General features: G+C 72.9%; 48 protein-coding genes. 31 read left to right on the top strand and 17 right to left on the bottom strand.

Annotated features, from left to right (window positions below; all coding sequences use genetic code 11):
- The first annotated feature begins 48 nt into the window (after positions 1-48).
- From ACIP5K_RS22265 to ACIP5K_RS22250, 4 genes are read left to right on the top strand one after another with little or no spacing between them, the layout of a single operon-like run.
- Positions 49-795, top strand: coding sequence for an LPXTG cell wall anchor domain-containing protein (locus ACIP5K_RS22265; RefSeq protein WP_401411940.1), 747 nt, complete (start codon positions 49-51; stop codon positions 793-795).
- On the top strand, positions 796-1,749 hold the full coding sequence (locus tag ACIP5K_RS22260; protein WP_401411938.1) for a hypothetical protein: 954 nt from the start codon (positions 796-798) through the stop codon (positions 1,747-1,749).
- Entirely contained in the window at positions 1,746-2,867 is a 1,122-nt protein-coding gene (locus ACIP5K_RS22255) for a hypothetical protein (protein ID WP_401411936.1), read from the top strand. Before ACIP5K_RS22260 ends, ACIP5K_RS22255 begins: the two co-directional genes overlap by 4 nt.
- A gap of 38 nt (positions 2,868-2,905) precedes the next feature.
- Positions 2,906-4,249 carry a hypothetical protein gene (locus ACIP5K_RS22250; protein WP_401412279.1) on the top strand — a complete coding sequence of 448 codons (1,344 nt, stop codon included), beginning with the start codon at positions 2,906-2,908 and terminating at the stop codon, positions 4,247-4,249.
- 66 nt (positions 4,250-4,315) lie between these two features.
- Here ACIP5K_RS22250 and ACIP5K_RS22245 read toward each other — a convergent pair whose 3' ends face one another.
- The gene (locus ACIP5K_RS22245; protein WP_401411934.1) at positions 4,316-5,809 is read right to left on the bottom strand and encodes a peptide MFS transporter; all 1,494 of its coding nucleotides are present in this window, start codon (positions 5,807-5,809) and stop codon (positions 4,316-4,318) included.
- Positions 5,810-6,322: 513 nt separating this feature from the next.
- On the opposite strand from ACIP5K_RS22245, the gene ACIP5K_RS22240 reads away from it, so the two are divergent.
- Entirely contained in the window at positions 6,323-7,000 is a 678-nt protein-coding gene (locus ACIP5K_RS22240; protein WP_018529729.1) for a response regulator transcription factor, read from the top strand.
- Positions 7,001-7,046: 46 nt separating this feature from the next.
- Positions 7,047-8,315, top strand: coding sequence for an ATP-binding protein (locus tag ACIP5K_RS22235; protein WP_401411933.1), 1,269 nt, complete (start codon positions 7,047-7,049; stop codon positions 8,313-8,315).
- A 12-nt stretch (positions 8,316-8,327) separates the two neighbouring features.
- Here ACIP5K_RS22235 and ACIP5K_RS22230 read toward each other — a convergent pair whose 3' ends face one another.
- Positions 8,328-8,867 carry a GtrA family protein gene (locus ACIP5K_RS22230; protein ID WP_401411932.1) on the bottom strand — a complete coding sequence of 180 codons (540 nt, stop codon included), beginning with the start codon at positions 8,865-8,867 and terminating at the stop codon, positions 8,328-8,330.
- 205 nt (positions 8,868-9,072) lie between these two features.
- Between ACIP5K_RS22230 and ACIP5K_RS22225 the strand changes: the two genes are divergently transcribed.
- From ACIP5K_RS22225 to ACIP5K_RS22210, 4 genes are all read left to right on the top strand, one after another.
- On the top strand, positions 9,073-10,191 hold the full coding sequence (locus tag ACIP5K_RS22225; RefSeq protein WP_401412277.1) for a 5-(carboxyamino)imidazole ribonucleotide synthase: 1,119 nt from the start codon (positions 9,073-9,075) through the stop codon (positions 10,189-10,191).
- On the top strand, positions 10,188-10,712 hold the full coding sequence (gene purE / locus ACIP5K_RS22220) for a 5-(carboxyamino)imidazole ribonucleotide mutase (protein WP_401411931.1): 525 nt from the start codon (positions 10,188-10,190) through the stop codon (positions 10,710-10,712). Before ACIP5K_RS22225 ends, purE begins: the two co-directional genes overlap by 4 nt.
- A 5-nt stretch (positions 10,713-10,717) precedes the next feature.
- A complete protein-coding gene (locus tag ACIP5K_RS22215) occupies positions 10,718-11,938 on the top strand; it encodes a dipeptidase (RefSeq protein WP_401411929.1) in 1,221 nt (406 codons plus the stop codon).
- Positions 11,939-12,043: 105 nt separating this feature from the next.
- The gene (locus ACIP5K_RS22210) at positions 12,044-13,111 is read left to right on the top strand and encodes a dipeptidase (RefSeq protein WP_401411927.1); all 1,068 of its coding nucleotides are present in this window, start codon (positions 12,044-12,046) and stop codon (positions 13,109-13,111) included.
- Positions 13,112-13,133: 22 nt separating this feature from the next.
- Here ACIP5K_RS22210 and ACIP5K_RS22205 read toward each other — a convergent pair whose 3' ends face one another.
- The gene (locus ACIP5K_RS22205; RefSeq protein ID WP_401411925.1) at positions 13,134-13,511 is read right to left on the bottom strand and encodes a VOC family protein; all 378 of its coding nucleotides are present in this window, start codon (positions 13,509-13,511) and stop codon (positions 13,134-13,136) included.
- Between the two features lie 123 nt (positions 13,512-13,634).
- Here ACIP5K_RS22205 and ACIP5K_RS22200 point away from each other — a divergent pair, with 123 nt between their 5' ends.
- On the top strand, positions 13,635-14,150 hold the full coding sequence (locus ACIP5K_RS22200) for a CGNR zinc finger domain-containing protein (RefSeq protein WP_401411923.1): 516 nt from the start codon (positions 13,635-13,637) through the stop codon (positions 14,148-14,150).
- Here ACIP5K_RS22200 and ACIP5K_RS22195 read toward each other — a convergent pair.
- Complete coding sequence (locus ACIP5K_RS22195; protein ID WP_401412276.1) at positions 14,120-15,367, bottom strand: MFS transporter; 1,248 nt, start codon at positions 15,365-15,367, stop codon at positions 14,120-14,122. The genes ACIP5K_RS22200 and ACIP5K_RS22195 overlap by 31 nt on opposite strands.
- Before the next feature lie 63 nt (positions 15,368-15,430).
- Here ACIP5K_RS22195 and ACIP5K_RS22190 point away from each other — a divergent pair, with 63 nt between their 5' ends.
- On the top strand, positions 15,431-16,198 hold the full coding sequence (locus tag ACIP5K_RS22190) for a helix-turn-helix domain-containing protein (RefSeq protein ID WP_401411922.1): 768 nt from the start codon (positions 15,431-15,433) through the stop codon (positions 16,196-16,198).
- A 76-nt stretch (positions 16,199-16,274) separates the two neighbouring features.
- Here the strand turns inward: ACIP5K_RS22190 and ACIP5K_RS22185 are convergent, their stop codons facing one another.
- Positions 16,275-17,600 (bottom strand): UDP-glucose dehydrogenase family protein, encoded by a 1,326-nt coding sequence (locus ACIP5K_RS22185; RefSeq protein ID WP_401411920.1) that lies wholly within the window; start codon positions 17,598-17,600, stop codon positions 16,275-16,277.
- Between the two features lie 175 nt (positions 17,601-17,775).
- On the opposite strand from ACIP5K_RS22185, the gene ACIP5K_RS22180 reads away from it, so the two are divergent.
- The gene (locus ACIP5K_RS22180; RefSeq protein WP_401411918.1) at positions 17,776-18,933 is read left to right on the top strand and encodes an acyl-CoA dehydrogenase family protein; all 1,158 of its coding nucleotides are present in this window, start codon (positions 17,776-17,778) and stop codon (positions 18,931-18,933) included.
- 74 nt (positions 18,934-19,007) lie between these two features.
- Here ACIP5K_RS22180 and ACIP5K_RS22175 read toward each other — a convergent pair whose 3' ends face one another.
- Entirely contained in the window at positions 19,008-20,300 is a 1,293-nt protein-coding gene (locus ACIP5K_RS22175; RefSeq protein ID WP_401411916.1) for an LCP family protein, read from the bottom strand.
- A gap of 120 nt (positions 20,301-20,420) precedes the next feature.
- On the opposite strand from ACIP5K_RS22175, the gene ACIP5K_RS22170 reads away from it, so the two are divergent.
- Entirely contained in the window at positions 20,421-20,987 is a 567-nt protein-coding gene (locus ACIP5K_RS22170) for an acyl-CoA thioesterase (protein ID WP_401411915.1), read from the top strand.
- Positions 20,988-21,029: 42 nt separating this feature from the next.
- Here the strand turns inward: ACIP5K_RS22170 and ACIP5K_RS22165 are convergent, their stop codons facing one another.
- Complete coding sequence (locus ACIP5K_RS22165; RefSeq protein WP_401411914.1) at positions 21,030-22,397, bottom strand: LCP family protein; 1,368 nt, start codon at positions 22,395-22,397, stop codon at positions 21,030-21,032.
- A 231-nt stretch (positions 22,398-22,628) separates the two neighbouring features.
- Between ACIP5K_RS22165 and ACIP5K_RS22160 the strand changes: the two genes are divergently transcribed.
- Positions 22,629-23,678 carry a glycosyltransferase family 2 protein gene (locus tag ACIP5K_RS22160; protein WP_401411912.1) on the top strand — a complete coding sequence of 350 codons (1,050 nt, stop codon included), beginning with the start codon at positions 22,629-22,631 and terminating at the stop codon, positions 23,676-23,678.
- Positions 23,679-23,751: 73 nt separating this feature from the next.
- Here the strand turns inward: ACIP5K_RS22160 and ACIP5K_RS22155 are convergent, their stop codons facing one another.
- The 4 genes from ACIP5K_RS22155 to ACIP5K_RS22140 form a co-directional block, all read right to left on the bottom strand.
- Complete coding sequence (locus ACIP5K_RS22155; protein WP_401411911.1) at positions 23,752-25,419, bottom strand: LCP family protein; 1,668 nt, start codon at positions 25,417-25,419, stop codon at positions 23,752-23,754.
- 87 nt (positions 25,420-25,506) lie between these two features.
- Complete coding sequence (locus ACIP5K_RS22150) at positions 25,507-27,180, bottom strand: LCP family protein (RefSeq protein ID WP_401411909.1); 1,674 nt, start codon at positions 27,178-27,180, stop codon at positions 25,507-25,509.
- 246 nt (positions 27,181-27,426) lie between these two features.
- Complete coding sequence (locus tag ACIP5K_RS22145) at positions 27,427-28,725, bottom strand: LCP family protein (RefSeq protein WP_401411908.1); 1,299 nt, start codon at positions 28,723-28,725, stop codon at positions 27,427-27,429.
- Positions 28,726-28,822: 97 nt separating this feature from the next.
- Positions 28,823-29,563 carry a TIGR03089 family protein gene (locus tag ACIP5K_RS22140; RefSeq protein WP_401411906.1) on the bottom strand — a complete coding sequence of 247 codons (741 nt, stop codon included), beginning with the start codon at positions 29,561-29,563 and terminating at the stop codon, positions 28,823-28,825.
- A gap of 484 nt (positions 29,564-30,047) precedes the next feature.
- Between ACIP5K_RS22140 and ACIP5K_RS22135 the strand changes: the two genes are divergently transcribed.
- From ACIP5K_RS22135 to ACIP5K_RS22125, 3 genes are all read left to right on the top strand, one after another.
- Positions 30,048-31,403, top strand: coding sequence for a peptidoglycan recognition protein (locus ACIP5K_RS22135; protein WP_401411903.1), 1,356 nt, complete (start codon positions 30,048-30,050; stop codon positions 31,401-31,403).
- A gap of 89 nt (positions 31,404-31,492) precedes the next feature.
- A complete protein-coding gene (locus ACIP5K_RS22130; protein ID WP_401411901.1) occupies positions 31,493-32,575 on the top strand; it encodes a sugar phosphate nucleotidyltransferase in 1,083 nt (360 codons plus the stop codon).
- Positions 32,576-32,635: 60 nt separating this feature from the next.
- Positions 32,636-33,661, top strand: coding sequence for a DNA-3-methyladenine glycosylase 2 family protein (locus tag ACIP5K_RS22125; protein WP_401411899.1), 1,026 nt, complete (start codon positions 32,636-32,638; stop codon positions 33,659-33,661).
- Positions 33,662-33,703: 42 nt separating this feature from the next.
- Here ACIP5K_RS22125 and ACIP5K_RS22120 read toward each other — a convergent pair whose 3' ends face one another.
- The 3 genes from ACIP5K_RS22120 to ACIP5K_RS22110 form a co-directional block, all read right to left on the bottom strand.
- Positions 33,704-34,999: a coenzyme F420-0:L-glutamate ligase gene (locus ACIP5K_RS22120; protein ID WP_401411897.1), complete on the bottom strand. Its 1,296-nt coding sequence runs from the start codon at positions 34,997-34,999 to the stop codon at positions 33,704-33,706.
- Entirely contained in the window at positions 34,996-35,964 is a 969-nt protein-coding gene (cofD, locus tag ACIP5K_RS22115; RefSeq protein WP_401411896.1) for a 2-phospho-L-lactate transferase, read from the bottom strand. Before cofD ends, ACIP5K_RS22120 begins: the two co-directional genes overlap by 4 nt.
- A gap of 98 nt (positions 35,965-36,062) precedes the next feature.
- Positions 36,063-36,557, bottom strand: coding sequence for a cysteine dioxygenase (locus tag ACIP5K_RS22110; RefSeq protein ID WP_401411894.1), 495 nt, complete (start codon positions 36,555-36,557; stop codon positions 36,063-36,065).
- A 728-nt stretch (positions 36,558-37,285) separates the two neighbouring features.
- Here ACIP5K_RS22110 and ACIP5K_RS22105 point away from each other — a divergent pair.
- From ACIP5K_RS22105 to ACIP5K_RS22095, 3 genes are all read left to right on the top strand, one after another.
- Entirely contained in the window at positions 37,286-37,549 is a 264-nt protein-coding gene (locus ACIP5K_RS22105) for a WhiB family transcriptional regulator (RefSeq protein WP_111665851.1), read from the top strand.
- A gap of 247 nt (positions 37,550-37,796) precedes the next feature.
- Positions 37,797-41,537: a glycosyltransferase gene (locus tag ACIP5K_RS22100; protein WP_401411892.1), complete on the top strand. Its 3,741-nt coding sequence runs from the start codon at positions 37,797-37,799 to the stop codon at positions 41,535-41,537.
- Positions 41,534-43,024, top strand: coding sequence for a DUF5719 family protein (locus ACIP5K_RS22095; RefSeq protein ID WP_401411890.1), 1,491 nt, complete (start codon positions 41,534-41,536; stop codon positions 43,022-43,024). The genes ACIP5K_RS22100 and ACIP5K_RS22095 overlap by 4 nt, the downstream gene beginning before the upstream one ends.
- Positions 43,025-43,040: 16 nt before the next feature.
- On the opposite strand, the gene ACIP5K_RS22090 is transcribed toward ACIP5K_RS22095, so the two are convergent.
- Entirely contained in the window at positions 43,041-43,508 is a 468-nt protein-coding gene (locus ACIP5K_RS22090) for a metallopeptidase family protein (protein ID WP_401412274.1), read from the bottom strand.
- A 332-nt stretch (positions 43,509-43,840) separates the two neighbouring features.
- On the opposite strand from ACIP5K_RS22090, the gene ACIP5K_RS22085 reads away from it, so the two are divergent.
- The 9 genes from ACIP5K_RS22085 (at position 43,841) to ACIP5K_RS22045 (ending at position 53,867) form a co-directional block, all read left to right on the top strand.
- Positions 43,841-44,218, top strand: coding sequence for a DUF3499 domain-containing protein (locus ACIP5K_RS22085; RefSeq protein ID WP_401411888.1), 378 nt, complete (start codon positions 43,841-43,843; stop codon positions 44,216-44,218).
- A gap of 147 nt (positions 44,219-44,365) precedes the next feature.
- A complete protein-coding gene (locus ACIP5K_RS22080) occupies positions 44,366-45,982 on the top strand; it encodes an L-lactate permease (RefSeq protein ID WP_401411886.1) in 1,617 nt (538 codons plus the stop codon).
- Between the two features lie 119 nt (positions 45,983-46,101).
- Complete coding sequence (locus tag ACIP5K_RS22075) at positions 46,102-47,466, top strand: phosphomannomutase/phosphoglucomutase (protein WP_401411884.1); 1,365 nt, start codon at positions 46,102-46,104, stop codon at positions 47,464-47,466.
- A 156-nt stretch (positions 47,467-47,622) separates the two neighbouring features.
- Positions 47,623-47,793 (top strand): Trm112 family protein, encoded by a 171-nt coding sequence (locus tag ACIP5K_RS22070; protein WP_111665844.1) that lies wholly within the window; start codon positions 47,623-47,625, stop codon positions 47,791-47,793.
- A gap of 35 nt (positions 47,794-47,828) precedes the next feature.
- Positions 47,829-48,959: an SIS domain-containing protein gene (locus tag ACIP5K_RS22065; RefSeq protein ID WP_401411883.1), complete on the top strand. Its 1,131-nt coding sequence runs from the start codon at positions 47,829-47,831 to the stop codon at positions 48,957-48,959.
- 79 nt (positions 48,960-49,038) lie between these two features.
- Positions 49,039-50,190 (top strand): mannose-6-phosphate isomerase, class I, encoded by a 1,152-nt coding sequence (manA, locus tag ACIP5K_RS22060; RefSeq protein WP_401411881.1) that lies wholly within the window; start codon positions 49,039-49,041, stop codon positions 50,188-50,190.
- A gap of 92 nt (positions 50,191-50,282) precedes the next feature.
- Positions 50,283-51,269, top strand: a complete 987-nt coding sequence (locus ACIP5K_RS22055; RefSeq protein ID WP_401411879.1) for a cation diffusion facilitator family transporter — start codon at positions 50,283-50,285, stop codon at positions 51,267-51,269.
- Positions 51,270-51,558: 289 nt separating this feature from the next.
- The gene (ahcY, locus tag ACIP5K_RS22050; protein ID WP_401411878.1) at positions 51,559-53,022 is read left to right on the top strand and encodes an adenosylhomocysteinase; all 1,464 of its coding nucleotides are present in this window, start codon (positions 51,559-51,561) and stop codon (positions 53,020-53,022) included.
- 230 nt (positions 53,023-53,252) lie between these two features.
- The gene (locus ACIP5K_RS22045) at positions 53,253-53,867 is read left to right on the top strand and encodes a hypothetical protein (protein ID WP_401411877.1); all 615 of its coding nucleotides are present in this window, start codon (positions 53,253-53,255) and stop codon (positions 53,865-53,867) included.
- A 26-nt stretch (positions 53,868-53,893) separates the two neighbouring features.
- Here the strand turns inward: ACIP5K_RS22045 and ACIP5K_RS22040 are convergent, their stop codons facing one another.
- Positions 53,894-54,919, bottom strand: coding sequence for an RDD family protein (locus ACIP5K_RS22040; protein ID WP_401412272.1), 1,026 nt, complete (start codon positions 54,917-54,919; stop codon positions 53,894-53,896).
- A gap of 105 nt (positions 54,920-55,024) precedes the next feature.
- On the opposite strand from ACIP5K_RS22040, the gene ACIP5K_RS22035 reads away from it, so the two are divergent.
- Positions 55,025-56,032 carry a stage II sporulation protein M gene (locus tag ACIP5K_RS22035; RefSeq protein ID WP_401411875.1) on the top strand — a complete coding sequence of 336 codons (1,008 nt, stop codon included), beginning with the start codon at positions 55,025-55,027 and terminating at the stop codon, positions 56,030-56,032.
- Positions 56,033-56,205: 173 nt separating this feature from the next.
- Here the strand turns inward: ACIP5K_RS22035 and ACIP5K_RS22030 are convergent.
- The coding region (locus ACIP5K_RS22030) for a hypothetical protein (RefSeq protein WP_401411873.1) at positions 56,206-56,469 on the bottom strand (264 nt) is incomplete at its 5' end.

Genomic DNA, 56,469 nt, shown 5'->3' with positions numbered 1-56,469 from the left:
CCGCATCTGATGAACCGTCAGTAACCGTCGGTGTGAAGGGATTTCAAGGTGTCGTACCGCTCGTACCAGAAACGAACCGCCGCGTACGCGCTCAGCGCGGCCCTGGCCGGCTCGGCGGTGCTGATGGCCGCCCCCACCGCTTCGGCCACGGTGCAGGACGTCAACTATCAGTGCAAAACGCCCATCGGCAACAAGGGGGCCGTCTCCCCGATCGACATGAAGTCGGTCAAGAGCGGCAGTGGCTACAAGATCACGATGTCCTTCCAGAAGGGCGTCTCCTCCAGCCCGGTCGAGCTCGGCAAGGGCGCGATGAAGCCCAGCGCCGTCATCAGGATCGGCGGCGCGGACAGCGGTCAGCTGGCGGTCTCCGGGGCGCCGAACACGGCGGCGATCCCCGCCAACACGCCCATCAAGATCAGCGATCTGAGCGGCACCTACACGCCGAAGAAGAGCGGCAAGGTGACGTTCACGGCGGGCGTGCTGACCATCAAGGCGCTGGGCACCACGACGACCTGCACCCCGTCGAACAACCCCAAGCCGTCCCTGGAACTGGACGTCAAGGCGGCGGGCGGCGGCTCGGGCTCCACCGGCTCGACCGGTTCGACCGGTTCCACGGGCTCGACCGGGTCGACGGGCTCCTCCGGCTCCGGGTCGTCCTCCTCGGGCGGCTCCTCGCTTCCCCAGACGGGGCCGGAGGACTCGGCGATCGCGCTCGGCACCCTGGGCGGCACGGTGCTCCTCGCCGGAGCGGCCGGAGCGCTGTGGCTGACCCGCAGGAACCAGTCGGCGCGGTAGATGGCGCGCCGTCAGGAGCGCGGGGAACTGCGCGAGCAACCACGCACGGCGCGCACCCGCACCGCACTCCCGCGCTCCCGCGGCGCGTGGGCGCTGGGCGCGGCCCTGGCCGCGCTCCTGCTCACGACGCCTGCCACCGCGGCCCCGCCGCGGTGGACCATCGCCCCCTCGGCGGGCGGCGGCACCCGCCCCGCCGCCGACGACGGCCGCCCGTACATCTACGCGGAGGGCGACCCCGGCAGCGTCCTGGAGGACAGGGTGGCCGTCACCAACCCCACCGGGAAGGCGCTGCGCGTCACCCTGCGCGGCGCCGACGCGGACAACGCCGCCGACGGCACCCTCGGCCTGCGGGCGGGCGTGCGGGACACCGGCGCCTGGATCCGCTTCGCCGACCCGAGCGTGCGGATCCCGGCCCGCACCCGCGCCGAGGTCCCCTTCACGGTGACGGTCCCCGCGGGCGCCACCCCGGGCGACCACCCGGGCGCGATCGTCGCCGCGGGCGGCGGCCGCAGCGCCGGGGTCAGCGTCCGGCTGCGGGTCGGCGGGCCCACCCTCGCCGCGCTCACCGTCGAGCGGGTCCGGGTGCGGCACGGGGACGTGATCGCGTACGACGTCGTGAACCGCGGGAACACGATCCTCACCCCCCGCCTGGCCGTGCGCGCCCGCGGCGTCCTCGGCACCGTCCTCGACCGGCGCGCCCGCACCCTGCCCGTCGACGTGCTCCCGGGCCGCCGGGTCACGCTCACCGAGCCCTGGCCCGGCGCGCCCGCGCTCGACTCGGTGGACGTGCGGGTGACGGTCACCGCGGCGGGCGGCGCGTCGGACTCGGCGACGACGACCGCCCGGTTCGTGCCGTGGGGCGTGCTCGGCGGCGCCCTGGCGGTGCTCGCCGGGGCGGCCTGCGCCGCCTGCTGGTACGTACGCAACCACCGGGAACGAAGGGGATCGACATGAACCGCCGCAGCGCCCGCGCACCGCGGCTGCTGACCGTCCTGGCCCTCGTCGCCGCCCTCGTGGCGGGCGCCGCGCCATGGGCGCCGGCCGCCGACGGCAGGCCCACCGTCACGCTCTCCGCGTCCCAGGCGGGGACGGGCGGTTCGATCACCGTGAAGGGCGCGGGCTGGGGCCCGAAGGCGCTGCTGATGCTGCTGGTCTGCGGGCAGGCGACCCCGGCCCGCGGCGTCGTCGGCGGCACCAACTCCTGCGCCAACGCCGACGGGCTCGCCGTCACCACCGACTCCGCGGGCACGTTCCGGAAGAGGCTGCCGGTCGCCGAGCCGCCCGCCGCCTGCCCCTGCGTCGTGCACGTCGCGACCGCGACCGGGCCCAAGGCGCAGGCGGACGCCGCCTTCCAGGTCGCCGGGCATCCGGTGAAGCCGCTGCCGAAGGAGTCCGGCACCGGACGGCTGTCGATGGTCGCCGACACCCGGCTCGACGGATCGAGCGGCGTCCTCACCTGGTTCGGGGCGCCGCCCTCGCGCTCGTTCGTCTTCACCGTCGGCAACGTCGGGACGACCCCGGTCAAGGACCCCGTCTTCCAGGTCGGCACCTCGCACGGCGTGTTCGCCCCGCAGTGGGAGGAGCAGCAGTGGCGCGGCACCGTCGAACCGGGCCGCAAGGCGCGCATCGAGCTGCCCGTCGAGCTGACCGCCGGTGCCCACGGCAGCTATCTGGTGTCGCTGAAGTACGGCGGGAAGGTCCTCGCGGAGCAGCCCTGGGGCGTGGGCCGCCCGTGGGGCGTGACGCTCTTCTGGCTGCTGCTGTGCGTCGTCGTGCCGGCCGCCGTCTTCCGGATCGGCATGGCGGTCGTGGACCGGATCCGGCCGCGCGACCGGTACGGGGCGCAGGGCCGGCACCGCGGGCGCCGGCTGGCCCGGCTCGGCGCGCGCGTACCGGGACTGAGGCCCCCTCGGCAGGACCCGCCACCGGCCGGGCGGCCCCTTGGGCCGGCGCCGGACACCTCCCCGAACACCCTGCCCTGGTTCGCCCCGGACACCGGTCCCAGCGCCCCGGAGGCCGGGCAGCTCTCCGCACCGTCCGACAACAGCACGACGACGAAAGGAAATCCGTGAACACCGAACGGAGAGTGAGCGCGGCCGGAGTCGCCCTGATGCTCGGCGGGGCGGGACTGCTGTTCCTCGCGTCCCCCGCGCAGGCCGCCGACGTCTCGTACGAGACCGAGTGCGTGCCGCCCGCGATCTCCGGCCTCGACCCCGTCCAGGGCACCACGCAGGTGGAGATCACCGCGCCCGCGACGGCGAAGGTCGGCGACGAGGTGCAGGTGACCTGGAAGTTCGTGCAGGCCGCCTCCAAGAACCCGGACGTCCTCGACCTCGACGCCAACACCGTGCAGCCCACCGGCACGCTGAAGACGGCCGGGGCGCAGACCGGGAACGTGGCGATGAGCGGGCCGCGCGAGAACCCGGCGATCCCCAAGAACAGTCCGATGAAGCTGTCCTCGATGACGGGCAAGGTCAAGCTGACCGCCGCCGGTGACGTGACGCTGACCCCGGACGCGTACAACATCAACGTCAACAAGCCCCTGTCGACCGACACCAAGTGCACGCCGAAGGAGACGGTGAAGCCCGGGGCGACCATCAAGGTCTCGGACGGCGGCGGGAGTTCGGACGGCGGCACCACCGATTCGGGCGGCACCACGGATTCGGGCGGTACCACCGATTCGGGCGGTACCACCGACTCCGGGGGCACCACCGATTCGGGCGGCACCACCGACTCCGGGGGGACCACCACCGCGGGCGGCTCCGGCGCGGCGGGCACGTCCGGCGGCTCCGGCGGGCAGACCGACCTCACCGGCAAGGAGGTCTCCGTCCCGTACGCCTGCAAGACCCCCATCGGCGACAAGAACGCCACGTCCCCGGTGCAGATCAACGCGAAGAAGGACGGCGGGAACTACGCCCTGACCGTCCAGTTCAAGAAGTCCGTGATGGACAGCCCCGCCGACATCCCGGCCGACTCGGTCAAGCCGTCGATGGAGGTGAAGCTGGGCGGCGCCGACAAGGGCACCGTCCACGTCGAGGGCCCCACCAACAAGGAGGCCATCAAGTCCGGTGCGCCGATCGCGGTCCCGGACCTGACCGGCACCTACAAGCCGGGCGCCGACGGCAGGTCGACGCTGTCGCCGGGCGTCCTCACCGTGGAGGCGCTGGGCACGACCACCACCTGCACGCCGACCACGAACGCGGTCTCCCTGGAGATCGACACCACGGCCGTGGAGGGCGGCGCCTCGGGCTCCGGCTCGGGCGCGGCCGGCGGTGCGGCCGCGGGTTCGGCGGGCGGTTCGGCGGGCGGTTCCGCCGCGAGCGGCGGCCTCGCCGAGACCGGCGCCTCGAACGACGGCGCCCTGCGCGCCCTCGGCCTGGTGGCCGGCACGGTGATCCTGCTGGGCGGCGCGGTCTTCACGTTCCTGCCGCGGCGCCGGGCGGCCAGGAGGTGACACACGCACGAGGGCCCGGTCCGCACCGTGGGGTGCGGGCCGGGCCCGTGCGCGTGCGGGGCCGCGTCAGCTGACGGAGCCCATCAGCCTCTTGACCTTGTTGCGGTACATCCAGAAGCCGAGACCGGCGGCGACGGCGATGAGCACCTCGGCGGCGACGGCCCCCTTGGTGTTCAGGTTCACGCCCGACGTCGAGAGCAGGGCGGTGACCGAGTCGCCCGCGGTGACCGCGAGGAACCAGACGCCCATCATCTGGCCGGTGTACTTGGCCGGGGCCATCTTCGTCGTGACCGACAGGCCGACGGGGGAGAGGCACAGCTCGCCGATGGTCTGGACGAAGTAGATCGCCACCAGCCACATCGGGGAGACCTTGCCGCCGTTGGCGGCGGTGTCGATCAGCGGGATCAGGAAGACGGCGAAGGAGATGCCGATGAGCACCAGCGACGACGCGAACTTCACCGCCGTGCTCGGCTCCTTGCCGCGCTTGTTCAGCCACAGCCAGGCCGACGCGAGCACCGGGGCGAACGCCATGATCATGATCGGGTTCAGCGACTGGTACCACGAGGTCGGGAAGTCGAACCCGAGCAGCGAGTTGGTGGTCGACTCCTCGCCGAAGATCGACAGGGTCGAGCCGTTCTGGTCGTAGATCATCCAGAAGATGGCGGCGACGACGAAGAACCAGATGTAGCCGGAGACCTTGGACTGCTCGTCGTCCGTCAGGTCCTTGTCGCGCTTCATGCGGGCCAGGACCAGGACCGGGATGACCAGGCCGATGATCGACAGCGGGACCAGGATCCAGTTCAGCGTGTAGTGCCCGGTCGACACGACGATCAGGTAGAAGACGGCCGCGCCGATCGCCCAGTAGAGCGACTGCTTCAGCGCCTTGGCGCGCTCCTGCTTGGTGGCCGGCTTGACCACGACGTCGCTCTCGGCGCTCAGGTGGCGGCTGCCGAGCAGGAACTGGACCAGGCCGAGGGCCATGCCGACCGCGGCGAGCGCGAAGCCGAAGTGCCAGTTGACGTTCTCGCCGACGGTGCCGATGGTCAGCGGGGCGAGGAAGCCACCGACGTTGATGCCGATGTAGAAGACGGTGAAGCCGGCGTCGCGGCGCGGGTCCTGCGGGCCCTTGTACAGGTGGCCGACCATCGTGGAGATGTTGGCCTTCAGCAGGCCCGAGCCGAGGGCGACCAGGCCGAGACCCGCGAAGAAGGAGCCCGCGGTGGGCAGCGCGAGCGTGATGTGGCCGAGGATCACGATGCCCGAGCCGATGATCACGGTCTTGCGGGGACCCCAGAAGCGGTCGGCGAACCAACCGCCGGGCATGGCGAGCAGGTAGACCAGCGACAGGTAGACCGAGTAGATCGCCGTCGCCGTGGCCCCGTCCATGTGGAGGCCGCCGGGCGCGATCAGGTAGAGGGGGAGCAGGGCCCTCATGCCGTAGAAGCTGAAGCGCTCCCACATCTCGGTCATGAAGAGGGTGGCCAGTCCGCGGGGGTGGCCGAAGAAGGTCTTCTCAGGGCCAGGGGTGCTGGCCGAGTCCTTCGTCAGGCTGGACGCCATGGTCGATCCTTGTGGGGTTTCGGGACGCGCGCCGCACAGCGGCCGAGCGCCCGGTGGGGGGCGGCCGGCACCGGTCTCCCGCCAGCCTCCCCACGCCCGAGGGGGGAGGTGTCACAGCGGGATCCGGGATCCACACCCCGTCCACGCTTCCTTACGTGTTCCAGGGCCCGGCCACAGGTCATTGCTTTCAAGACTGGACGAGACCAGCCCGCACATGAAAAGGACCTTCGGGGCGCAGTGCGCTCCAAAGGTCCCCCATTAGTGCATCAGGCGTTTGGTCACCATACGACACGACAGTGCGGCATATGGAAGGACTTGAGAGATGGATCACAGGTACCCACGGAACCGTTCCGGAGATTCCAAGGTTTTCCCCAGGATCGCACTTCGAAGTCCGAGAAGGTAATCACGCGGGACGCGGCTCCGCCCGTCCCCGGCGCCCGTGCGGGACCCGCCCCGGGCGCATACCGGCGGATCGCCCCACGGCCCTCGTCCGGCGCGGACTACCATCACCCCATGACCCGTGTACTGCTCGCCGAGGACGACGCGTCCATCTCGGAGCCGCTGGCCCGCGCCCTGCGCCGGGAGGGGTACGAGGTGGAAGTGCGCGAGGACGGCCCCACCGCCCTCGACGCCGGACTACAGGGAAGCATCGACCTCGTCGTCCTCGACCTCGGCCTGCCCGGGATGGACGGCCTGGAGGTGGCCCGGCGGCTGCGCGCCGAGGGGCACACGGTGCCGATCCTCATCCTCACCGCGCGCGCCGACGAGGTGGACACGGTCGTCGGCCTGGACGCCGGCGCCGACGACTACGTCACCAAGCCGTTCCGCCTCGCCGAGCTGCTCGCCCGGGTCCGGGCGCTGCTGCGGCGCGGCGCCGCCGAGCCCAAGGAGGCCCCGGCCACCCACGGCGTCCGGATCGACGTCGAGTCGCACCGGGCCTGGATGGGCGACGAGGAGCTCCAGCTCACCGCCAAGGAGTTCGACCTGCTGCGGGTGCTCGTGCGCGACGCGGGCCGGGTCGTGACCCGCGACCAGCTGATGCGCGAGGTCTGGGACACCACCTGGTGGTCGTCGACCAAGACGCTCGACATGCACATCTCCTGGCTCCGCAAGAAGCTCGGCGACGACGCGGCGAACCCGCGCTACATCGCCACCGTGCGCGGCGTCGGCTTCCGCTTCGAGAAGAGCTGAGCGGCGCCGCCGCCGCGGCGCCGCGCCGTCCGGGAGACTGGGACGCATGCGCCGCCGACTGATCAACTCCACGCTCGCCGTCGTCCTGGTCGTGATCGCCGTGTTCGGGATCTCCCTCGTCATCGTGGAGACCCGGACCATCACCAACAGCGCCCAGGAGCGGGTGCAGTCGGAGGCCGTCCGGCTCGCCTCGATCGTGGACAGCCGCATGCTCAGCGACGAGCTGATCAGCGGCGACGTCCTGAAGAACCAGGTCGCGGGGGAGCGCTGGGCGCTCATCGAGATGCCCGGCCGCGGCCCCATCGAGATCGGCTCCCGGCCGGGCGGCGAGGTCATCGCGTACACCGCCGACGGGGAACAGGGCGAGAAGGTCACCGTCGAGGAGCCGCGCTCCGAGGTGACCGCCGAGGTCGGCCGCACCCTGCTGCTCATCGCCGGGGTGGCGCTGCTCGCCATCGTGGCCGCCGTCCTGCTCGCCGTGCGCCAGGCGAACCGCCTCGCCTCCCCGCTCACCGACCTGGCCTCCACGGCGGAGCGCCTGGGCTCCGGCGACCCGCGCCCGCGGCACAAGCGCTACGGCGTGCCCGAGCTGGACCGGGTCGCCGATGTGCTGGACGGCTCCGCCGAGCGCATCGCCCGCATGCTGACCGCCGAGCGGCGGCTCGCCGCCGACGCCTCGCACCAGCTGCGCACCCCCCTCACGGCGCTCTCCATGCGCCTGGAGGAGATCACCATGACCGAGGACCTGGCGGAGGTGAAGGAGGAGGCGACGATCGCGCTCACCCAGGTCGAGCGGCTCACCGACGTCGTGGAGCGGCTGCTGACCAACGCCCGCGACCCGCGCACCGGCTCCGCCGTCACCTTCGACCTCGACGAGGTGATCAAGCAGCAGCTGGAGGAGTGGCGCCCGGCCTACCGCAGCGCGGGCCGCGCCATCGTCTCCTCCGGGAAGCACCACCTGACGGCGGTCGGCACCCCGGGCGCCGTCGCCCAGGTGCTCGCCGCACTGATCGAGAACTCGCTGATGCACGGCGGCGGCACCGTCGCCCTGCGCACCCGCGTCACCGGCAACCAGGCGGTCATCGAGGTCACGGACGAGGGCCCGGGCGTCCCCTCCGAGCTGGGCTCGCGGATCTTCGAGCGCACCATCAGCGGCCGGAACTCGACGGGCATCGGCCTCGCGGTCGCCCGCGACCTCGCCGAGGCCGACGGCGGCCGCCTGGAGATGCTCCAGGCGAGCCCGCCGGTCTTCGGCCTGTTCCTGTCCCGTACGCCGCTGAAGAAGCAGGCCGGGGACTCCGAGACGATCCGCTAGAGCGGGCCGCGCCTACTTGATGCGCTCGACCGGGGCGACCGGGGGAGTGGGCGTGCTGTCCAGGAACGATTCCGCGCTGGCCACGGCCTCCTTGGCGGGCAGCGCCCGGAACACCCAGGTGCGGTAGGACCAGAACCGGAACAGGGTCGCCAGACCCATCCCGAGGAACTTGAAGACGTTGCTCTGGAGCGGGCTGTCCCAGCCGAAGCCGTACGTGGCCAGGTACAGGACGCCGTTCTCGATCACCAGGCCGACCACGCTGAACAGCAGGAACAGGGTGAGTTCCTTGCCGCGGCCGCTCTTGTCGCGGTCGCGGTAGGTGAAGTACCGGAAGCCCACGTAGTTGAAGACGATGGCGACGACCGTGGCGATCACACTGGCCCGGACCACCTGGAGGTCGGTGCCGTGCCGCATCAGGTTGAAGACGCCGAAGTTCACGAGCACGCCCAGGGCACCGACGACGCCGAACTTGGCGATCTCCCGGGCCAGGCCGGCGAACCGCACCCGCAGTGCGCCGAGTCCCTTGGCCGGCCGGCCGGTCGTCACACTCATAAGCGTCGCCTCTACCCCCGTCGTCCCCGTGCGTTCGGTCACGCGGCCCCGCAGGAGCCGACCCAGCCATGCTAACCACGGGCCCCCGCGGGCGCCTGCGGACGGCGGTGACGGGATCGCCTCGTCCTTTCCTACCAAACGAGTGGCGTACAGGAACCGGTCATATGGCCGATAGTCTGGGACGGTGACGTTTCCGGTAGTCGGCATGGTCGGCGGCGGCCAGCTCGCTCGTATGACACACGAGGCGGGCATCCCGCTCGGCATCAGGTTCAAGCTCCTCAGTGACACCCCGCAGGATTCCGCGGCCCAGGTCGTCGGCGACGTCGTCGTCGGCGACTACCGCGACCTGGACACGCTGCGCGAGTTCGCGCGCGGCTGTGACGTGATCACCTTCGACCACGAACACGTACCCACCGCGCATCTGCGGGCCCTGGAGGCGGACGGCATCCCCGTGCGCCCCGGCCCCGACGCGCTGCTGTACGCCCAGGACAAGGGCGAGATGCGCGCGAAGCTCAGCGCCCTCGGGGTGCCCTGCCCGCGCCACCGCATCGTGCGCGACCCGGCGGACGTGGTCGCCTTCGCCGAGGAGGGCACGGGCTTCCCCGTCGTCCTCAAGACGGTGCGCGGCGGCTACGACGGCAAGGGCGTGTGGGTGGTGCGCTCCGCGGCGGACGCCGAGGACCCGTTCAAGGCGGGCGTGCCCGTCCTCGCCGAGGAGAAGGTCGACTTCGCGCGGGAGCTGGCGGCCAACGTCGTCCGCTCGCCGCACGGCCAGGCCGTCGCCTACCCCGTCGTCGAGTCCCAGCAGGTCGACGGCGTCTGCGACACCGTGATCGCCCCGGCCCCCGGCCTCGGCGAGGCGCTGGCGGGCGAGGCGCAGGAGCTCGCGCTGCGCGTCGCCAAGGAACTCGGCGTCGTCGGCCACCTCGCGGTGGAGCTGTTCGAGACCCGCGACGGCCGCATCCTGGTCAACGAACTGGCGATGCGCCCGCACAACTCCGGACACTGGACCCAGGACGGCGCGATCACCTCGCAGTTCGCGAACCACGTGCGCGCGGTCCTCGACCTGCCGCTCGGCGACCCGCGCCCGCGCGCGAAGTGGACCGTCATGGGCAACGTCCTCGGCGGCGACTTCCCGGACATGTACAGCGCCTACCTGCACTGCATGGCCCGCGACCCGCAGCTCAAGATCCACATGTACGGCAAGGACGTGAAGCCCGGCCGCAAGGTCGGCCACGTGAACACCTACGGCGACGACCTGGACGACGTACTGGACCGCGCTCGTCACGCAGCCGGATACCTGAGGGGAACGATCACCGAATGAGCCCTGTTGTAGGCATTGTGATGGGATCCGACTCGGACTGGCCCGTCATGGAGGCCGCCGCCAAGGCCCTCGACGAGTTCGAGATCCCCTACGAGGTCGACGTCGTCTCCGCGCACCGGATGCCGCACGAGATGATCTCCTACGGCGAGCACGCCGCCGGGCGCGGCCTGAAGGCGGTCATCGCCGGCGCGGGCGGCGCCGCCCACCTGCCCGGGATGCTCGCCTCCGTGACGCCGCTGCCGGTCATCGGCGTGCCGGTGCCGCTGAAGTACCTCGACGGCATGGACTCGCTGCTGTCGATCGTGCAGATGCCGGCCGGCGTGCCGGTCGCGACCGTCTCGGTCGGCGGCGCGCGCAACGCGGGACTGCTCGCCGCGCGCATCCTCGCCACGCACGACGAGGACCTGCTGGCCCGCATGAAGGAGTTCCAGCAGGAGCTGAACGACCAGGCCACCGAGAAGGGCAAGCGGCTGCGCGCCAAGGTCGAGGGCGCGGGCGGCGGCTTCGGCTTCGGGAAGTGAGCGGCGTGAGCACACCGGACGCGCCGGGCACGCCGCTGGAGCGGGCCCGGGAGCTGCTCGCCGAGTTCCCCGTCGTCGACGGGCACAACGACCTGCCGTGGGCGCTGCGCGAGCAGGTCACGTACGACATCGACGCGCGGGACATCGCGGCCGACCAGAGCGCCCACCTGCACACCGACCTCGCGCGGCTGCGCGCGGGCGGGGTGGGCGCGCAGTTCTGGTCCGTGTACGTCAGGACCGACCTGACGGGCGACGCGGCGGTCAGCGCCACGCTCGAACAGATCGACTGCGTCGACCAGTTGCTGGCGCGCTACCCGGGCGAGCTGCGGGCCGCGCTGACGGCCGCCGACATGGAGGCGGCGCGCCGCGACCGGCTCATCGCCTCGCTCAAGGGCGCCGAGGGCGGCCACTCCATCAACAACTCGCTGGCCACGCTGCGCGCGCTGTACGCGCTCGGCGTGCGCTACATGACGCTCACCCACAACGACAACATCGCGTGGGCGGACTCGGCGACGGACGAGCCGGGCGTCGGCGGGCTCTCGGAGTTCGGCCGCGCCGTCGTGCGCGAGATGAACCGCGAGGGCATGCTCGTCGACCTCTCGCACGTCGCGGCGACCACGATGCGGGCCGCGCTCGACGAGTCGGCGGCGCCGGTGATCTTCTCGCACTCCTCGGCGCGGGCCGTCTGCGACCACCCGCGCAACATCCCCGACGACGTCCTGGAGCGGCTGCCCGGCAACGGCGGCGTCGCGATGGTGACCTTCGTGCCGAAGTTCGTCCTCCAGGCCGCGGTCGACTGGACGGCCGCCGCCGACGACAACCTGCGCGCGCACGGCTTCCACCACCTGGACGCGTCGCCGGCCGCGATGAAGCTGCACCGCGCCTTCGAGGAGAGCAACCCGCGGCCGGTCGCCACCGTCTCGACCGTCGCGGACCATCTCGACCACATGCGCGAGGCCGCCGGCGTCGAGCACATCGGGATCGGCGGGGACTACGACGGCACCGCGTTCACCCCCGACGGGCTGGACGACGTCTCGGGCTATCCGAACCTGATCGCCGAACTCCTGGACCGCGGCTGGTCCAGGGCCGACCTGGCGAAGCTGACATGGCGCAACGCCGTGCGGGTGCTGGGCGCCGCCGAGGACGTCTCCCGGGACCTCCGCGCCCGCCGGGCCCCCTCCAACGCGACCCTGGCCCAGCTGGACGGTGAGCAGCGGCGCCGCTGACGGGCCGTCGGGCGCGGGACCCCGTTCGGAGCAGTGCGGCGCGCTCGGGCGGACGGTGCGTGGGACGGTGGGACGAACGCTGTCCCACTGTTTTCGGAGCCTGCCATGGCAGACCTACAGGGCGAAGTCATCGCCCCCGCAGAGGCGGGCGAGCTCGACCAGCCCGCTCCCCCTCTCACCGTCCCCGTCCCCGCTCCCGCCCCCGACCCGCACACCCTCCTGGCCCGCCACCCCGTCGCCGACGGCTACTGCGGCCTGCCGGAGACCCTGCGGACCCTGCCCTGGCACGACCTCGAACTCGGCGAGACCTCCGTCGAGAGCGACCTGCCCCGGCTGCGCGCCGGAGGCACCGGCGCCCTGCTGTGGGCCCTCGACGCCGCCGAGGACCGCCCCCTCACGGCGGCCCTGGAGCAGATCGACCTGATCAACCAGGTCGTCGCCCGCTACCCGGAGGGCCTGCGGCTGGCCCGCTCCGCGTCGGAGACCGCCGACGCCCGCGCCCACGGCCGCATCGCCGTCGTCATCGGCCCGGCCCCGGCCGCCGCCGCCGGCGACTCCCTGGGCACCCTGCGCGCCCTGCACACCCTCGGGCTGCGCGCGCTGACCCTCTCCGGCGCCTCCTGGGCGGAGTGCGAACAGGGCCTGACCCGGTTCGGCGAAGAGGTCGTCCGGGAGATGAACCGGCTCGGCATGCTCGTCGACCTCACCGGCTCCTCCCGGGCCACCACGGCCGGCGCCCTCGCCGTGTCCAAGGCGCCCGCGCTCTTCACCCGCTCCGGCGCCCGCGCCCTCAACCAGCACCCGGACAACGTCCCCGACGACCTGCTCGCCGCGCTCGGCGAGCACAAGGGCCTGTGCCTGGTGCCCTGTTCGGCCGCGCGGACCGGCCCCGAGCTGCGCGACGTCGCCGACCACCTCGACCACGTGCGCGACGTGGCGGGCCCGGAGTCGGTCGGCCTGTCCGGGATGTACGACACCGGGGACGCGCACCCCGAGGGCCTCGGGGACGCCACGGGCTACCCCGCGCTGATCGCCGAGCTCCAGAGCCGCGGCTGGCCCGAGGACGATCTCGCCCTGCTCACCTGGGGCAACGTCCAACGGGTGCTGCGCGTCGCCGAGTTCACCGCGCGGGCCGCCCGGCGCCGCAGGGGGCCGTCCACCGCGACGCCCTGACCCACGGGCCCGGCGCGCGGGGTCAGTCGGCGCAGAGGCAGAACGGGTGCCCGGCCGGATCCGCGTAGACCCGCCAGGTGCGGGTCCGGTCGGTGTTGTCCAGCGCCCGCGCGCCCAGCGCCAGGACCTCCTTCTCCGCGGCGTCCAGGTCGGCCACCCGGACGTCGAGGTGGAACTGCTGCGCGCCGGCCGGCGAGGGCCAGGGCGGCGCCACATGACCCGGCGCCCCCTGGAAGGCGAGCGCCGGGCCGTCCGGGATCCGCAGGTCGACCCAGACGTCCTCGCCGGGCTCGTCGGGGCTGACGTCGGGCGTGCCGCCCAGCACCGCCGCGTAGAACTCCGCGAGGGCGAGCGGGTCGGGACAGTCGAGGACCGTGGCGCCGAAACGGGCGAGGGGCATGACTCCTCCGAAGGGTCACCGGGGTTACCGGGGTTACCGGGGTTACGGGGTTACCGCTGCGACGGCTGAAGGGGTAACGCAGTCGTTACCGCATGCTCCCCCATCGGGGGTAACGTCGCAACCATGAACGACCGCGAGCCCGCACCCGGGGGCCTGGCCCTCGTGGCCGCGCTGGTGAACACGCTGGACATCGGGACGGGCGCGGACGCCCTGGACACCGCGCGGGGCCGCGCGCCCTTCGGCGTCACGGCGGCCGGCGCGGCGGAGGCCCGCGTGCTGCGCGAGTCCCTGCGCGCGGTGTGCCTGCTCCATGCCGGGCAGCGCCCGCACCGCGCGGTGCCGCCGCTGGACGAGCTGCTGGCGTGCGCGCCGCTGCGGGTGGCGATCGACGCGCGGGACGGCACGGCGCGGCTGGTCCCGGTCGACGCGGACGCCCTCGCCTCCCGGGTGGCGGCGGCCGTCGCCGAGGCCCACACGGCCGGCACCTGGCCCCGCCTCAAGGCGTGCGAGGCCGACGACTGCCACTGGGCGTACTACGACCGGAGCCCCGCGGGCCGCGGCCGCTGGTGCGACATGGCGGTCTGCGGGGCCCGGGCGAAGATGCGCCGCTACCGGGCGCGGGGCCGGGACACGCCGTAGGGCGGCTCCCCCCTGGCCCCGCTCGGCCCCGGCCCCGGCCCGCCCGGGTCCCGGTCCGGTTCGCGCAGGGCCGTCGACAGCAGCACCGCGACCACCGGCACCGTCGCGAGGACCATCAGCGCGCCCCGGGGGCCGTGCTCGGCGGCGACGAGGCCGAGCAGCGGCATGAACAGCCCGCCCGCGCTCATGGCGAGGCCGAGCGTGACCCCGGCGGCGGTCCCGGGGCGGCTCGGCAGATAGTCCTGGCCGAGCTTGATGAGCACGGCGAACGGGATGTTGGCGACCAGCCCCGCGAGCAGCGCGAGCGGCAGCGCCGCGTACCGGTCGTCGCACAGCAGCATGGCCCACAGCGCGGGCAGCAGCGCCGCGTTCCCGATCTGCACCGTGCGGACCATGCCGACGCGGTCCGCGAGCCGCCCGCCGAGCAGGGTGCCGAGCACGCCGCCGCCCAGCTCCAGCGTCAGCGCGAGCCCGCCGAGCCCGCTGCTCGCGTCCAGGTGCCGGATCCAGTACAGGGAGATGAACGTGTTGAGGCCGATGGACAGGGTCGAGCGCACGATCTCCACGGCGGTCAGCGCGGCGAACAGGCCCGGCCGGTCCCGCCCCGCGCGCCGCACCGGCCCGGCCGCCGGTCCCGCGCCGCGGTGGTGGTGGCGCAGCAGGACGAAGCCCATGAGCACGGCGGGCGGCACGAACAGCGCGGTCGCGCCCATCCCGAGGCGGTCCAGGGCCGGGGTGACCAGCGCCGGGGCGACGAAGAAGCCGACGCTGCCACCGGCCGCGAAGTAGCTCATCGCGGTGGCGCTGCCACCGGCCGCCCGGCGTGCGTCGCGCCCCGCCGGCGGGTGGAACATGGCGATGCCCACGCCCGCCGTCAGCAGCAGCGCGAACACCACGGCGTACGAGGACGGGAGCCCCGACAGCCCCGCCCCGAGCCCCGCCAGGCTGATCCCCAGCGGCGCCATCCAGCGCAGCCGGTAGCGGTCGGCGAGCAGCCCGATCGGCACCTGCGGCAGCGCGCTGCCCAGCGTCGCGGCCAGCGCGAGCCCGGAGGCCTGGACGTAGCTGAAGTCGCGTTGCAGCACGAAGTACGGGACGGCGGCGGGCACCAGGCCCTGGTAGAAGTCGTCGACGGCGTGGGCGCCGGCCCAGATCCGCATGCGGCGCCAGGGGCCGGGCGGGGCGGGCGCCCCGCGGCGGGCGCTTGTCTCCTGCATCGAAGTCACGCGTCCACGATGACGAGCGGGGCCCGGGGCGCGCTTCCCGTATTCTGCCGATCCATGTCGCAGATCCGCCACACGGCCGTGGCCCCCACCAGCACCCAGTCGCGCGGCGGCGGCGACACCATCGACCGGCACCGCCACGACGACCACCAGCTGATCTACGTGAGCGCGGGCGTGCTGGCGGCCACGACGGAGCACGGGTCCTGGATCGCGGGCGCCGACCGGGCCCTGTGGATCCCCGCGGACACCTGGCACGAGCACCGCTTCTACGGCCCGAGCCGCTTCCACACCGTCGGTTTCCCGGCCGGGGACCGGCCCCCGCTGCCGGACGCCGGACGGCCGACGGTCATCGCGGTCGACGCGCTGGTCAGGGAGCTGCTGATCGCGCGTACCGGCACCGCCCTTGCGCCCGCCGAGGTGCGGCACATCGACGCGGTGCTGCGCGACCGGCTCCGCCGGGTCACGGCCGAGCCGGTGGCCCTGCCCGCCGCCCGCGACCGGCGGCTCGCGCAGGCGTGCGCGCTCGTCGAGGGCGATCTGCGCACGCCCCGCACGCTCACCGCGCTCGCCGCCCGGGTGCACGCCGGCGAACGCACCCTGTCGCGGCTGTTCCGCGAGGAGTTCGGCATGACGTATCCGCAGTGGCGCACCCGCGCGCGGCTGTTCGCGGCGAGGGTCATGCTGGCGGAGGGCGCGAGCGTCACCGCCACCGCGCACGCCTGCGGTTGGGCGACGACCAGCGCCTTCGTCCACACCTTCGCGCGGGCGGCGGGCAGCACGCCGGGCGCCTACCGGGCGGGGGTCCGCGCGGCGGCGGACCGGTAGGCCGGCCTGCCGCCGGGCCCGGGGTCAGGCGGTGGGGCCAACCGGCGGGATCAGGCGGCGGGGTCAGCCGGCCGGGTCAGGCGGCGGGGCGGCCCATCGCCCGGAACGTCCAGCCGGCCGCCCGCCACAGCGCGGCGTCCAGCGCGTTGCGCCCGTCGAGGATCAGCCGGTCCGAGGCGACGGCGCCCAGCTCGGCCGGGTCCAGCTCGCGGAACTCCCGCCACTCGGTGAGGTGCAGGACGACATCGGCGCCCCGCACGGCGTCCAGCGCCGACGCGGCGTAGCCCAGCGTGGGGAAGAGCCGTCGCGCGTTGTCCATGCCCTTGGGGTCGTAGACGGTCACCTGGCCGCCCTGGAGGTGGATCTGCCCCGCGACGTTCAGCGCGGGGGAGTCCCGCACGTCGTCCGAGTCGGGCTTGAAGGTCGCGCCGAGCACGGCGACCCGCCGGCCGAGGAACGAGCCGCCGCCGAGGGCCTCGCGGGCCATCTCGACCATCGCCCCGCGCCGCCGCATGTTGATGGAGTCGATCTCGCGCAGGAAGGTGAGCGCCTGGTCGGCGCCGAGCTCCCCGGCGCGCGCCATGAACGCCCGGATGTCCTTGGGCAGGCAGCCGCCGCCGAAGCCGATGCCGGCCCGCAGGAACTTGCGGCCGATCCGCTCGTCGTAGCCGATCGCCTCGGCCAGCTTCACGACGTCGCCGCCCGCGGCCTCGCACACCTCGGCCATGGCGTTGATGAAGGAGATCTTGGTGGCGAGGAAGGAGTTCGCGGCCGTCTTCACCAGCTCGGCGGTGGGGAAGTCGGTGACGACGAACGGCGTGCCCTCGGCGAGCGGTCCCGCGTACACGTCGCGCAGCAGCTTCTCGGCCCGCTCGCTGGTCACCCCGACCACGATCCGGTCGGGGTGCAGGGTGTCGTCGACGGCGAAGCCCTCGCGCAGGAACTCCGGGTTCCACGCCAGCTCGACGCCCTCGGGCAGCAGTTCGGCGAGGCGCGCGGCCGAGCCGACCGGCACCGTCGACTTGCCGACGACCAGGGCGCCCGCGCCCAGGTGCGGGGCGAGGGAGGCGAAGGCGGCGTCAACGTAGCTCATGTCGCACGCGTACTCGCCGTGCTTCTGCGGGGTGTTCACGCACACGAAGTGGACGTCGCCGAAGGCACCGGCCTCGGCGAAGTCCAGGGTGAAGCGCAGCCGCCCGGTGGATCCCTCGATCCCGGCGACGTGCTTGCGCAGGATCTCCTCCAGACCGGGCTCGTACATGGGGACCTCGCCCCGCGTGAGCATCTCGATCTTCTCGGGCACCACGTCAAGGCCGAGCACCTCGAAGCCGAGCTCGGCCATGGCCGCGGCGTGCGTGGCGCCGAGGTAGCCGGTGCCGATCACGGTGATCTTGGGGGCCATGCGGTGCTCCAGAGGTCTGGGGGCTGATCTGCGCTGCCTGAGCATAGTCGGGCGTGCCGGAGCCGCTCACGGGGCACATTCCCGCTGTCGTATAGCTCACGTATCCCCGACGTGGGCAGACCCCTAAAATTCAGGTTACTTAACAGTAATTAGCGTCGCTTGGAGCGTGAGACCCTTGGCCGGATCGGCTGATTTCGACCTCTACCGCCCGTCCGAGGAGCACGACATGCTCCGCGACACCGTCCGCGCGCTGGCCGAGGCGAAGATCGCCCCGCACGCGGCCGCGGTCGACGAGGAGGCCCGCTTCCCGCAGGAGGCCCTGGACGCGCTCGCCGCCGCCGACCTCGCGGCCGTGCACGTGCCGGAGGAGTACGGCGGCGCGGGCGCCGACGCGCTCGCCACGGTCATCGTCATCGAGGAGGTCGCCCGCGTCTGCGTCTCGTCCTCCCTGATCCCCGCGGTGAACAAGCTGGGCTCGCTCCCGGTGATCCTCTCCGGCTCCGAGGAGCTGAAGACGAAGTACCTGGGCCCGCTGGCCAAGGGCGACGCGATGTTCTCCTACTGCCTGAGCGAGCCGGACGCCGGTTCGGACGCGGCGGGCATGAAGACCCGCGCGGTCCGCGACGGCGACGACTGGGTGCTCAACGGCGTGAAGCGCTGGATCACCAACGCCGGCGTCTCCGAGTACTACACGGTCATGGCGGTCACCGACCCCGAGAAGCGCTCGAAGGGCATCTCGGCGTTCGTCGTGGAGAAGTCGGACGAGGGCGTCTCCTTCGGGGCCCCGGAGAAGAAGCTCGGCATCAAGGGCTCGCCGACCCGCGAGGTCTACCTCGACAACGTGCGCATCCCCGCCGACCGCATGATCGGCGCCGAGGGCACCGGCTTCGCCACCGCGATGAAGACGCTCGACCACACCCGCATCACGATCGCCGCCCAGGCGCTCGGCGTCGCGCAGGGCGCCCTCGACTACGCCAAGGGCTACGTCCAGGAGCGCAAGCAGTTCGGCAAGGCCATCGCCGACTTCCAGGGCATCCAGTTCATGCTCGCCGACATGGCCATGAAGATCTCCGCCGCGCGCGCCCTGACCTACCAGGCCGCGGCGGCCTCCGAGCGCGGCGACGCCGACCTGACGTACCTGGGCGCGGCCGCCAAGTGCTTCGCCTCGGACACGGCGATGGAGGTCACCACGGACGCCGTCCAGCTCCTCGGCGGCTACGGCTACACCCGTGACTACCCGGTCGAGCGCATGATGCGCGACGCCAAGATCACCCAGATCTACGAGGGCACGAACCAGGTCCAGCGCATCGTGATGGCCCGCAACCTGCCGTAGCGCCCCCCGGCGCACGGACGAAGGGGCCCCGCCGACGACCGGCGGGGCCCCTTCGCGCGGTGTGCGCGGGTGTCTCAGCTGCCCGAGACGGTGACCTTCTCGTCCTGGTTGAACTGCTCGACGAGCTGCTTGACCTTGGCCTTGTCCCACAGGAGGTTGCCGCCGACGCTGCCCGCCGTCGGCATGTTCATGGACGTGCCGTCACCGCCGGAGACGGACTTCATGGCCATGAACATCGACGCCAGGTTCCACAGGCTCATGTCCTTGTCGACGACGAGCGAGTCCAGGCCCGAGCCCAGCGTCGGGTAGAGCCGGAACGGGTTCATCAGGGTGGTCGGCGAGGCCACCTTGTGGGCGAGCGCGGCCAGGAACGCCTGCTGGTTCTTGGTGCGCTGGAGGTCGGAGGCGGCGAACGCGTGCCGGGTGCGGACGTAGGCGAGGGCCTGCTGGCCGTCGAGGGTCTGCTTGCCGGCCTCGAAGTCGGCGCCGGACCACTTGTCCTTGAAGCCCTGCTTCAGGTTCATCTCGACCCCGCCGACCGCGTCCACGATGCCCGCGAAACCGCCGAAGCCGATCTCCGCGTAGTGGTCGATGTGCAGGCCGGTGTTGAACTCGACGGTGCGCACCAGCAGCTCGGGGCCGTCCTCCGCGTAGGCGGCGTTCAGCTTCGTCTGGCGGCCCGTGTTCGGGTAGAGCTTGCCGGACTCGGCGCCCTTGAAGCTGGGGATCGTGACGTTCGAGTCGCGGGGGAGCGAGACGAGCGTGTCCCCGTTGTCCCCGACGTGCAGGATCATCATGGTGTCCGTGCGCTTGCCCTCGGCGGAGCCGGTGTGCAGCTTCTTCTTCTCCTCGGCGGACATGCCCTCGCGGCTGTCGGTGCCGACGATCAGGTAGTTCGTGCCGTCGCCGCCCGCCGGCCGGTCGATCACCTTGGCCAGGTCGACGTCGCGGTTCAGCTTGGAGTCGGCCCAGAAGTAAGTGACGACGCTGGTCACCACGAGCACCGTGACCAGCGTGATCGCCGTCCACTTGATGCGCTTGCGCCAGTTCGGGGTGCGGGCCGGGCGGCCGCTCGGCGGGCCGTAGCCGCCCTGGCCGCCGCCCGCGTCGCCGCCCGCGCGGCTGGGCTGGCCGTAGACCTGCCCGGTGTTGTAGCCGCTGTCGTACCCGCTCTGGCCGGGCCCGCCGTCGCCGTACCCGTCCCCGTACCCGTCGTCGTACGCGGGCGGCTGCTGCTGGGGCACCGGACGCCGCACCTGCCGCATGACGCGGGCTCCCTCGGGGCGTGCGCTACCGCTGCCACGGCCGTAGCCGCCGCGACCGCCGCCGCTCTGCCTGTCGCTCCGCCCGTCGGGCCAATCGCTCATTGGAACAGTGTGCAGTGAGCGGCTGTGTGCCCGACAAGAGCACGTGAGAAATCGGACCCGGGCTGTTGCAGAGCTGACACAAAGGCGGCCCGGCCGGTCGGTGGGCCATACAGTTGAACCATGACTGATCACGCCATATCGGCCGCGGCGACCCCGGAGGACACCCTCTCCGGCAAGCCGGTCTCGGCCTCCCGCACGACCCTGAGCCACATCATGACGGCCGCCGAGACCAATCTCCTCGGCACCGTGCACGGCGGCGTGATCATGAAACTCGTCGACGACGTCGCGGGCGCCGTCGCGGGCCGGCACTCGGGCGGCCCCGCCGTCACCGCCTCCATGGACGAGATGGTCTTCATGGAGCCGGTCCGCGTCGGCGACCTCGTGCACGTGCGCGCACAGGTCAACTGGACCGGCCGGACGTCCATGGAGATCGGCGTCCGCGTGCTGGCCGAGCGGTGGAACGAGTCGACGCCGCCCACCCGCGTCGGCTCCGCCTACCTGGTCTTCGCCGCGGTCGACGCCGACGGCAAGCCGCGCCCGGTGCCCCCGGTGCTCATGGAGACCGAGAAGGACCGCCGCCGCAACCAGGAGGCCCAGATCCGCCGCCAGCACCGCCTGGCCCGCCGCCGCGCGATCAAGGAGCTGCGCGAGCAGCGCATCGCCGAGGGCCTGAACGACGACCTCTGATCAACCGCCGGGGACCGGGGGGCCGGGCCGCCCGGCTCCCCGTCACGACGACGAACAGGCGACCTCGTCCCCCGTGACGGCCCCGAACTCCCCTTCGGAGGCGTCCTCGGCCCGCACCGCCCGCACCCCGTGCCAGTCGCCCCCGACCACCACCTTGAGCACCGCCCCCTGCCCGTTCACGGCCTGCATCCGGGCCCCGGGCAGCGCGGCGGCCAGCGACTTCGCCGAGCGGTCCCAGCGCGGGTCGTAGAGCACCGTGGTGTGCGCGGCGGCGCGGCCGGCGGCGTCGGCGGGCGCGCCCGTCGTGCGGAACCCGGTGCCCCGCAGCGCCGCGTCGGCCTTCCCGCCGAGCCCGGACGCCGTCGTCGCGTTCTCCACCTGTACGCGGATCTGCTGCGGCGCGACATCGACGACGGTCGCTCTGCGCTTCGCCCGGTGCGGGGCCAGCGGCCTGTCGTCGCGCAGCGCCCGGAACAGCTTCTCGGACTTGCGGGCGTCCCACTTCACGGTCGAGCCGATGCCCTTCACCGGGAAGCTGATGTCGCCGATCGGCACCGTCGTGAACTCCGACGACGACGGCGAGAAGCCGCGCATCGCCCGCGCCAGCTCGACCATCTCGTCGCTGCCGAAGCCCTTGTCCGCGCGGACCGAGCCCAGCAGCGTACGGGCCACGTCACGGAAGCGGACCGGGTTGAGCAGCACCCCGGAGGAGGTCGTCTTCGCGATGAGGGAGGCGAGGAAGCGCTGCTGGCGCTGCATCCGGCCGAGGTCCCCCGCGCCGTCCAGGTGCCGGGCCCGCACGTACTGGAGGGCCTGCCCGCCGTCCAGGTCGTGGGTGCCGACGCCCAGGTCGAGCCCGGTGTACGAGTCCCGCAGCGGACGCGTGGTGCACACCCGGACGCCGCCCAGCTCGTCGACCGTCTTCATGAAGCTGGTGAAGTCGACCTCCAGGTAGTGGTCGATCTTCACGTGCGTCATGTGCTCGACGGTGCGCACGGTGAGCTGCGGCCCGCCCTCCGCGTACGCCGCGTTGATCTTCACCGGGTGCGCGTGGTGCTCGTCGCCGCTGTTCATGTCGGTGTGCGGCGGCATCTCCGCGTAGGAGTCGCGGGGCAGCGAGACGACGGAGGCGCGCGTGTGGTCGTCCGAGATGTGCACGATCATGATCGTGTCCGTGCAGTGGCAGGGGGAGCCGCCCAGCCGGTACTTCTGCCGCTCCTCCTCGGTGATCCGGTCGCGGCCGTCGGTGCCGACGAGCAGCACGTTCATGCCGTGCCCGGCCGCCGGCCGGTTCTTCATGTCCTTGAACGGGTCGATCCGCTGGATGCCGGTGTCCAGGCCGGTGACGAGCGCGTGCCCGATCCCGGCGGCGGCCAGCACGGTCACCGAGAAGGTGGTCGCCACCCGCATCGCCCACCGCGGCTTCCTCCGGCGCGGCGGCCGGACCGGACGGCGGCTCTGACCCGGCCGCGGTGGACGCTGCGGGCGGGCGGGGGAGCGGGGCGGCGTGGGCACCGGGGAACACCTCCGAGAAGGTGGGCGTGGGATCCTGAGCACCGTAGGCCGATACGATCTGCGGCCCGCGGTAGTGAGGCGGGCGGCGCGCGCCGGTGTCCCCCATTAGCGGTAACGTGACGTCCGATGAACGCAACCGCCAACACCGCCGGACAGCGGCTTCCGGCCGTCTCCGTGATCATGCCCATCCTCAACGAGGAGCGGCACCTGCGAGAGGCCGTCGAGGCCATCCTGGCGCAGGAGTACGACGGCCCCATGGAGGTCGTGCTCGCCCTCGGCCCGTCCGTCGACCGCACGGACGAGATCGCCGCGCGACTGGTCGCCGAAACCGCCTCCGCCGACAAGCGCGTGCACACCGTGCCGAACCCGACGGGCCGCACCCCCGCCGCGCTGAACGCCGCGATCAAGGCCTCCCGCCACCCGGTCGTGGTCCGCGTCGACGGCCACGCCGCGCTGTCCGCCGGCTACATCGCCACCGCGGTCCGCCTCCTGGAGGAGACCGGCGCGATGAACGTCGGCGGCATCATGCACGCCGAGGGCACCAACGCGTGGGAGCAGGCCGTCGCCGCCGCGATGACCTCGAAGATCGGCGTCGGCAACGCCGTGTTCCACACCGGCGGCCAGGCCCAGCAGGCCGACACGGTCTACCTCGGCGTCTTCCGGCGCGAGGCGCTGGAGCGGCAGGGCGGGTACAACGAGGAGTTCATCCGCGCCCAGGACTGGGAGCTGAACTTCCGGATCCGCGAGGCCGGCGGGCTCATCTGGTTCTCGCCCGAGCTGAAGGTCTCGTACCGCCCGCGGCCCTCGGTGAAGGCGCTCGCCAAGCAGTACAAGGACTACGGCCGCTGGCGGCACGTCGTCGCCCGCTACCACTCGGGCTCCATCAACCTGCGCTACCTCGCCCCGCCGGCCGCCGTCTGCGCGATCGCCGCGGGCGTCGTGGTGGGCGCCGCGCTCACCCCGTGGGGCTTCGTGGTCCCCGCCGGCTACCTCGCGGCGATCGCCGCCGGGTCCGTCCCCGCGGGCAAGGGGCTGCCGCTCAAGGCGCGCGCCCAGATCCCGGTCGCCCTGGCCACCATGCACATGACGTGGGGCTGGGGCTTCCTCACCAGCCCCAGGGCGCTGGCGAAGAAGGTCATCGCCTCGCGCCGCCCGGCGGTGCTCGCCACCGGCTGACGTCTCGTCGTACGAGGTCGGGGGCGCCGGAGCGGGACTCCGGCGCCCCCGGTCGCGTGGCGGGAGGGGCGGGTCAGGACCAGGTGTAGCCCGGCTCGACCTTCATGCACGTCGAGGCGTCCGCGCCGTTCTGCGTCTGCTCCTTGTCGAGCGCCTTGCCCGCGTCCTCGTCGCCGCCGGACTTCGGATAGGCGTTCCCGGTCTTCCAGTCGGCGCCCACGATCAGCGTCACCCCGGACACGTCCGTCGCCTTCTTCACCGAACTCAGCGGGATGCCGAGGGACGTGGCGACGGCCTGCGCGTCGCCCTCCAGGTCGTCCGACGGATAGCGCAGCACCGTCCGCTCCTCGGTGAGCGACTGGGACTGGTCCGGCACCGACTCCGTGAAGCCCTTGCCGACGAGCGCCTGCGCCACCTGCGAGGCCCGTCCGGGCACCGCCGTCGTCGTCGCCGTGCGGGTGCCGTTGCGCACCTGCACCGCGATCCTGCCGTCGGGGGCCGCCGGATCGTCGGAGACCTCGTCCTTCGCCTTCTTCTTCTTGTCCTTGCCGTCGAGCGCGACGTCGTCGCGGATCAGCCGCCACAGCGCGTCCGCGTCGTCCGCCTTCGGCGCCACCCGCGCGCCCACGTACACGAACGGCATCGTCGTCATCGTGATCCGGTCCGGCTCGGGCTTCTTCAGCTCGTTGCTCAGGTCGTACAGCTTCTTGACCGTGTCCAGGCCGTCGTCGACGTGCAGCGCCTTCGTCGCCTTCTCGGCGAGGGTGCGCAGCTTGTTGGGGTGGCTGAACGTCGCGTTCTTGCGCAGCTCGCGCACCATCGAGCTCATGTACATGTGCTGCGCCTTGGCGCGCGCGATGTCGCTGCCGTCCTCGAAGCCGTGCCGGGTCCGCAGCCACGCCAGGGCCTGCTCGCCCTTGACGGACGTCGTGCCCTTCCGCAGCTTCAGGCCCGAGCCCTCGCCCCGGCTGTTACGCGAGTAGACATTGGCGCTGACACAGACCGGTACGCCGCCGACCGCGTCCGCCATCGACACCACACCGGAGAAGTCGACCATCATGAAGTGGTCGATGTGGATGCCGGTGATCTCCTCCCAGGTGGCGACCGTGCAGCCCGGTCCGCCGCGGCCCAGCGAGGTGTTCACCATCTGCCGGGTGACCGTCGCGTCGTAGACCTTGCCGCTCTCCGGGTCGGTGCACTTGGGCAGTCGGGCGAGGGTGTCGCGCGGCATGCTCACCACCGACATGTTGGTGCGGTCGGCCGACAGGTGCAGCAGCATCTGGACGTCGGCGAGCGGCGCCGCGCCGACGCTCTCCTTGGACCCGCCGAGCTTCAGGTTCTCCTTGCTGTTGCGGCTGTCGGAGCCGATCAGCAGGATGTTCAGCGGGAACTGCCCCGCCGCGTTCGGCGTCGGCTTGGCCGCCCGGTGCTCCCCGATGTTGAGCTTGTCCGTCTTGATGTTGCTGTTCAGATGCCGGTACCAGAGGTAGCCCGCGCCCCCGGTCGCGAGCACCAGGACCGCGAGCGTGCCCGCGGTCCAGCGCATTATTCGAAAGCCCCCGCGCCGGGTGCGGGTGCCTTTGTGCCGGTGGCCGGGTGAGCCGCGGCCGTCCGGTCCGGGAGGCGCGCCCCCGGGACCCCGCTGGTGCGCCCCGCTCCCGCCCCGGTCCCCGGCGTGCGCCGTCGGTCCGCCCTGGCCACTCGGTCGTGAACGCTCCCCGCGCACACCACTTCGCCCCATGTCCTCCCCGCCCTCCCCGCCCCCTGCGCCCGCGTCCCGGCCGCCCCGCTGTCACTTGTTAGACAGTCGAGAGGCGGCCGGGGTTGGTCACTTGGCGCACACAGTCTTGTCCGCTGTCTGTTGGCCGTCGACCTTCGGCGCCTTCGCCGAGGCGCCGTCGATGGGTGTGCCCGCACCCTGGAAGTCCTGGCCGAGGACGAGGATCATCGCCGGCAGGCCCTGGTCGTTCTGCTCGCTCTTGCCGGGCTTCAGCGCGGAGGCGGGCAGCCCCATGAGATCGGCGAGCCGGCGGGCCTGGTCGGCCTGGTCGGGCGAGTACTCCAGCGTCGTCTTCTTCTGCGTCGGCTTGTTGCCCAGCTGGCTGGACTTGGTGACGCCCGCGCTGTTCTGGAGCCAGGTCAGGGTCTCCTGCGCGGCGCCGGTCTTCAGGCTGCCGTTGTAGAGGTCGACGCGGACCTCGGCCGCCTCCGACTTCGGCCCCTTCAGCTTGGCCGACTCGGCGGCCTTCTTCTTTTTCTTCGTCTCGGTCAGCGACACGTCGTTCTTGATGGCGTTGAAGACCTCGGGCGCCTTCGCCTGGTTCACGACGACCGTCGCCTTGACCTTCTCCGCCGGGTTGTCGAGGACCGGCGTGGTCACGAACGAGATGTTCTTCGGCGGCACCTTCTTCAGCTCCAGGGCGACGTCCTTGAGCTTGTTCAGACTTCCTATGCCCTGGTCGACCGTGAGCGCCTTGGTCGCGGCCTCGGCGAGGCTGGTCAGCTTGCGCGGGTTGGTGAGCGTGTCGCCGGAGCTCATCTTGCGGGCGAGCGAGCCGAGGAACTGCTGCTGCACCTTGATCCGGTCCAGGTCGCCCTGGTTGCCGAAGCTGTGCCGGGTGCGCAGGAAGGCGAGGGCCTGCTCGCCCTCGACGGTGGACGTGCCCTTGGGGAGCTTGAGGTGCGACTCCTTGTCGTCCACGTCCTTGGCGACACAGACGTCGACGCCGCCGACCGCGCTGGTCAGCGTCTTCACCGCGTTGAAGTCGGCCATCATGAAGTGGTCCGGGGTGATGCCCGTGACCGCCTTCACCGTCTTCATGGTGCAGCCCGCGTCGCGGTCGTCCTGTCCGAGGCTGGTGTTGAAGCGGACCTGGCTGGTGCCCGCGATCACGTTGCCGTCGGCGTCCGTGCAGTCCGGGACGTCCACGATGAGGTCGCGCGGGATGCTCAGCGCCGTCGCGTTCGTCCGGTCCTTGGCCACGTGCAGCAGGATGTTGGTGTCGGCGTGCCCGACGCTGCCCTTGTCGCCGTAGCCCTCGTTGCCCTTACCGGTGCGCTTGTCCGTCCCGATGATGAGGACGTTGAACGCTTCGTCCTTGCTGAAGCTGTTCTTCGCCTCGGGGGTGTCGGTGACGGTGAGGTTGCCGTTGAGGTGCTCGTAGTAGAAGTAGGCGCCGGCCGCGGTGGCGAGCACCACGAAGGCCAGGCTGCCGCTCGACCAGAGCAGGATCTTCTTGGCCTTGGCCTTCTTCTTCGGCTTCGAGCGGCGACGGCCCGCCTTCGCGGCCGGCGCCGCCTGCTGCGGCTCGCGCCGCCTGCGTTGGGCGGGGACCTCCTGCTGCTGCCCGCGCCGGGGCGCGCTGCGGCGGGGGCCCGGCACCGCCGACTGCCCTCCGGAAGGGGTCAGTCGCAGTTCGTAATCGCCGGTCTGGGGATTGAGCACCCACTGGTCTGCGGGATCGACATTGTTGTCGGCCCGCCCACGGCCTTGCGCGTCCACGGTTTTCTGCATCCTCCGTCGGGGCCACGCGGCGCCCCACCCCCCTCAAAGGGGGCGCCCGGTCAAGATCGGTAAGCAGTGCGCGACCCCGCCGACGAAGTATCGAGGCATGGCCGGGTGCACCGGATCGCTCACACTATCCGCCCCGTTCAGCGTCGAGCGACGGCGGTGACAAATTCCACTCCCCTACAACTGGGCAATCCGGACCATTTCTTGAAACCAGTGTGTCCACTGATGACTTGACCTTTACCCGCAGGCGTCCTGAGCCGCCGTGTTGCCCCGGAACGTGGGCGTGGGTGTGGGCGTGGGGGACGGGGACGAGGACGGTCCGCGGGCGCCGGGCTTGCCGTCGTCGCCGTAGTCCCCGCCGTCCTCGTACTCCTCGCCCTCGTACGCCTCTTCCTCGTCCGACATGCCGGACTCGTCTGAACTGTCGTACTCCTGCTGGCTCTCGGCCCGCACCGCGGCGGGCGTCTCCTTCGAGACGACGACGGGCGCGTCGGTGCGGATCCGGGCGAAGAGGCGGTCGGCGGCGGGCTGGATCAGCTGGTCGCGGTTGGCGTTGTAGACGTACGACTCGCGGGGCACGGTCAGGAACTGGATCCGGTCGGCCGGGATGTCGCGCATGCCGCGCACGAGGTCGTAGAGGCCGTGCAGGCTGGCGAGCCCCGGGTCGGTGGTCAGCGCGGAGGTGGCGGCGTCGAGCACCGGGTACAGCTTCGCCGGGTTCAGCAGCACCCCGCTGCTCTGCATCTTGGTGGCGAGCGCGCCGAGGAAGCGCTGCTGGCGGTCCATCCGGTCGGTGTCGCTGCCGTTGCCGAGACTCTTGCGGGCGCGGACGTAGCCCAGGGCCTGCTCCCCGTCGAGGCGCTGCCGCCCGGCGGCCAGCTTCAGGTGCGCGGAGGCGTCGTCGATCGGCCTGTCCACGCAGACCTCGACCCCGTCCACGGCGTCGACCATGTTCTTGAACCCCTGGAAGTCCACGACCATGTGGTGGTCGACCCGGACTCCCGTCATCTTCTCCACGGTTCGGATGGTGCACGCCGAACCGCCCACCTCGAACGCGTAGTTGAACATCGCGAACATCGGTTCGATCTCGGAGCCGTCCGGCTTGTGGCAGGCCGGTACGTCGATCATCAGGTCGCGCGGGAAGGAGACGGCCGTGGCGCTCTTCCGGTCGGCGGCGATGTGCAGCAGGATCGTGGTGTCCGAGCGCTGGGTGCCGTCGTTGTGCCCGTACTTCCGGTTCCCGCCGGCCCGCGAGTCGGACCCGATGAGCAGCAGGTTCTGCGCCCCGTCGACCAGGACGGTGGGCCGCTCCCTGTCGTAGCGGGCCAGCTCGGTGGCGGCGGCCTCGTCCGGCGTGATGTTCCCGTCGAGCTTGTGGTACGCGATCCAGCCGGCGCCGCCCGCCGCGAGCACCAGCAGCGCCACGCCGAGCGCCGCGTTGCGCAGCCATCTCCGGCGCCGCCGCGTCCGCCAGGCCCCGGTGGGCGACGCACCGGACGGCGAGCCGGACGGCGGCGTGGCGGCGGAGTCGGTCACGTGCGGATCCCCCTCGGCGACGTAGAAGACATGGAACGCGTCTCTACGACCATGGACCCGTCGGCGGTGCGGGGCCGGGGGAGCTGAGCCGAACGGGCTACCGGACCGTCGCGGTGACCCGCTCACTCTCCACGCGCTGGGCCAGCCCGTCCTCGCCGAGCCGGTCCAGGTGGCGGCAGAGCACCACCGAACCGCCGGTCGCCAGCGGCGCGTACAGCCCGGCGGACAGCCCCCGCCAGGTGTCGTACCCGAGCCCGGACAGCAGGCGCGCGCCGGGGTGGGCGGCCTCCGCGCGGGCCTGCGCCACGACCTCGGCGCCGGTGCGCCCGGTCCCGTCGACGACGAGCGCGACCTCGTCCGGGTCGACCGGCGCGAAGGGGGCGAAGCGGTCGCCCTGGCCCGGCACCTCCACCGCGTAGTCGAGGAACCCCTCGGGCGGCTGCGGGAACCGTCCGCCCAGCGGCCGCAGCGCGAGGGCGACCCGCTCGCCGGAGCAGGCGCGCGCCGCGTCCAGGGTGTCGGGGCCGGTGACGACGAGGTCGGCGCGGGCCGGGTCCCCGCCGACGTCGGCGACGACCCCGACGGCCGAGCACGCGAGCAGCCAGACGGCGGTCTGCCAGTGCGCGGGCAGCAGCACGGCGACCCGGTCCCCGGGCTCGGCGCCCAGGTCGCCCTGGAGCAGGTTGGCGGTCTTGGCCACCCAGTTGGCCAGCGTGGCCACGGACAGCTCGACCCGCTCGCCGGTGGCGTCGTCGTAGTAGGTCACGAGGGGCCGGCCGGGGTCACCCCGCAACGCCTCGTCGAGCACCCGCGCGGCAGTCAGCACAACATCAGTCACACCCCCACCCTAGGGCCTGCCCTTCCGCCGCCTACTTCCCTACCGCCCAGTGCCCCACCACCTACCGCCCCACCGGCTACCGGCCCGCCGACCACCGACCCCCCGACTACCGACCCGCCGCCTACCGGGCCGCCGACCACCGGCTACCGGCCCGCCGACGACCGGCCCCCCGACCACCGACCCACCGCCTACCGACCCACCGCCTACCGGCCCGCCGTCTACGGCCCGCCGCCTACCGGCCACTGCCCACCGACCCACTGCCCGCCGCCCACCGATCCGCCGCCCACCGATCCACCGCCCACCGGCCCGCCGCCCCACCGGCCTGCCGCCCGCCGCCCCACCGCCCGCCACCCCGGTCCGCGCGGCCCCGACACCCCGACACCCCGACACTCCGTCACCCCCCGGCCCCCGCCCTCCACTTCCCGGCACCCGTATGACCCGTCCCGATGGCCGGACCCGCCCCCTTGTGTCCACGATCGTGGGCATGCGTGGTTTTCTTGCTTCCTCGATCGGCGTCACCTGTGCGGCCGCCCTCACCCTCCCCCTCACCCTGCCCACAGCCGCGCACGCGGCGAAGCCCGCGGCGCAGGAGTCCGTCCCGGGCACCACCCAGTCCCTCCCCCTCACCCCTCTGACGACGCCCGGCGACGGCACCCGCTCCGCGGCCCCGCGCCAGCAGCGCCGGGAACAGGGCCTGCCCCGCCGCGACGTGCGCCCCTTCTCCCTGGTCGGCGTGGTCTGGGACGACCCGGACGCCCAACTCCACGGCCAGGTCCAGGTCCGCACCCGCACCACCGGCACCTCCACCTGGTCCACCTGGCAGGACGTCGAGACCCACAGCGACGACGCCCCCGACCCCGACACGGCCGAGCACGCCTCGCGCACCCTCCGCGGCGCGACCGCCCCGCTCTGGGTCGGCGACTCCGACGGCGTCGAGGTGCGCGTCAAGGCCGAGGAGCCCCCGGCGGGCGCCCGCGCCGCCGCCCCCGGCACCGAGCCGCTCCCCAAGGGCCTGCGCCTGGAACTCGTGGACCCGGGAGCCGAACCCCCGGCCGCCGGCGCCGAGGCCGCGGGCCCCCGCGGCGCGGTCCTCACCCCCGAGACCGCCGCCGCCTCCGCCGTCAACGCCGACCTCGCCCCGCTCGGCGCGAGCGTCATCCCGGCGCTGACGAAGAAGGAGAGCGAGGACGACCTGATCGCGGCCCGCGGCGCCGACGACGCCAAGGCCCGCCCCTACGTCGGCCCCCGCCCGCGGATCATCACCCGCAAGGGCTGGGGCGCCGACGAGAAGCTGCGCGAACGCCAGTTCGGCTACACCAAGACGGTGAAGGCGGCCTTCGTCCACCACAGCGCATCCGGCAACAACTACCGCTGCTCACAGGCCTCTTCGGTCATTCGCAGTATCTACCGCTACCACGTCAAGAGCAGCGGCTGGCGGGACATCGGCTACAACTTCCTCGTCGACAAGTGCGGAAACATCTACGAGGGCCGGGCCGGCGGCGTCACCAAGCCCGTCATGGGCGCCCACACCCTCGGCTTCAACACCAACAGCACGGGCATCGCCGTACTCGGCACCTTCGGCAGCTCCACCCCGCCCGCGGCCGCGGTGAACGCCATCGCCCGCCTCACGGCCTGGAAGCTCGGCCTGTACGGAGCCAACCCTCGTGGCACGACGTATCTGAAGTCGGGCGGTGGCAATCTGTACAAGAAGGGAAAGAATGTACGGCTGAAGGTGATCTCCGGCCACCGGGACGGGTTCGCAACCGAATGCCCGGGACGGCGTCTCTACAAGAAGCTCGGCACGGCCCGTAGCAGCTCGGCCCGCCTCCAGGGCCGCTGACGCCGGCTCCCGGCCCGCGCGAACGGTCTGCATACACTGGCCGGCCGAAAGACAGTTCGGCCGGCCCCAGCAGGAAGCAGAGACGACAGGTGACAGAAGCGATCCTCCTGGTCGGCGGCAAGGGCACCAGACTGCGCCCCCTCACCGTGAACACGCCGAAACCGATGGTTCCGGCGGCGGGCGTCCCGTTCCTCACGCACCAGCTGGCGCGCGCGAAAGCGGCGGGCGTCGACCACATCGTGCTGGCCACCTCCTATCTGGCCGAGGTCTTCGAGCCGTACTTCGGCGACGGCTCCCGCCTCGGCCTCCACCTGGAGTACGTCACCGAGGTCGAGCCCCTCGGCACCGGCGGCGCGATCCGCAACGTGGCCCCGCGGCTGCGCTCGGGCCCGGACGACCCGGTCCTGATCTTCAACGGCGACATCCTCACGGGCCTGGACATCCCCGCCCTGGTCCACGAGCACGAGTCGACCGGCGCGGACGTCTCCCTGCACCTGTCGCGGGTCGAGGACCCGCGCGCGTACGGTCTCGTCCCCACGGACGGGACGGGCCGGGTCACGGCCTTCCTGGAGAAGCCGCAGACCCCCGAAGAGATCGTCACGGACCAGATCAACGCGGGCGCGTACGTCTTCCGCCGCTCGGTCATCGACACCATCCCGGCCGGCCGGCCGGTGTCGGTGGAGCGCGAGACGTTCCCCGACCTGCTCTCCCGCGGCGCCCACCTCCAGGGCATGGTCGACTCCACGTACTGGCTGGACCTGGGCACCCCGCAGGCGTTCGTGCGCGGCTCGGCGGACCTGGTGCTGGGCCGCGCCCCGTCCCCGGCCGTCCCCGGCCGCTGCGGCGAGCGGCTGGTGATGGACACGGCCGTGGTCGCCCCCGACGCGAAGCTGACCGAGGGCACGGTCGTCGGCGCCCACGCGCGCGTGGGCGGGGGCGCCCGCGTCTCCGGCTCCGCGATCCTCGACGGCGCGACCGTCGAACCCGGAGCGGTGATCACGGACTCCCTGATCGGCCGGGGCGCCACGATCGGCGCCCGCACGGTCCTCACCGGCGCGGTCATCGGCGACGGCGCCCACGTCGGCGCGGACAACGAACTGCACACGGGCGTCCGCGTCTGGTGCGACGCCGCCCTCCCGCCGGCCTCGGTCCGCTTCTCGTCCGACCAGTAACCGGGGGACGCGGGGCGACCCTCTACCCTCGAAGGGCACACCGACCCACCGAGGACCCCAGTGGCAGGCCGCCGATACACCCCGCGCACCCCGGCACCGTCCCGCACCCCCGCGAGCGACGGCGCCCCGCGCGTGCCCGCCCCGTCCCCGGGCCCGCTCACCGCCCCGGAGTCCACCCGCACCTACACCCCGGCCGCCCCGCTCCACCTGGGCCTCACCCTGGGACCCCTGCGGCGCGGCCCGGGGGACCCCACCTTCCGCGCCGTCCCCGACGGCACCGTGTGGCGGACCAGCCGCACCCCCGAGGGCCCGGCCACCCTCCGGCTGACCGCCGCCCCGGACGGCACGGTGCGCGCCGCGTCCTGGGGACCGGGCGCGGCCTGGTCCCTCGACCGGTTGCCGGTCCTGCTGGGCGAGCTGGACGACCCCGCGCCCTTCGAGCCCCGCCACCGCCTGCTCGCCGAGTCGGTGCGCCGCCGCCCCGGCCTCCGGCTGGTCCGCACCGGCCTGGTCCTGGAGTCCCTGATCCCGTCGATCCTGGAACAGAAGGTGACGACGGACGAGGCCTACCGCGCCTGGCGCCTGCTGCTGCACACCTTCGGCGAACCGGCGCCGGGCCCGGCGGGCGGCCAGGACCTGCGCATGCGGATCCCCCCGGACCCGCGCACCTGGACCCTCATCCCGTCCTGGGAGTGGCACAGGGCGGGCGTCGACGACAAGCGGGCCGCGACGATCATCCGCGCGGCCCGGGTGGCGCGCCGCCTGGAGGAGGCGGCGGCGATGGAACCCGCCGCGGCACGGGCCCGCCTGGAACTGGTCCCGGGCATCGGCCCCTGGACCTCCGCCGAGACGGTCCAGCGCACGAACGGCACCCCCGACGAGGTCACCACGGGCGACCTGCACCTGCCCGGCATCGTCGGCTACGCCCTGGCGGGCAACCGCGACGCCACCGACGCCGACATGCTGGAACTCCTCGCCCCGTACGCGGGCCAGCGCCACCGGGCCGCCCGCCTACTGCTCCTCACCGGCGTCTCCCCGCCCCGCAGACACCCCAAGATGCGCAAGGTGGACATCGCCCGGTGGTGAGCGCGCGCCCAGCGGCGCGGCGGACGGCGTGCGCCGATCCCGCTAGCGGACCTCCACGAACTCCGACACGACCCGGGCCGGCCGCTCGGCCGGCACCCCGTCCGGATGCCCCACGGCCACGGCCCCCATCGGGTCCCACCCCGCCGGCAGGTCGAGCACCTCCCGCACGACCTCCCGGCAGAACATGGTCGACGAGACCCAGGCGGAGCCGAGCCGCTCCCCGGCCAGCGCCACCAGGAAGTTCTGCACCCCGGCTCCGGCGGCCACGACGAACATCTCCCGCTCCGCGGCGTCCCGCCGGGCGTCCCCGTACGTGTGCGAGCCGTCCATGACGAGGCACGGCACCACGAGGTACGGCGCGTCGCGCAGCACGTCCCCGCGCCGCACCCGCCGGGCGATGGACTCCTCGCTCCTGCCGTCCCGCCGCAGGTCCTCGATCCACGCGTCCCGCATCGCGTCGAGCAGCCGCACCCGCGCCCCCTCGGACTCCAGCAGCACGAACCGCCACGGCGTCGTGTGGTGCGGCGCCGGAGCGGTCACGGCGGCGGCGACCGCGCGCCGCACGGCGCCCGGGTCCACCGGCTCGTCGGTGAACGCCCGCACGGTGCGCCGCTGCGTCACGGCCTCCCGCACGGCCTCCGACGTCCCGAGCCGGAACATGTCGTCCCGGGCGCCGCGCACCAGCTCCCGCGCGGACCCGCCCGGCCCGGCCACGACGGCGTCGCCGAGCCCGCGCACCACGGCGACCGGCAGCCCGCCGGCCTTGCCCTTCACCAGGTCCCCGGCGCCGGCCAGCTCGTCGGCGGTGGCCACCACGGTCGCGCTCAGCGGATTGCCGTACGCGTCGGTGCCGCCCCGCAGGTCCTCCAGGACCCGCACGCCCGCGGCGCCGATGGCGATGTCCGTCAGTCCGGTGCGCCAGGGGCGGCCGAAGGTGTCGGTGACGATGACGCCGACCTCGACGCCGAGGGCGTCCCGCAGTCCGGCCCGCACGGCCTCGGCCGACGCGTCGGGGTCCTCGGGCAGCAGCAGCACGGTCCCGGCCGGCGTGTTGGACGCGTCGACCCCGGCCGCGGCCATCACCAGGCCCTGCCGGTTCTCCACGATCCGCAGCGTGCCGCGCCGCGCGACCACCCGGACCGTCTCGGCGTCGATGGCGGCCTCCCGGTCGGCGGCGCGGACCAGCCGCCCCTCCGCCTTGGAGACGATCTTCGAGGTGACGAGCACGATGTCACCGTCCACGAGCCCGGGTCCGGCGGCGGCGATCAGCTTCGCCAGGTCGTCGCCCTCGCGCACCTCGGGGATCCCGGGCACGGCCCACACACGCAGTCCGCTCATGCGCCCCGCACCTCCTCGGCGAGGGCGAGCGCGACGCGCGCCATCTCGGCGGCGGCGGTGCCCTCCTCCGGGTCCGTCATCAGCAGCGGCACGGCCCGGCAGCGGATCCCGGCCGCCTCGACACGGTCCACGACGCCCGCGTCCACGGTGTCGACGAGCCAGCCGTCGAGCAGCCCCGAGCCGTAGTGCTCGGCGACGGCGGCGGCACTGGACTCGACGCCGACCGCGCTGAGCACCTTGTCGGCCATCCCGCGCACCGGGGCGTCGCCCACGATCGGGGACAGCCCGACGACCGGCACCCCGGCCTCGGCGATGGCCTCCCGGATGCCGGGCACGGCCAGGATGGTGCCGACGCTGACCACGGGGTTCGACGGCGGGAAGAGGATGACGTCGGCGTCGGCGATGGCCTCCAGCACCCCCGGCGCGGGCGCGGCCCGCTCGGCGCCGACCGGCATGACGGCCTGCGCGTCCACGGAGGCCCGCAGCCGCACCCAGTACTCCTGGAAGTGCACGGCCTTGCGCTCCCCGTCGACGTCCACGGCCACATGGGTCTCCACGCGGTCGTCGGACATGGGGATGAGCCTGACGCCCGGCTGCCACCGCTCGCACAGCGCCTCGGTGACGGCGCTCAGCGGGAAGCCGGCCGCCAGCATCTGCGTCCGGACGATGTGGGTGGCGAAGTCCCGGTCGCCGAGCCCGAACCACTCCGGCCCGACCCCGTACGCGGCCAGCTCCTCCTTGACCTTGAAGGTCTCGTCGGTGCGGCCCCAGCCCTGCTCCTCGTTGATCCCCCCGCCCAGCGTGTACATCACCGTGTCGAGATCCGGACAGACCTTCAGGCCGAAGAGATGGATGTCGTCGCCGGTGTTGCCGATGACCGTGATGTCCGCGTCCGGAGCCGCCAGCTTGAGACCGCGAAGGAACCGGGCACCACCGATGCCGCCTGCCAGAACCACAATGCGCATGCGCCCAGCATCGCAGGCAGCACCGACAACCCGTCAGCCGGTCTCGGAACCGCGGGCCGCCCCGCGCGGGCCCGGCGCGCGGCCCCGGCCGCCCGGGCTCAGGCGGTGGCCCCGGCGGCGACCGCGCACGCGGCGGTGTGCATCGGCATGTCGGTCAGCCCGGGGTAGTAGACGTGCAGGCTGACGGCGGGCTCCAGGGAGTCGTTCACGACCTCGTGCACGTAACCCGGCGCGAACACCCGCTGCGCGCCCGCCGCGAGCGTCCGCGCGCCCCGCTGCGAACGCTCCGTCAGTTCCCCCTGGAGCAGCGTCATGACACCGGACGAGCCGCCGTGGTCGTGCACCCCGCTGCCCTGTCCGGGCACCCAGGACAGCAGCCACACCTCGTAGCCGGGGCCGGTGCGCAGCCGGTGGTACCAGCGGCTCGTCGCGTCGAACTCGATCAGGTGCGCCCACTGGGCGCGGTCGGCGGCGAGCGAGCGCGCGAGCCCGGCGAACTCGGCCACGGTCCGGGGGTGTTCCCGCGCGGGCTGGAGCAGGTGCTGGACTTCGAGGATGTCGCCGGCGATCTGGAGGTCGCTGTCGCTGTTCATCGAGTGTGGGGTTCCTCAGTCGTACAGGTCGATCAGACGGGTCGTTGCTGACGGGCCGTGCGGCACGCGGAGGCGGATCCCGCGGTGGAGGCGGGCGCGGAGGGCGTGCGGGGGAGGTGGGGAGTGAAGCGCGGTCGGAGCCTGCGGCTCAACGACTCAACAGCTGGAACAGCAACAGCTGTGGTGCACGCGGTCAGCACGGACGGACGCGGCGGTGCCGGTCGTCGTCATGAGTGCCAAGTGAGCGAGCATGCCCACCAGAACATCGGGTCATGCCTCCCCTGTCAACCCGATGTCCGAAATGCGAGATATGTTTAGCCCTTTCCGGTTGTTCTGTTTGGTGAAAGGTTTGTGCAGGGCATGCAGCGGACAACTGGCGCATGAACCGGCGCGCAAACGGCGTGGCGATCCTGTGATCCGAATGTGATCAGGCTCGCTCCGCGGGCGCCGCCGGAACGAGATCAAACTCCGCGGCGTCCTTCCTTGTGTAGGTGTCCAGGGGCTGGGGCGGCCGGGATGAGCTGAATGGGCCGCTGGCAAGTGTCACGGTTTTTGCCGATTTGCGCACTTTCCGCTTAGCCTTGGTTCCGCAGAGTGAATAAGGGGCCCAATAGCAGATCCCGGCTTGACTGCCCCGGATCGGCACACTTGTAATTTCACTCGTGTCGTTCAGCCGAAATCGGTAACGGCAACATCACGGGGACGCACGGACGGACGAGGGGCGCACTATGACCGAGTCGTTTTCGGATCTGCTGGTCGAGGACACGGAAGAGGAACTCGGCTGGCAGGAGCGCGCGCTGTGCGCGCAGACCGACCCCGAGTCCTTCTTCCCCGAGAAGGGCGGCTCCACGAGAGAGGCCAAGAAGGTCTGCCTGGCGTGCGAGGTCCGCTCCGAGTGCCTGGAGTACGCCCTCGCCAACGACGAGCGGTTCGGCATCTGGGGCGGCCTCTCCGAGCGCGAGCGCAGGCGGCTCAAGAAGGCCGCCGTCTAGCACGTCCGCGGGTCCGCCGCGGGTCCGTCACGGGACCCTGGCAGCTCGTTCGCGGGTCTCCCGCACGTTCCTTGTGGCCATTTCGGTGTTATCTGCGGTACGTACGGCCCGGCGCAGGTGGGTTGTCCACAGGCGGCGGGCCGCTGTTGTCGGCAGCCGTTAGTGTGAGGTCCCGTCCGAGACACCCCGGCGCCCTCGTGCGCCACGGGTGTCCACCGCAGTCCAACGAACCGGGGCCCGTACCTCGATGTCCGTGCACAGCCACTCGGCAGACCAATTCGGCACTGCCACCGCCGCGTTCAACCCGGGGCACGCCGCAGGGCTCGACCCGAGCAGCGCCCCCGAGTTCCCCAGGCATGTCGTCACCGCCGTCCTCGTCTCGCACGACGGCGCGCGCTGGCTGCCCGACGTCCTGTCAGGAGTGCTCGGCCAGGAGCGCCCGGTGCAGAACGCGATGGCGGCCGACACCGGCAGCGCCGACGACTCCGCGGCCCTCGTCGCCCGGGCGATCGGCGACGAGCGCGTCCTGCACCTCGCCCGCCGCACCGGCTTCGGCCAGGCCGTCGACGAGGCGGTGCGCGGCGCCGGGGTCCTCACCCCCGAAGAGCTGCCGTACCTCAAGCGCCCCAGCGGCTGGGACCCCGTCAGCCGCTCCTGGCGCGACGACGCGTACGACCTGCCGGACCTCCCGCACGGCGAGCCCGAGCAGTGGCTGTGGCTGCTGCACGACGACTGCGCGCCCGAACCCGACGCGCTGGCCCAGCTGCTGGCCGTCGTCGAGGCGGAGCGCGAGGCGGGCTCCGACGTCGCGATCGTCGGCCCCAAGCTGCGCGGCTGGTACGACCGCAGGCAGCTCCTGGAGGTCGGCGTCTCCATCGCCCACTCCGGGCGCCGCTGGACCGGCCTCGACCGCCGCGAGCAGGACCAGGGACAGCACGACCACGTGCGGCCCGTCCTGTCCGTGTCCACCGCCGGCATGCTGATCCGGCGCGATGTCTACGAGCAGCTCGGCGGGTTCGACCGCCGGCTGCCGCTCATGCGCGACGACCTCGACCTGTGCTGGCGCGCCCAGGCCGCCGGCCACCGCGTCGTCGTCGCCCCCGAGGCCGTCGTGCGGCACGCCGAGGCCTCCTCGCGCGAGCGCCGCACCGTCGACTGCGTGGGCCGCACCGCGTCCTCCCCGCACAAGGTCGACAAGGCGGGCGCGGTCTACAGCCTGTTGGTGAACGCGCGCACGGCCGCGCTCCCCTGGATCCTCGTCCGCCTCCTCGTCGGCACCGCGCTGCGCACGGTCGCGTACCTCGTCGGCAAGGTGCCGGGACAGGCCTTCGACGAGATCACGGGCCTGCTCACGACGCTGCTGCGGCCCGGCCGGATCATGGCCGGACGCCGGGAGCGCGGCAAGGGGTCCGTCGACCCCAAGGACCTCAAGCCGCTGTTCCCGCCGCCGGGCGCGACCGTGCGGCTCACCGTCGAGCAGGTCGCCGGAAATCTGTTCGGCGCCGCGGACCCGGAGACCACCACCGCCGGACGGCACGGCGGCGGCGGCCTCGAATCGGGCCCCGGCGACGACGAGTTCTTCGAGGTCGAGCAGTTCGCCCGCCTCAAGCGCATCGCCCGCAACCCCGGACCGCTGCTCTTCGTCGTCCTGCTCTTCGTCTCCCTGATCGCCTGCCGCGGCCTCCTCGGCAGCGGGGCGCTCGCGGGCGGCGCGCTGCTGCCCGCGCCCGGCGACTCCTCCGACCTGTGGGCGCGCTACCTCGACGCCTGGCACGCCACCAGCACCGGCGGCACCCAGGCGGCGCCGCCGTACCTGGCGGCCGTCGCCGCGCTCGCCACCGTGCTGTTCGGCTCCTCCGGACTCGCCGTCACCGTGCTGCTCGTCGGCTCGGTGCCACTCGCCGGGTTCACCGCCTACTTCGCGTCCCGGCCCCTGGTCGAGTCGCGGCTGCTGCGCGCCTGGGCCGCCGTCGCGTACGCGTTCCTGCCCGCCGCCACCGGCGCGCTCGCGGGCGGCCGGATCGGCACCTCGGTGCTCGCGATCCTGCTCCCGCTCATCGCCCGCGCGGGCGCCTCGGCGTCCGGCCTGACGAACGACCGGGGGACCCGCGGAAGTTGGCGCGCCACCTGGGCGTACGCGCTGCTGCTGACGGTCACGACGGCCTTCACCCCGCTGGTGTGGCCGATGGCCCTCGTCCTCGGCCTCGCCCTCCTCGTGGTGCGCCGCGACGACATCACCGCCTACGGACTGCGCTTCCTGGCCGCGCTCGGCACCCCGCTCCTGGTGCTCGCCCCGTGGTCGCTGTCGCTGCTCCCGTTCGGCTTCTTCAAGGAGGCCGGACTTCCGTTCGGCAAGGGGTCGGCCGGCGCGCTCGGTCTGCTCGGCGCCTCGCCGGGCGGCCCCGGCACCATGGGCGGCCTGCTGCTCATCGGCATCGTCCTGGCCGCCCTCGCCGCGCTGCTGCGCCAGGAGCGCCGCCTCGCGGTCCTCGCCGCCTGGACCGTCGCCGTCGTGGCCCTGATCTTCGCGGTCCTCTCCAACAGCTCGACGTGGGCGGGCCCCGCCACCCTCGTCTACGGCCTCGCGCTGCTGGCCGCCGGCGCGCTCGGTGCCGACGGCGCGCGCACGCGCGTGGCCGAGCAGAGCTTCGGCTGGCGCCAGCCGGTCGCCGCGCTCATCGCGTTCGCCGCCGCCGCGGGGCCGCTGCTGCTCGCCGCGGGCTGGATGATCCGCGGCGCGGACGGCCCCCTGGAGCGCCGCGACCCGGTGCAGGTCCCGGCGTTCGTCGCCGAGGAGGCCGGTACGCGCGACCAGGCCCGCACGCTCGTCCTCGACGGCGGCACGGGCGATGTGGCGTACGCCCTGGTGCGGGGCGCGGGCGCCCGCCTCGGCGACGGCGAACTGACCGACGCGGCGGGCGAGAACGGCCGCCTCGACAAGGTCGTCGCCAACCTGGTCGCGGGCTCCGGCGCCGACCAGGCCGACCAGCTCGGCGGCTTCGCCGTGCGCTACGTCCTCGTGCGGGACGGGGCGCCGCGCGAGATGGGCCGTGTCCTGGACTCCACCCCCGGCCTGACCCGGCTCAGCCAGCAGGACGGCATCGCCCTGTGGCGCGTCGACCGCCAGGTCGCGCGGGCGGTCGTGCTGCCCACGGCCGACGCCGGCTCCACCTCGGACGACGCCCTGCCGGTCGCCGCGGGCCCCGTCGACATCCACACGGACCTCGGCGCGGGCAAGGACGGCCGCGTGCTGCGCCTCGCCGACCAGGCCGCCGAGGGCTGGACCGCCACGCTCGACGGCACGCCGCTGACGCGGACGACGGTCGACGGCTGGGCGCAGGGCTTCGAACTGCCCGCGTCGGGCGGCCGGCTCGACGTCACCTACGACACGCCGTTCACCCACACCCTCTGGCTGTGGGTGCAGGGCGCGCTCGCGATCGTCCTCGTGGTGCTCGCGCTGCCGGGCCGCCGCAAGGACATCGACGACGACCTCCCTGAGGAGCCCGTGGTGCCCGCCCAGGCCGTGGAGGGCGAGGGCCGCAGGGCCCGCAGGCTGCGCGCCCAGGCGGAGGCCGAGGCCGAGCAGGCCGCCCCCGCCGCGCCGGCGCCCGCCGAGGAGGAGGCGCAGGCCGCGGACATCCCGCGGCAGCAGGCGTACGGGGAGTGGGAGCAGCCCAGCTACGCGGGCGCCGAGTACGGCGCGTACGCCGCGGGCGAGCAGCAGTACCCCCAGCAGGGCGGTTACGGGTACGACCAGCAGGCCGACCCCTACCAGGCGGGCCAGTACGACCCGTACGCGTACGGAGGCGGCTACGACCAGCAGGTCCCCTACGACCAGCAGACCGGGTTCGACCAGCAGGCCGGGTACGAGCAGCAGGCGTACGACCAACAGGCGCCGTACGACCCGACGTACGAGCAGCAGCCGCAGCAGCCGCCGCGACACGGCACCGGCGCCGACGGTGAGCACCCCGACGGGAGCCAGCAGTGAACCGCACGACCCTGTCCCTGATCGCCGCCGTGACCGCCCTGGCCGCGGTCACGGGCTTCGCCACCGTCCGCTCGGGGGGCGACGACGCCACCCCGGCCGGCGCGGCCGCCCGGCTGCCCGTGGAGCGCTCCAGCCTGCTGTGCCCGCAGCCCGGCCAGTCCGACCTCGCGGAGACCCGGTACACCTCGTACACCCCGAAGTCCGCGGGCACCGCGGCCGGCGGCACGGCGCGGCTGATGCCCGCCGGGACGAGCGCGTCCGACAGCCCCGACGCCCAGGGCAAGGGCAAGAAGGCCAAGGCCGTCGTCACGCCGAAGGAGCCCGGGAAGCCCGCCACGGGCGACGCGTCGGGCGGTGACGCGCCGGCCCTGGTCGGCACCGCCGACGGCGCCCTCGCCCCCGGTTGGACCGTCCAGCAGACCACCTCGGTGGACGTGGGCACGGGCCGCGGCCTGCTCGGCGTGGACTGCTCGCAGCCCGACACCGACTTCTACTTCCCCGGCGCGTCCACCGCCAAGGACCGCAGCGACTACATCCACCTCACGAACCCCGACGACGAGCCCGCGGTCGTCGACGTCCAGCTGTACGGCCCGGACGGCGCCATCAAGTCCGAGGTCGGCGAGGGCATCCAGATCGCCGCGCACTCCAGCGTCCCGGTGCTGCTGTCGACGCTGACGGACACGCCGTACCCGAATCTGACGCTGCACGTCACCGCGCGCAGCGGCCGGGTCGCCGCCGCCGTCTCCGCCGCCGACTCCGAGCTGGGCGGCGACTGGCTGCCCGCCGCCGCCGACCCGGCGCCCTCCCTGGTGCTGCCCGGGATCCCCGAGGACGCGACGGACGTGCGCCTGGTGGCCTTCGCGCCGGGCCAGGACGACGCCGACCTGAAGCTCCAGCTCGCCACGTCCAGCGGCAAGATCACCCCCGCCGGGCACGACACGCTGCACGTGAAGTCCGGGATGACGGCCTCCGTCGACCTGAAGGACGTCACGCGCGGCGACCCCGGCTCGCTGATCCTGACGCCGAGCGAGGACTCCGTGCCGGTGGTGGCCGCGCTGCGCGTCACGCGCGGCAAGGGCGCCGACCGGGAGACCGCGTTCATCCCGGCGAGCGGCGACATCGGCTCGCGCGCGACGGTCGCCGACAACCGTGCCAAGGGCTCCACGCTCGCCCTGACCGCGCCGGGCGCCACCGGCAGGGTGAAGGTCACCGCGTCGGCGGGTTCCGGGGGCGGCACTCCGGTCACCAAGGAGTACACGGTCAAGGGCGGCACGACCCTGTCGGTCGCCCCGCCGGTGCCGAGCGGCCTGGAGGGCGCGTACGCGCTGACCGTGGAGCCCGTGTCGGGCGGCAAGGTCTACGGCTCGCGGATGCTGGCGGAGAAGCAGGGCGGCGTCCCGGCGTTCACGATCCAGACGCTGCCGGACGACCGGGGGACGGTCTCCGTGCCCCGGTCGGACGAGGACCTGTCGGTGCTCCAGAAGTAGCGCGGCGGGCCGCCGGTCAGTCCTCCTCGTCCCCGTAACGGGGATCGACGGTCTCCGGGGTGAGCCCCAGGACCTCGGCGACCTGCTCGACGACGACGTCGTGCACCAGGGCCGCGCGCTCGTCGCGGCCCTTGGTGCGGATCTCGATCGGGCGCCGGTAGACCACCACGCGCGCGGGGCGGTCCTCCCGCGCCGCGATCGTGCCGCCCAGCGGCACCGAGTCGCCGCCCCACGCCTCGTCCTCGGCCGTCAGCCGCGGCACCTCGAGGACCAGGAAGTCGACCTCGGACAGCTGCGGCCAGCGCCGCTCCAGACGCTCCACGGAGTCCTGCACGAGGTCCGCGAAGCCGTCGGCGCGGCTCGCGGACAGCGGCACCTGCGGGGGCGCCACGGGCCCGCGCATGCCCCGGCCGTGCCGGTCGCGGCGGCGCGGCGGCCGCGGCTCGCCGGGGGAGCGCGGCACCTGACTGTCTGACCTTTCCATCACCGACGCAGCGTAGTCCTTGGGGACGCCGGAGCGGCGCACGAAGCGGGGCGCTCCCGGACGGCCCACCGCATGTCGCTTCCCGACCGATCAAGCCATTCCCGGGCCAGATTCCGTATCCCTCCCGGACCGTTGAACTCGCGACAGTTGACGGCATTTGTCCTGAGTGGTGACCGCTTTCAACTGGTCGGCGGGGCGTACGACCCCGGGTCGCCGCAGGTCACGAGGGCGCACGCGCGAGCCGGTGTGCGCCGTCTCACACCACGACACGGTGGGGTGACCTCGGGGAGAGTCGTCGCGGCCCGCTCAAGAGTGCGGTACCGTCCAACGCTGTGAGCCCTGTACGTCGCTGTTCGCGCACCGCTTGCGGCCGTCCCGCCGTCGCGACGCTGACGTACGTCTACGCCGACTCGACCGCGGTCCTCGGCCCGCTCGCCACCTACGCCGAACCCCACTGCTACGACCTGTGCGCCGAGCACTCCGAGCGCCTCACCGCGCCGCGCGGCTGGGAGGTCGTCCGGCTCAACAACAGCAGTGGCCCCAGCCGCCCCAGCGGAGACGACCTGGAAGCGCTGGCCAACGCCGTGCGCGAGGCCGCCCGCCCCCAGGAGCGGGCCGCCGAGGCCGGCGGCGGCGGTCCGCGCACCGCGGACCCGATGGAGGTCGCCCGCCGCGGCCACCTCAGGGTCCTGCGCTCGCCCGACAACTGACCGCGCCCCGGAGCGCGCCGCGCCCGCGCCCGCCGTCTTCACCGGATCTTCGCCCCCTTCCACGTCCCACGCGTTGACGCGCCTTCGCGGCGGACAGAACACTTTCGCCACCCCGTCCATGGGAATCCGGGATTCCGGGAGGCGCCCGTGTTCGTCCAGCGACTGGAGCCGGTCAACGGCTCCCTCGGCCTGTCCGCCCTCGTCGCGGCCCTGCCCCTCGTCACCGTCCTCGTCCTGCTCGGCGCCGTGCGCATGAAGGCCCACCTGGCGGGCCCGATCGGCCTCGGCGTCGCCGTCCTCGTCGCCCGCCTCGCGTACGGCATGCCGCTCGGCCAGACGGTCTCCAGCGCCGCACAGGGCGCGCTGTTCGGGCTCTTCCCCATCCTGTGGATCGTCGTCAACGCCCTGTGGGTGTACCGGATGACGATCCGCACCCGGCACTTCGACATCCTGCGCCGCTCCTTCGGCCGGCTCTCCACCGACCCGCGCGTCCAGGCCCTCGTCATCGCGTTCTGCTTCGGCGCGCTCCTGGAGGCCCTCGCCGGCTTCGGCGCACCCGTCGCCATCTGCTCGGTGATGCTCGTCGCGCTCGGCTTCGACCCGGTGAAGGCCGCGGTCGTCTCCCTGGTGGCCAACACGGCACCGGTCGCCTTCGGCGCCATGGGCACCCCCGTCGTGACGCTCGCCCAGGTCACCGGCCTGCCGCTGGACTCCGTCGCCTCCGTGGTGGGCCGTCAGACGCCGCTGCTCGCCCTCGTCGTGCCGCTGGTGCTGGTCGCCCTGGTCGACGGGCGGCGCGGCCTGCGCGAGACCTGGGTGCCCGCGCTGGCCTGCGGCGCGGCCTTCGCCGTCGTCCAGTTCGCGGCCTCCAACTACGTCTCCGCGCAACTCGCCGACATCGGGGCCGCGCTGATCGGGGCCGCCGCCCTGGTCGCCGTGCCCCGGGCGCGCAGGCCCGCCGCCGAGCCGGTCCGCGCCGCGGTCCTGACCGGCGTACGCAGCGAGGACCTCGACGAGGAGGACCCGCGGCCCGAAGTGCTGCGCGCCTACGCCCCCTACGCGCTCATCGTCGCCCTCTTCTCCCTCGCCCAGATCCCCGTCGTCAAGGACCGGCTCACCGCGGCCGACCGCGTCGTCGACTGGCCCTTCCTGAACGTCGCGGGACCCGACGGCCACCCGGTCGGCGGCAACGTGTTCACGCTGCCGCTGCTCTCCACCGGAGGCACCCTCGTGCTGATCGCCGGCGCGCTGACGGCCGTCGTCCTGCGCGTGCACGCGCGCGTGGCGGTGCGCGAGTGGCTGGAGACCGTCCGCGAACTGCGGTTCGCGCTCCTCACGGTGACGAGCGTGCTCGCCCTCGCCTACGTCATGAACCTCTCCGGGCAGGCCGCCACCATCGGGCACTCCGTGGCCGCGGCGGGCGCGGGCCTCGCCTTCCTGTCGCCCGTGCTGGGCTGGTTCGGCGTGGCGGTCTCCGGCTCCGACACCTCGGCCAACGCCCTCTTCGGCGCCCTCCAGGTGACGGCCGCCCAGCAGTCGGGCCTGTCACCCGAACTCCTCGCCGCCGCCAACAGCTCGGGCGGCGTCCTCGGCAAGATGATCTCCCCGCAGAACCTCACCATCGCCTGCGCGGCCGTCGGACTCGCGGGCCGGGAGGGCGATCTGCTGCGCAAGGTGCTGCCGTGGAGTGTGGGACTGCTGCTGGTGATGTGTCTCGTCGTGTACGCCCAGAGCACGGTGGTCCTGTCCTGGATGCTGCCGTGACCTGGACCGATGGCGGACGGCGGGTTCTTTGCGAGGAATGAGGGGTTCACGCTCTGTTGTCGGTGCGGACCGGTAGTTTGTGGGGTCCGTGTAGTACTTCAGGAGGGCTGGACCGGGCCATGGCTGCTGATCTGTCGCAGATCGTCAAGGCGTACGACGTGCGCGGGGTGGTCCCGGACCAGTGGGACGAGAAGCTGGCCGAGCTGTTCGGCGCCGCCTTCGTCCGGGTCACCGACGCGACGGCGATCGTCACCGGGCACGACATGCGCCCCTCCTCCCCGAGCCTGTCCCGGGCGTTCGCGCGGGGCGCCGCCGCGCAGGGCGCCGACGTCACCGAGATCGGCCTGTGCTCCACCGACCAGCTGTACTACGCGTCGGGCGCGCTGCACCTGCCGGGCGCCATGTTCACCGCCTCGCACAACCCGGCGCGCTACAACGGCATCAAACTGTGCCGGGCGGGCGCCGCCCCCGTCGGCCGGGACACCGGGCTGGCCGACATCCGCCGGCTGGCCGAGGAGTGGAGCGCGTCGGGCGCCCCCGAGCCGGCCGCCACCACGGGCACGATCACCCGCCGGGACACCCTCGACGACTACGCGGCGCACCTGCGCGGCCTGGTCGACCTCACCGCCATCCGCCCCCTGAAGGTCGTGGTCGACGCGGGCAACGGCATGGGCGGACACACCGTCCCGACCGTCCTCGCGGGCCTGCCGCTGGACGTCGTGCCGATGTACTTCGAGCTGGACGGCACCTTCCCGAACCACGAGGCGAACCCGCTGGACCCGGCGAACCTGGTGGACCTCCAGGCCCGGGTGCGGGCCGAGGGCGCGGACCTCGGCCTCGCCTTCGACGGCGACGCGGACCGCTGCTTCGTCGTCGACGAGCACGGCGACCCGGTCTCCCCGTCGGCGGTCACGGCCCTGGTCGCCTCCCGCGAGCTCGCGCGCAACGGCGGCTCGGGCACGATCATCCACAACCTGATCACGTCCTGGTCGGTGCCCGAGGTGGTCGAGGAGCACGGCGGCACGCCCGTGCGCACACGCGTGGGCCACTCCTTCATCAAGCAGGAGATGGCCACGACCGGCGCGATCTTTGGCGGCGAGCACTCCGCGCACTACTACTTCAAGGACTTCTGGAACGCGGACACGGGCATGCTCGCCGCCCTGCACGTCCTCGCCGCGCTCGGCGGCCAGGACGGCCCGCTGTCCGCCCTGGTCTCCTCCTACGACCGGTACGCGGGCTCCGGCGAGATCAACTCCACGGTCACCGACCAGGACGACCGCCTCGCCGCGATCAAGGCCGCGTACGGGGACCGGGACGGCATCACCCTCGACGAGCTCGACGGCCTCACCGTCACGGCGAAGGACTGGTGGTTCAACGTCCGCCCGTCGAACACCGAACCCCTGCTCCGGCTGAACGCCGAGGCGCGCGACCGGCCCACCATGGAACGGATCCGCGACGAGGCGCTCGCCCTCATCCGCGCCTGATCCGGCTCCCCGCCGCCGCGCGGGGCGCGGCCCACGGCGCGACCAGCCACGACGGGAGCCGCGCCCGCCCCCCGCCCCGCACCCGGCGGTACCCTGACCGGGCCGCACCAGAAGCACCGCCCGCCCACCGCTCCGCACCCCGAAGGGACCCCCCTCATGCCGCTCGAAGCCGGCCTCCTGGAGATCCTCGCCTGCCCGGCCTGCCACGCCCCCCTGAAGGAGGCCGAAGCCGAGCTGATCTGCACCTCCAAGGACTGCGGCCTGGCCTACCCGGTCCGCGACGGCATCCCCGTCCTGCTCGTCGACGAGGCCCGCCGCCCCGCGTAACCCGCAAAAGAAGCCACCCGCTGGAGGCCCGCGCCATGTTCGACGAAACACTCCTGGACGATCCGGAGGCGCTGGCCAGGGCCGACCGCCGCGCCCTGCTGCGCGGCGCCGCCGAAGCGGGCGCCCGCGTGCGCACCGCGGCCCGCCACGCCGCCGAGGCCGGCATCGCCGAGCTGAAGCCGGACGGCCGCCCGCGCGCCGTCATGATCGCGGGCCCCGGCACCGCGGCCCTCGGCGTCGCCGAGTTCATCGGCCGCCTCGCGGGCTCCGCCTGCCCGGTCGTCCGCCTGCGCTCCACCGGCGTCGCCCCCGCCACCGGCGCCCTGCGCTGGGAACTGCCCGGCTGGGCGGGCTCGGTCGACCTGCTCCTGATCGCCACCCCGGACGGCGGCGAGCCGAGCCTGTCGCTCCTGGTCGAACAGGCGTACCGCCGAGGCGTCAGCGTCGTCGCGGTCGCCCCCTCCGGCTCCCCGCTGACCGAGACCGTGGCCGGCGCCCACGGCCTGTTCGTCCCGATGGCCACCGCCCCGTACGAGGAGCAGGAGACCCCGGTCGCGGCCTCCGCCCCCGGCTCCCTGTGGGCCCTGCTCACCCCGCTGCTCGCCCTCCTCGACCGCACCGGCCTGCTCAGCGCGCCCCCCGAGGACCTGGAGAAGGTCGCCGACCGCCTGGACCGCACCGCCGAACGCTGCGGACCGGCCATCGCCACCTACGGCAACCCCGCCAAGACCCTCGCCTCCGAGCTGGCCGACGCGCTGCCGCTGATCTGGACCGAGGGCGCGGCCGCCGGCCCCGCCGGCCGCCGGTTCGCCGCCGCGCTCGCCGAGCTGGCCGGCCGCCCCGCGCTCGCCGCCGACCTGCCCGAGGCGCTGCCCGCCCACGGCGCGTTCCTCGCCGGCGACCTCGCCGCGGGCGCCGACCCCGACGACTTCTTCCGCGACCGTGTCGACGAGGCCCAGGCCCTGCGCGCCCGCGTCGTCCTGCTCCGCGACCGCCCCGCCGGCGGCCTCAGCGCCGCCCCGGCCGCCCGCGAGCTCGCGCTCTCGCACGGCACCGCGATCAGCGAGCTGGAGCCCGAGGAGGGCAGCGACCTGGAGACCCTCGCGGAGCTGATCGCCGTCACGGATTTCGCCGCCGTCTACCTGGGGCTCGCCTCCGGTACGTGATCCGCGGCCCACCCTGTCCTCGCCCCGGCCGCAGCCGGACCCGCCCCGCCCTGGACCGCGTACGGAGAAGAAACACCCCATGGACCGCCTCACCAACACCGTCCGCCCCTACGCCTGGGGCTCCACCACCGCCATCCCGCGGCTCGTCGGCGCCGAACCGACCGGCGAACCCCAGGCCGAGATGTGGATGGGCGCCCACCCCGGCGCCCCCTCGGGCACCGGGCGCGGCCCGCTGAACGAGGTCATCGCCGCCGACCCGGCCCGCGAACTGGGCGAGCCGGCCGTGGCCGCGTTCGGCCCCCGCCTCCCCTTCCTCCTCAAGCTGCTCGCGGCGGGCGCCCCCCTCTCGCTCCAGGTCCACCCCGACCTCGTCCAGGCCAAGCAGGGGTACGAGGACGAGGAGAACCGGGGCGTCCCGATCGACGCCCCCCACCGCAACTACAAGGACGCCAACCACAAGCCCGAACTGATCTGCGCGCTCACCGAGTTCGACGGACTGTGCGGCTTCCGCGCCCCCGAGGAGTCGGCCCGCCTCCTCGAAGGGCTCGGCGTCGACAGCCTCAAGCCGTACGCGGACCTGCTGCGCGCCCACCCCGAAGAGGCCGCGCTGCGCGAGGTCCTCACCGCCGTGCTGTCCGCGGACCGCACCGAGATGGCCGCGACCGTCGCCGAGGCCACCGCCGCCGCCCAGCGCATCGGCGGCGTCTACGAGCCGTATGCGGGCATCGCCCACCACTACCCCGGCGACCCGGGCGTGATCGCGGCGATGCTCCTCAACCACGTACGCCTCCAGCCGGGGGAGGCCCTGTTCCTCGGCGCCGGCGTCCCGCACGCGTACCTGGACGGCCTCGGCGTCGAGATCATGGCCAACTCCGACAACGTCCTGCGCTGCGGCCTCACCCCCAAGCACGTCGACGTCCCCGAGCTGCTGCGCATCGTCCGCTTCGAGGCCACCGACCCGGGCGTCCTGCGCCCCGAGGCGTCGCCCGACGGCGAGGAGCTCTACGACACCCCCATCGACGAGTTCCGCCTCTCCCGCTACGTGCTGTCCGAAGGCGGCGCGCCCCACGACCTCACCGCGCGGACCCCGCAGATCCTGCTCTGCACGGCGGGCACGGTCCGGGTGGGCGACCTCGGCCTCACCCCCGGCGGCTCGGTGTTCGTCCCGGCCGACGAAAAGACCGAAGTGTCCGGAGTCGGTACGGTTTTCCGCGCGACGGTCGTGGCCTGAGAGACCCCTGTGCCGTCCCGTGCTGCAACAATGACCCACCGCTGCACGGGACGTACGCATACGCAGAACCTCGAAGGGACACCAGGAACGACATGAGTGCTTCAGGCGGAGCGAAGGCGATCGTGGCGGCACTGGCCGCCAACCTGGCGATCGCGGCATCGAAGTTCGTGGCGTTCCTCTTCAGCGGCTCCTCGTCGATGCTCGCCGAGGCGGTCCACTCCCTCGCCGACTCCGGGAACCAGGCGCTGCTGCTGATCGGCGGCAAGAAGGCCCAGCGCGAGGCGACCCCGCAACACCCCTTCGGCTACGGCCGCGAGCGCTACATCTACGCCTTCCTGGTGTCGATCGTGCTCTTCTCGGTCGGCGGCATGTTCGCCGTCTACGAGGGCTACGAGAAGATCAAGCACCCGCACGAGCTGGAGCACTGGTACTGGCCGGTCGGCGTCCTCGTCTTCGCGATCCTCGCCGAGGGCTTCTCCTTCCGGACGGCCATCAAGGAGTCCAACCAGCTGCGCGGCAAGCTGACCTGGAGCCAGTTCATCAGGCGGGCCAAGGCCCCCGAGCTGCCCGTCGTCCTCCTGGAGGACTTCGGCGCCCTGATCGGTCTCGTACTGGCCCTGCTCGGCGTCGGCATCACCCTCGCGACCGGCGACGGTGTCTGGGACGGCGTCGGCACCCTCTGCATCGGCCTGCTCCTGATCGCCATCGCCATCGTGCTCGCACTGGAGACCAAGTCCCTGCTCCTCGGCGAGGCCGCCGGCACGGAGGAGGTCACCAGGATCGAGCAGGCCGTCGTCGACGGCGACACCGTCACCGGCCTGATCCACATGCGCACCCTCCACCTCGGCCCCGAGGAGCTCCTCGTCGCCGCGAAGATCGCCGTCCGGCACGACGACACGGCCGCCGAGGTGGCCCGCGCCATCGACGCCGCCGAGGCCCGCATCCGCGCCGCCGTGCCGATCGCCCGGGTCATCTACCTCGAACCCGACATCTTCAGCGCCGCCGAGGCCGCCAAGGGCCCCGATCCGGAGGCGGCCCCCGGCGGCCCCACCCCGGGCGGTTCGACGCCGGGCCACTGACCTCCGCAAACGCGGCCGGCCCGGATCCGATACCGAGACGGGGTAGGGCTGACTGGGCCGATCGGTGTAGCTTTGTCACGAGCCAGACGTCGCTGCTGATGGCGGTCGGGCGGCCCGCACGACGGGCCGGCCGAGGGAGAGAGGGCCTCCGACGGACTGCGCTGCGAGTATCGACGGGACACGTGTGCCCGCCGACGCCCGCAGACCAGCCACGCATGCCTCCACCCGGACGGCATGCGGACGAAGCCCACCTCGACCATCCGCAACTGCACCGAGGAGCAGCTCACTTATGACTTCTGTCGCCGACCGACAGGGCCAGGACTTCAAGGTCGCCGATCTCTCCCTCGCGGAGTTCGGCCGCAAGGAGATCACCCTCGCCGAGCACGAGATGCCCGGCCTGATGGCGATCCGCAAGGAGTACGCCGCCGCGCAGCCGCTGGCCGGCGCGCGCGTCACCGGCTCCCTCCACATGACGGTCCAGACGGCCGTCCTCATCGAGACCCTCGTCGCGCTCGGCGCCGAGGTCCGCTGGGCGTCCTGCAACATCTTCTCCACCCAGGACCACGCCGCCGCGGCCATCGCGGTGGGCCCCGACGGCACCCCGGACAACCCGCGGGGCGTCCCGGTCTTCGCCTGGAAGGGCGAGACCCTGGAGGAGTACTGGTGGTGCACGGAGCAGGCCCTGACCTGGCCGAACACGCCCACCGGCGGTCCGAACATGATCCTCGACGACGGTGGTGACGCCACCCTCCTCGTCCACAAGGGCGTCGAGTACGAGAAGGACGGCAAGGTCCCCTCGGTCGACACCGCCGAGTCCGACGAGCACCGTGTCATCCTCCAGCTCCTGAACGACACGATCTCCGCCGGTTCGCAGAAGTGGACCCAGCTCGCCTCGGAGATCCGCGGCGTCACCGAGGAGACGACGACGGGTGTCCACCGCCTGTACGAGATGCAGCGCGAGGGCTCCCTCCTCTTCCCCGCGATCAACGTGAACGACGCGGTGACGAAGTCCAAGTTCGACAACAAGTACGGCTGCCGCCACTCCCTGATCGACGGCATCAACCGCGCCACGGACGTCCTCATCGGCGGCAAGACCGCTCTCGTCTGCGGCTACGGCGACGTCGGCAAGGGCTGCGCGGAGTCGCTGCGCGGCCAGGGCGCCCGCGTGATCGTCACCGAGATCGACCCGATCTGCGCGCTCCAGGCAGCGATGGACGGCTTCCAGGTCGCCACGCTCGACGAGGTCGTCGACAAGGTCGACATCTTCGTCACGACGACCGGCAACAAGGACATCATCATGGCCGCCGACATGGCCAGGATGAAGCACCAGGCCATCGTCGGAAACATCGGCCACTTCGACAACGAGATCGACATGGCCGGCCTCGCGAAGATCGAGGGCATCGTCAAGGACGAGGTCAAGCCGCAGGTCCACACCTGGACGTTCCCCGACGGCAAGGTCATCATCGTGCTGTCCGAGGGCCGCCTGCTGAACCTGGGCAACGCCACCGGCCACCCGTCGTTCGTGATGTCCAACTCGTTCGCGGACCAGACGCTGGCCCAGATCGAGCTGTTCACCAAGCAGTCGGAGTACCCGACCGACGTGTACGTCCTGCCCAAGCACCTCGACGAGAAGGTCGCCCGCCTCCACCTGGACTCGCTCGGCGTCAAGCTGACGACCCTCCGCCCGGAGCAGGCCTCGTACATCGGCGTCGAGGTCGAGGGCCCGTACAAGCCGGACCACTACCGCTACTGAGCCACCGAGCACGACGGCGACGCACTCCACCGGCGGCACTGACGCGCCGGACGCCGGAGTCGACTGCCAGGACAGGCCCCCGCACCCCCGTGCCGGGGGCCTGTCCCGTACCTGCCGCACCGCTGGCTACGGTGGACACGTCCTTCGACGCCAGCCCGCACCACCCGGCGCGCACCCGCGACCGGTGGCGGCGGCCGTCACCAGGCCAGACAGAGGACCTCACGAAGCCCATGCCCCGCGGCCGTTATTCGCTCCACGATCCGCACGATCGCACCCCCCTCGGCGAAGAACACTTCCACTGCGCGCCCGGCCCTTCCGGCTGGCGCTACGTCGCGCAACGCACCACCCCCTCCGGCGATCACGCCGGCTCGATCGACCTCGCCCTGGACGAACTCGGCCGCCCCATCCGCCTCGAAGCGAACGCGTCGAGCTGGCAGGTGCGCGGCGCCGCACTCGACGGTGTCACCTGGGTGCGCACCGACCCGACCGGCGTGCACGCCACCGAGGGAAACGCTCCCGCGCACGCGTTCACCGGCACGTCCCCCGCGTTCCTCATCGCCACGACGCGTCTGCTGCGTCTCACCCCCGCTTCCCCCGCGACCCGGGTCCGCCTTGTCGCCCTCACCGATCCCGTCCTGGCCCCGCGCACCGTGGACCAGTCCTGGACCTTGCTGAACAGCGAAGCACACGCCACTGACAACGGACCCCTGACCGTGGACGCGTACCAGGTCACAGCCCTGGACACCGGCGAGCAGCACACGGTCCACGTCAGCGGCGACGTGGTCCTCGCCGCCCCCGGCATCGAGCTGGAGGACCTGGAGACCCCACCGTCGGCGTTCCCCTGAGTCTCCGGGCGCCGGCCCCCGGAGACTCAGGCCGGGGGCGCGAACCCGGTGGCAGGCGGCTCGGACCCGTCGTCCCGGCTGCCGGGCGCGGGCGACGAGGAGGGCGCCGGGCTCTTGCGGAACATGTCCGGCGCGGACGCATGCGGGCCGGGGGCGGCCTGCGGGGCAGCGGCAGGAGCGGCATAAGGAGCGGGAGCCCCCGAGGGCCCGTACCCGGCCGGCGCTCCGGGCATCCCGTACGCGCCCGGTGTCCCCGGCATCCCGTACGCGTTCGGCGCTCCTCCGGGCATCCCGCCCTGCTGCCCCGCGCCGAAGGCCCGCCGGGCCTCCCTCGACTGCCGCTCGTGCACCACGGCGGCCAGGAACGCGGCGGGCGGCACATCGGTCGGCGCCGGCGCACCCGTGTGCGCGGCGACATCGGCCGCGAGCCGCCCGGCCATGCCCTGTCCCACCTGCGGGTCCAGCTGTCCCATCCGCGTGAGGTACTGCCGTACCGCGAGCCACAGCCCCTCGGGCACGGCGGACAGGTCGAGCTGCGCGAACCGCCCCACCAGCCACGGCGGCGGGGGCGGCACGAACGCCGCCTGTCCGGTGGGCACCCGCTCACGCACCACGAGGGTCCCGGCGACGACGTCCCCGACCCGGCGCCCGCGCGCGGACACCAGAGAGGCGATGCACGCCACGACCCCGAAGGTCATCAGGATCTCCACGACGCCGACGGCCCCCCGCACCAGCGCGTGCCGGAACCGGATCGGCCCGCCGTCGTCGCGCACGACCCGCAGCCCGCACGCGAGCTTGCCCAGCGACCGCCCCCGGCTCAGCGTCTCCACCGCGATGGGCACGCCGACCAGCACGAGGAGGAACGTGGCCACGGCGAGCGCGGCCGCGGCGGCGTCGTCCAGCGAAGACGTGGCCGCCACGATCGTCATCGTCACGACGATGTAGACGGCGAAGGCCACCGCGAGATCGATGAGCACGGCGAGCGCCCGGCTCGGCAGTTTCGCGGGCCGCAGCTCCAGTGCCACGGCCTCGCCCGTCACCAGCTCACTCACACCGGCCACCCACCCTTCCCTGACCTGCCCTAGGAACGGCCAGTCTGCCAAGCTGAGGGCACATCGCGCCGCACAGGTGCCGGAAAGCGAGGAGCAGCAGACCCGATGGACCTCGACGTCTTCGTGTCCGCCCACCGGGCCGAGTGGGACCGACTCGACGCTCTGCTGCACCGGCGCGGCCGCCTCACCGGCGCGGAGGCGGACGAACTGGTCACGCTGTACCAACGCACGGCCACCCATCTCTCCCTCATCCAGTCCAGCGCACCCGATCCCCGGATCGTCGGCCGCCTCACCCAGCTCGTGGCCCGCGCGCGCAGTGCCGTGACGGGCACCCGTCGCGCTTCATGGCGCGACGTCACGGACTTCCTGACGCGAGGATTCCCGGCCGCCGTCTACCGGGCCCGCCACTGGTGGGTGCCCACGGCGCTCGTCTCGACGGCGCTGGCCGCGCTGATCGGCTGGTGGATCGGCACCCACCCCGAGATACAGGCGTCCATAGCCGCCCCCGCGGAGCTCCGCGAGATGACCCGCCCCGGCGGCCAGTACGAGACCTACTACTCCAGCCACCCGGCGGCCTCGTTCGCGGCGCAGGTGTGGACGAACAACGCCCAGGCCGCCGCGATGTGCCTGGTCCTCGGTGTTTTCCTCGGCCTGCCGGTCCTCTGGATCCTCTTCCAGAACGTGCTCAACGTCGGTGTCGGCATCGGCCTCATGACCTCCGCCGGCCGCCTCGACACCTTCCTTGGCCTGATCCTTCCGCACGGCCTCCTCGAACTGACGGCGGTCTTCGTCGCCGCCGGTACGGGCCTCCGCCTCGGCTGGACCGTCATCGACCCCGGCCCGCGCACCCGCCGCACCGCACTCGCGGAAGAGGGGAGAGCAGCGCTGGGCATGGCCGTCGGCCTGGCCCTGATCCTCTTCGTCTCCGGCGCCATCGAAGGCTTCGTCACCCCGTCGGGCCTCCCGACCTGGGCCCGTATCGGCATCGGCATCGCCGCCGAAATCGCCTTCCTCGCCTACGTCTACGTCCTCGGTGGCCGCGCCGCCCGAGAGGGCGAGACCGGCGATGTACCGGAGTCCGAGCGCAGTGCGCTGCTGCCCACAGCAGCGTGATGTGCACCCGGCCCGTCTGAGCTGCTAGTCTCCTCTTCGCCCCGGAAAGACCGTTGACACGGACTGGACGGGGAGGTAGATTCGAACAGTTGCCCCGAACTCGACAGGGTTCGCTTGCGGCGGTTAGTGTCTAGCGCGCTTCACGAAATACTTTCTTTCGAGAAGCCCTCTGACTAATTCAGAAACCAACAGCCGGTCAGACCGGCCAAAAACTTCTGATAAAGTCTGACCAGCCGAAAGGCAAAGGCCCTCCAACGGCCACCGGAAACAAATTCCGAACCGGAAACGGAACGGAAAAAGGATCTGGTAAGGTTGGAAACACGCAGTAACAAGAAGAAGAAGTACCGAAGGGAAGCGCCCGGAGGAAAGCCCGAGAGGGTGAGTACAAAGGAAGCGTCCGTTCCTTGAGAACTCAACAGCGTGCCAAAAATCAACGC

The organism is Streptomyces sp. NPDC088785 (assembly GCF_044750685.1).
Taxonomy (GTDB): domain Bacteria; phylum Actinomycetota; class Actinomycetes; order Streptomycetales; family Streptomycetaceae; genus Streptomyces.
This window is presented reverse-complemented; position numbering and strand designations above follow the sequence as displayed.

What these genes read in the sequence shown, in the direction of transcription:
- ACIP5K_RS22260 (WP_401411938.1), top strand. Translation starts at nt 796, where the DNA reads ATGGCGCGCCGTCAGGAGCGCGGGGAACTGCGCGAGCAACCACGCACG.
- ACIP5K_RS22255 (WP_401411936.1), top strand. Translation starts at nt 1,746, where the DNA reads ATGAACCGCCGCAGCGCCCGCGCACCGCGGCTGCTGACCGTCCTGGCC.
- ACIP5K_RS22250 (WP_401412279.1), top strand. Translation starts at nt 2,906, where the DNA reads ATGCTCGGCGGGGCGGGACTGCTGTTCCTCGCGTCCCCCGCGCAGGCC.
- ACIP5K_RS22245 (WP_401411934.1), bottom strand. Translation starts at nt 5,809, where the DNA reads ATGGCGTCCAGCCTGACGAAGGACTCGGCCAGCACCCCTGGCCCTGAG.
- ACIP5K_RS22240 (WP_018529729.1), top strand. Translation starts at nt 6,323, where the DNA reads ATGACCCGTGTACTGCTCGCCGAGGACGACGCGTCCATCTCGGAGCCG.
- ACIP5K_RS22235 (WP_401411933.1), top strand. Translation starts at nt 7,047, where the DNA reads ATGCGCCGCCGACTGATCAACTCCACGCTCGCCGTCGTCCTGGTCGTG.
- ACIP5K_RS22230 (WP_401411932.1), bottom strand. Translation starts at nt 8,867, where the DNA reads ATGAGTGTGACGACCGGCCGGCCGGCCAAGGGACTCGGCGCACTGCGG.
- ACIP5K_RS22225 (WP_401412277.1), top strand. Translation starts at nt 9,073, where the DNA reads ATGGTCGGCGGCGGCCAGCTCGCTCGTATGACACACGAGGCGGGCATC.
- purE (WP_401411931.1), top strand. Translation starts at nt 10,188, where the DNA reads ATGAGCCCTGTTGTAGGCATTGTGATGGGATCCGACTCGGACTGGCCC.
- ACIP5K_RS22210 (WP_401411927.1), top strand. Translation starts at nt 12,044, where the DNA reads ATGGCAGACCTACAGGGCGAAGTCATCGCCCCCGCAGAGGCGGGCGAG.
- ACIP5K_RS22205 (WP_401411925.1), bottom strand. Translation starts at nt 13,511, where the DNA reads ATGCCCCTCGCCCGTTTCGGCGCCACGGTCCTCGACTGTCCCGACCCG.
- ACIP5K_RS22200 (WP_401411923.1), top strand. Translation starts at nt 13,635, where the DNA reads ATGAACGACCGCGAGCCCGCACCCGGGGGCCTGGCCCTCGTGGCCGCG.
- ACIP5K_RS22195 (WP_401412276.1), bottom strand. Translation starts at nt 15,367, where the DNA reads ATGCAGGAGACAAGCGCCCGCCGCGGGGCGCCCGCCCCGCCCGGCCCC.
- ACIP5K_RS22190 (WP_401411922.1), top strand. Translation starts at nt 15,431, where the DNA reads ATGTCGCAGATCCGCCACACGGCCGTGGCCCCCACCAGCACCCAGTCG.
- ACIP5K_RS22185 (WP_401411920.1), bottom strand. Translation starts at nt 17,600, where the DNA reads ATGGCCCCCAAGATCACCGTGATCGGCACCGGCTACCTCGGCGCCACG.
- ACIP5K_RS22175 (WP_401411916.1), bottom strand. Translation starts at nt 20,300, where the DNA reads ATGAGCGATTGGCCCGACGGGCGGAGCGACAGGCAGAGCGGCGGCGGT.
- ACIP5K_RS22170 (WP_401411915.1), top strand. Translation starts at nt 20,421, where the DNA reads ATGACTGATCACGCCATATCGGCCGCGGCGACCCCGGAGGACACCCTC.
- ACIP5K_RS22165 (WP_401411914.1), bottom strand. Translation starts at nt 22,397, where the DNA reads ATGCGGGTGGCGACCACCTTCTCGGTGACCGTGCTGGCCGCCGCCGGG.
- ACIP5K_RS22160 (WP_401411912.1), top strand. Translation starts at nt 22,629, where the DNA reads ATGAACGCAACCGCCAACACCGCCGGACAGCGGCTTCCGGCCGTCTCC.
- ACIP5K_RS22155 (WP_401411911.1), bottom strand. Translation starts at nt 25,419, where the DNA reads ATGGGGCGAAGTGGTGTGCGCGGGGAGCGTTCACGACCGAGTGGCCAG.
- ACIP5K_RS22135 (WP_401411903.1), top strand. Translation starts at nt 30,048, where the DNA reads ATGCGTGGTTTTCTTGCTTCCTCGATCGGCGTCACCTGTGCGGCCGCC.
- ACIP5K_RS22120 (WP_401411897.1), bottom strand. Translation starts at nt 34,999, where the DNA reads ATGAGCGGACTGCGTGTGTGGGCCGTGCCCGGGATCCCCGAGGTGCGC.
- cofD (WP_401411896.1), bottom strand. Translation starts at nt 35,964, where the DNA reads ATGCGCATTGTGGTTCTGGCAGGCGGCATCGGTGGTGCCCGGTTCCTT.
- ACIP5K_RS22110 (WP_401411894.1), bottom strand. Translation starts at nt 36,557, where the DNA reads ATGAACAGCGACAGCGACCTCCAGATCGCCGGCGACATCCTCGAAGTC.
- ACIP5K_RS22105 (WP_111665851.1), top strand. Translation starts at nt 37,286, where the DNA reads ATGACCGAGTCGTTTTCGGATCTGCTGGTCGAGGACACGGAAGAGGAA.
- ACIP5K_RS22100 (WP_401411892.1), top strand. Translation starts at nt 37,797, where the DNA reads ATGTCCGTGCACAGCCACTCGGCAGACCAATTCGGCACTGCCACCGCC.
- ACIP5K_RS22090 (WP_401412274.1), bottom strand. Translation starts at nt 43,508, where the DNA reads ATGGAAAGGTCAGACAGTCAGGTGCCGCGCTCCCCCGGCGAGCCGCGG.
- ACIP5K_RS22075 (WP_401411884.1), top strand. Translation starts at nt 46,102, where the DNA reads ATGGCTGCTGATCTGTCGCAGATCGTCAAGGCGTACGACGTGCGCGGG.
- ACIP5K_RS22070 (WP_111665844.1), top strand. Translation starts at nt 47,623, where the DNA reads ATGCCGCTCGAAGCCGGCCTCCTGGAGATCCTCGCCTGCCCGGCCTGC.
- ACIP5K_RS22065 (WP_401411883.1), top strand. Translation starts at nt 47,829, where the DNA reads ATGTTCGACGAAACACTCCTGGACGATCCGGAGGCGCTGGCCAGGGCC.
- manA (WP_401411881.1), top strand. Translation starts at nt 49,039, where the DNA reads ATGGACCGCCTCACCAACACCGTCCGCCCCTACGCCTGGGGCTCCACC.
- ACIP5K_RS22055 (WP_401411879.1), top strand. Translation starts at nt 50,283, where the DNA reads ATGAGTGCTTCAGGCGGAGCGAAGGCGATCGTGGCGGCACTGGCCGCC.
- ahcY (WP_401411878.1), top strand. Translation starts at nt 51,559, where the DNA reads ATGACTTCTGTCGCCGACCGACAGGGCCAGGACTTCAAGGTCGCCGAT.
- ACIP5K_RS22045 (WP_401411877.1), top strand. Translation starts at nt 53,253, where the DNA reads ATGCCCCGCGGCCGTTATTCGCTCCACGATCCGCACGATCGCACCCCC.
- ACIP5K_RS22035 (WP_401411875.1), top strand. Translation starts at nt 55,025, where the DNA reads ATGGACCTCGACGTCTTCGTGTCCGCCCACCGGGCCGAGTGGGACCGA.